The following is a 57,671-nucleotide window of genomic DNA, read 5'->3' on the forward strand; positions in this document are numbered from 1 at the left end:
TAAAATGAACGATTGCTTGCCTCTATCTGTCTTATTCATGAGAACAACAAAAAAGGGGGTGCAGCAGAATGACTGACCGGGGAATTTTCGAGCTCTATAAAGAAGATGTTTATTATTTTTGCTACTATTTGATGAAAAATCAGGCTGATGCTGAGGATATTAGCCAAGAGGTATTTGTCAAAGTGATTTTGGCAGATAGATCAAAGGTAAGAAACCTGAAATCGTGGATTTTGCGAATTGCTTCGAATGAGTGTAACAGCCTGATCAGAAGGCGTAAAACAGGAGTGATGAAAGAATTACGTAATTATTTACTATCCAGGTCTCAGGATTCCAATCCTGTCGAAGAGCATTTAAATCGCCGGGAAACTAAAAAAGAAATTCAAGGACTATATAGTAAGCTTCCCGACAAAATCAGAATGGTAGTAGTCCTTCGTTTTATTAACGAATTGACTGTACCCGAGATCTCTAAAGTGATGGACATACCCGAAGGAACTGCAAAATCCAGACTAAATAAGGGGCTTAAGCTGTTAAAGGGCAAGATGGTTGGAACTCAACTAAAGGAGATGAGCAGCAATGAATCAGTATATTGAAAAGGATAAGAATATTCCCCTGCCGGATTATGATTTAATGTGGACAGCCATAGAAAAAGAAGCATATCAACGCCAAATAAATCTGCAGCCTTCGCAGAATATTCCTAGACATCGTGCGAAGGTTGTTCCCATCAGTATCGTTTTCTCATGTATCTTGCTTGTCGCCATTCCTGTATACGCTAGTGTGACGATGAATTGGGATGAAATTGGCGGCCGTAGTGTGACCAATGCATTGAAAAACGGTATCGGCCAGCAGTATGATCTCCAAGCTTCCAGTTCTGGAGTTACAATGAACTTGAACGGTGTGGTGACGGATGGAGAAAAAATGAAAATGCTCATATCTCTGGATACCAAAACCGACCTAAGCCAATATATTGGAATTGCTACAGAGAAAAATACCATGACAAGTGAATCCGGTAGCGAGGCAAAAGTATACGGCAATTTAGAATACGACCCGGAAAGCAAGAAACTCCTTGGTGTATACGAAACCCCTGATACATTAAAGGATGATAAAAAAGACTACAAATTTGAAGCGCAAAATCTTATTTTTCTCCGTAATAGGGATATTCCCTTAGAATCTAACCCTCAAGCCGGAGATACGATTGTTACCGGATCTACACAGTATCCAACCCTCCATATTGAATCCGTTCGACAAGCTTCAAATCAAACCATTATCCGCTATAGGGTCGCTGCTTCACCATCTGACTTGGGACGCGGCACCCCGCAACTGGTAATTAATGCTGGTGGTCAAGTGAAAGAAGCAGTTCCCACCATCATGCCTAGCGAAGGTTCGGATTTGTTTATTGAACAGGTATTCGATATGACTGAACCCGTTTGGAAGGATGCCAGTCTTCATTTTAGTTACATTGAAGAAGCAAAACGGATTTCGGGCAGTTGGAAGTTTGATTTTAAAGCAGATGGAAAAAAGGCAAGTGAAGCTATGTACACTAAGAAAATGTACACCAGTCCTGAAGTCCAAAAAAAGACAGGCATAACGTTTGATCAGCTAGTGATTACCCCTTTAGTTATCCAGATCCTAATCAATGAAGAAGAATCGCTTAAAAAAGGAATTGTCCACTACAAAACTGCTCAGCTGGTTATAGGGGATAAAACAATCGCCGGGGATCGGGTTTTAAAAGGAGATCATCCCGGAAGCTATCAGCATTTATTTCAATTTGAATCTTCGGAGTGGTATAAGGACTGGTCTGATGTTCCAATGAAACTTAAATTAAAAGATGCTGTCATTGAAAAACGGGATACCTCTAAGAATTGGATCACGCTAAATAAACCTAAGAAAGAAAAGCAGTTCGCCAAACTTAATGTGGATGGATTAGATATTCAATTTACGTATTATACTGAGGGCGAAAATTTGATGGTCGAGTCCCATTCCGAATCCCCTGGCTTCAAGGGTGTTAACCAAACTACGGTACGGATTAATGGCAAAGAAATAGTACCTGAAATTACACCTAAGGGTATGGTATCTACAGGGGTTAATATCGATAGCTACAAAGGTATTCCCTTTGACGAAAAGATTGAACTGAACCCTGGTATCTATAAATACAGCGATCCAAGCCGGAACGAAGAAGTTAAACTCTAACCAAATTCAATAATAAACCAGCGGCAGTCTTGGATTGGAAAATAAAGTCCTAGACTGCCGCTGGTTTATTGAACTAACGTTCCCGTTAGCTTAATGAAAAACTGACTTAAATTCTCGAAATGCTATGGGAGAATCCAATGAACAGAAGCGTAAATATGGTGTTATACGATGTTGCACACTCCTTGAAATACGGTCAAACCTTCTTAATATGATAATTTCTTGTTAGAATAAAAATAGTAAGTGTTTGTTTTCTTTCATCTTCTTTATAAATTTAACGATTCCTCGAATAATAATTATTGATAAAATGATAATAATGACTGGAGCAATTTCTATAATAAAAACAGGAACTAATGCTGATAATGAAACGAAAATCTCGTAAATAAAAAAATAATCAACTATTCCAGCAACTACAAAAGACATTACAATCAATTGAAATTTCTGATAATAATAACTAAGCCTATAATAGGCTCTTCTTAAGTAATCAAAAGCTTTCATACTTCACCTCAATGCAATTCATTTACAATATGCTACGATTATGTTTAGAAATGGTTTCAGGTGTTTGTGTAATTGTGTATATCGATTAATTTGCGAACTCGCAATTAATTCCATACTTGGAGTTATTCGTGAAGCGTGCTGTTCCCGATCTGAATTTTCAGTCTTTAGAGCAGATGTTAGATTAGAAATGTATCCTAGATAATCTGAAATCCCCTGCTCACTCGTTCCGCTGATTTTCCAAAGCGGCTGCACCTTCAAGCAGCATCAATCCACTCAGCTGCACGCTGAGCTGAACCGGCAGTATAGGCTTATGCTCCCAAGAAGGGCCGCAGAGTCCCAGCTCGTGGTCCAGTCCTTTCGTCCATAAAGCATTGGCATTCGCCAGGATAACTTTACGGATGGGAAGTGTTCCAGGAAACTGCTTCTCCAGTTGAACCCAGTAGCGGATCAGAATTCCTTTGAACAATCCGGTGTCGTCAATGCCTTCATCAGGCAGCATGAGTGTAACCGGGTGGCACAATCGGCATATGCTTGTGTCGGCTGTCCGCAGGGCATCGTCTGCATATTGCTGCTCTCCTATAACACGGTACAGTTCCAGCGCCGCTCCAAGAAACACTCCCTGGCAGTAAGTGAATTCCCAGTCATAATCAATCTGACCGTCTCCCAGCCTGTTAATTCCGTCCCATACAAAGCCGGAGCCGGGATCTACCAGATGGGCTTTGTTCCATTCGTAAATGCGGACCGCCCATTCCAGATCCTCCGGATCCCGGAACAATCCGTACAAACGGGCAGCCAGAATGGCGGCGGGCGCATTAGCCGGGGTGTTCTTATAATCCAGCTGATCCTTCTTCCAGGCCATTCCTCCCCCGAAATAGCTGTTCCACGCGGTTTGAATATCTGACCACAGCTCCAGCACAGCATTCTTGTATTCTTCTTCCCCGGTAGCCTGGTACGCCCGCAGCAGCGCAAGAGCCGTCCACTCCATATCATCATAATAATTATGGGAAAAGGTACCGCCATTATAAGCATGCAGACAGCGGCTGAATTCGCGGATACGCAGGGGATCTGCGGGATCTCCCGTACGTTCATAAGCATCGACAAGCACATCCATCACATGGGCCTGCCACCAATAATAGAAGTTGTCGTCCGGACGGATATGCGCTTTAGGAAACCACTGACTCATAATACCGGTCTCTTCATTGTAATAATGCTGCTGAAGGCAGCGCTGGAACCAGTCCGCACGCGCCTTCCATTCAGCCTGCGCTGAGGCTTCAGCAAAAATATCCATAGGATCATCCCCATCTGGCGTTAATTATTCACCGATAATAGTGCCAAGCTCAGCCATCCGCTCCAGCAGCTTTATGCCGCTGAGCTGCGAGCTTAGCTGTACAATGCCGCCGGGCGGGTGGCACCAGTCCGTTCCAAACAACGCGCTTTCCGCCGTCTTCCCTCTCTCCCAGAGCAGTTCCGCATTTCTGCGAAGAAAGGATGCGGCTTCTCTTGCCTCAGGATCGGTCTTTACGAGTTCGGCAGTATAGCGGACCAGTATGCCCTTGAACAGACCGCCATCTCCGCCGCCCTCATCCGGCAACACCCTGAGCTGCGGACCGGTTAGCTCTTCAACGGCTGCGGCGAAGGTCTGCCGGGCATCTTCAAGGTAGCTGGCTTGATCCGTAATCCGGTACAGTTCAATTGCGGCGCCTATATACACTCCTTGATTGTAGGTGTATTTCCAGTCTTTATCGATTGTGCCATCCCCCTCACGGTTCAGCCCATCCCAGACAAAACCGTTCTCCGGGTCGACGAGATGTTTCTTTTGCCAGCTTAGAATCCGTTCTGCCCATTCTAGATCCTGCGGATCACCGAAGGCCTGATACAGTCGGGCAGCCAGGATGGCGGCAGGCGCGTTGGCCGGGGTGTTTTTATAATCAAGCTGCGATTTCTGCCAGGCGATGCCACCGCCCATATGATCGTTCCAGCCCGTCTTGATGTCCTGCCACAGAATTAATGAGGTCTGCTTGTAGCTCTCCTTCCCCGTTGCCTGATACGCACGTAGCCATGATAGTGCCATCCATTCCATATCATCATAGAGCTCATTTGGCCAACTCCCGCCATTGCGGCGGAGAAGACCTTCATGCAGCGAGGCGAGACGTTCTTCGTACCGTCTGTCTCTTGTCCGCAGCAGACCGTCCACCAGTGTATCCACGGCATGGGCCATCCACCAATAGTGAAATATAGTGTTGCATTCTCCATTCGGGCAAGGCGTCTCAATGTTGTACATGCCCATGTTCTCGTTCCAGAAATAATGATCCAGCGCTTCCTGCGCCTTGTCCGCCCGTTCCTCCCACAGTCGTGGCTCAATTTTCAATTGCTTCATAAGGCTCTCTCTCCTCATATCTGATCTGGTTTCAGTAGCTGCTTACCCTTTAATACCGCTGAACGCAATGCCCTGTACAAAATAACGCTGCAGGGCCAAAAAGAGCACCAATATCGGCAGAATTGCGACCAGCGCACCGGCCATCATCGGCCCGTAATCGGTCTGAAAGTTATAGGAAAAGGCCTGCAGCCCCATTTGAATGGTCGCTTTATCCGGATCATTTAAGACGATCATCGGCCAAAGGAAACTGTTCCACCCTGCCTGAAAGGTAAAGATGCTTAAGGTAGCCAGTGCAGGTTTGGTGAGCGGCAGATAAATGCGCCAAAAGATCTTAAATTCACCGCAGCCCTCAATCCGGGCCATTTCCAGCATGTCGCTGGGCAGGGTGAGGAAAAATTGCCGCATGAAGAACACCGCAAACGTCCCGGATGCGCCCGGCAGAATAATGCCCCAGAAGGAGTTCATCAGTCCGTTGCCTCCACTGCCGAAAAGATCATTGCCTCCGGCGAATGGAATATGGCGCATCACATAAACGGTCGGAATCATGGTTACGATGCCGGGGATCATCATCGCAGCCAGGAGCACCCGGAATACCGGCTTATTGAGCCTGAATTTCAGCTTCGCAAAAGCGTAGCCGCTGAGTGAGCCAAAGAATAAATTGGCCAGTACACCGGATACGGCAAGAACAAGCGAATTCCAGAAAAATAATGCAAATGGCACGGTCGAGAATGCTTTGCGGTAATGATCAAAGGTCAAATGCTTCGGAAACCATTGGATCGGCATCGCAAAGATCTCCTCATCCGGTTTCAGGGACGTTAGTACGCTCCAATAGAATGGCAGGAACATGGCAACTGCAATAACGATACATACGATATAATAAATGGATTTGTTAATGCCCCGCTTCAGGGCGGAGCCGCCGGTAACACCCATAGCTGTAAGCCTCCTTTTTTCCTGGGCAGCCCTGTTTAAATGACTGACTCTTCCGCTTTGGATATCCGCATATTGATCAGTGAAAAGACCAGGATGGCCATCGCCAGCACAAATGCCTGCGCAGAAGCATAGCCCATTTGCAGCTGGTTAAAACCTTGCTGGTAAATCAGATAGACCGGTGTCTTCGTGACATTGGCCGGCCCTCCCTGCGTCAGAACAAAAGCCTGGTCAAACAGCTGCAGTGCACCGATGATGGCCATGGTACTGACCAGGAAAGTTGTCGGCCGTAACTGCGGCCAAGTGATATACCGGAAGCAATCCATTTTGTTGGCACCATCCAGCCGGGCCGATTCATACAGATAATCCGGAACGCCTTGCAGACCTGCCAGATAAATTATCATATTAGAGCCGACGGACTGCCAGAGTGTCAGCAGGACTATTGAGAGCATGGCCGTTCTTGTCTCGGACAGCCAGGCTGGTCCTGTAATCCCAACGTAGGAGAGCAAACCGTTAATCAGCCCAAATTCCGGGTGCAGCAGCCAGATCCATACCGTTGCTGCCGCGACAGCTGAAGTCAGCGTAGGGAGATAATAAAAGGTGCGGAACAGCTTCACCCCGCGCCACGCCCGGCTGAGCAGCAGTCCCAATAGCAGTGAAATTAGAATATTGAGCGGCACAAAAATCAGCGAATACAGAAACACATTGCGGAAGGTTTTCCACAGCAGATCATCATGAGCCAGCCGCCGGTAGTTATCAAGCCCGATCCAGTCATTTCGGCTAAGCACATCATAATTGGTAAAGCTGAGATATAAGGCCATTACTACTGGAATAATCGTAAAGACCACGAACAGCAGCACTGTAGGTGTGATGAACAAATAAGCAGTCCGTGCCTGATGTCTTTCCACTTTTCTCATGGAAGCCATACAACTCCCCCCTTCATTATGCGGCAAGGTTCCATAACAGCAGGGAGGCAACGCCTCCCTGCTGCTACAACTGCTACTTCACAACTTCGTTATCCTTAAGCATTTGGTCTCCCTGCTCCTGAGACTTCTTAAGTGTGTCCTCAATACTCAGTTTGTTCTGCTGGTTAAGCTGAAGATTCGGCGCCAAGGCGTCCGTCTCCATCACGGAATAGCCGGGATGCGACGGGCGGACTTTAGCAAATTCCAGGGTTTCCATAAAAGGTTTCCACAGCGGATCATCCTTGAAGAACGGATCCTCCATCGAAGGTTTGAAGCCAGGCAGGTTCAAGCTGGTCTTAGCCCACAGCAGAGCATTGTCTTTGTTAGCCGTCCACCATTTGATAAATTCCCAGGCCTCATCGTGATGCTTGGAGCCCTCAGGAATAACCAGGCCGAAGCCGCCCATCACACTGCCTTTGTCACCGTTAGGGCCTGCTGGCGGAGGAACAACGCCGTATTCCAGGTCTTTGCCGTATTTATTGTAAGTGCTGAGCATCCATGGGCCTGAATAGAGCATAGCGACTTTTCCGGTAACAAAAGCATCCTGGCCTTCTCCGAGCCCCAGCTCAAAGCCCACCTTGTACACTTTATCTTTGTTCATCATCCGGTCCCAGAATTCGAGCACCTGCTTACCCTGCTCATTGTTGAAGTTGGTCTTCCCGTCTTCGGTCAGCATGGTGCCGCCAGCCTGCTGGAGATACATGTTAAACAATCCCAGGTCTGCCATGGAGAAGCCTGCTACTTCAAGCTTGTCTCCGTTCCATTTCGTCAGCTTCGCAGCCGCCGCTTCAAGCTCATCCCAAGTCGTCGGCGGCTGAAGCCCGGCTTCGGCCAGCAGCTTCTTATTGTAGAATAGTGCACGAGCGTCTACTGTAAGCGGCAGACCGTATAATTTATTGTCGTAAGAAAGTTCGTTCAGCGATTCGCTGTAAAAATCATCTTTGGAGATTCCATCACGTGTTAAATAGTCATCCACCGGATGCAGCACATTTTTGGGCGCATAAAGTGAAGTCCGCCAGCGGTCCCAGAAAAGTATGTCAGGAGCACCGCCGTTCGTGGCCGCAGTAAGAAATTTAGTGATCATATCCTGCTGCAGCACGTATTTCACGTGAATCTTATCCTGCGATTTGTTAAAAGCATCGACCATCGTTTCGAACTGCTTCTGGCCTTCTCCGCCCCAGTCCCCCCAGAAAGTAAGCTCTGTCTTCTTTGCACTCTTGCCGCCTTGCTCTGTTCCGCTTTTCCCTGCATTGGCATCCCCGGAATTGCCAGAATTACCGCCACACCCGGCGGCCAGGCCAGAGACCGTCACCAGAGTAAGTGCTGTAATCAACCATTTCTTCATTGATTTCATCCCCCTCAGACTATTTGGTATGTCATTGTTGCCGTTCATTTAGCTGCGCTTTACTTCGATTCCGCAACGCATGAGCACCAGCTCGCAGAACATTATATTGGCCCAAGAGAACCAGGGGCGGGTATACGCGCCGGGATCATCTGCATGAAAAGCTTCATGCATAAACCCGGTACCGCCATCACACTGCGCCAGCCGGTCAAGAATGGATTGCTGTTCCTCTGTATTTCCTGAAGTCATTCCTTGTACTGCTAAGGCGATTGGCCAGATATAACGGTTTGGGGTATGGGGGCTGCCAATGCCTGCTGCGGCTATGCCTGAATAGAAATAGGGATTACTCTTGCTCAAAATGAAGCTGCGGGTATTCATATATACAGGATCATCAACTGGAGAGTAGCCGAGATAAGGAATGGAGAGCAGGCTGGGAACATTGGCATCATCCATCAAATTCACACTACCAAGTCCATCTGTCTCATAGGCATACACAGTCCCAAACTCAGGGTGGTCCACAGTCCCGTGTTGCCAGATACCTTCTTCGATCTGCTCCAGCAGGTGTTGCGCAGAAGCCGCAAGCTCAGAGCTGTTCAACACCTCACCTGCAATTTCACACACATACCGGAGAACAACAACAGCGAACATATTGGCCGGGATGAGATAGCCGTATTCGCAGGCATCGTCGCTTGGTCGAAACCCGGACCAGGTCATTCCTGTATAGAACGTCAGGCTGCCTTTGCCTTCACGGACCAATGTATCCGTGGGTGCTCCATTCATGCGTTGAAACGTATAGAGAGAATCGCGCTCGTGGTTCTGTTCGGTGGTCCACAGTTCAATAATCCGCCGGACCCCTTTTTCAAAAGCGGCATCGAATTGGCTGGCCCGTCCGGTATTTTTCCACAGTAAATAGCTGAGCTGGATCGGATAACATAAGGAATCTACTTCGTATTTCCTCTCCCAGATCCAGGGGTTCATTGCCGTGAGATCATCCTGATGCCCACGCCCATCCGCCTCCTGGTTAAATGCGTTTGCATAAGGATCAATCTCGGTAAAAGCAAATTGCTGCTTAACCAATCCTTCATCATGTCTGCTATTTCTTCATCTTCAGCGGCAAGGATCAGAAAAGGCCTGACCTGAGCGGCAGAATCCCTCAGCCACATGGCAGGAATATCACCAGTAATGACAAAGGTCGTTCCGTCCTTATTGCGTTTTATTGTTGTATTCCAGGTGTTCGATAAACATTGTTCGAACATATCCGCCAGTTTTGGGCGGTCCTGCAATATTGTCCGAACCTGTGCAGCCAGCCGCTGAATGGATTGGGGTAATTCATTTGAGGTGTACAGTAGAAATAACCTCCCTTTTGTATTTTTATTAAGCGCTTTCATTAAATAGTATATTGGTATACAAATAATATGTCAATCAATATTTTAGACTTAATGATATATCATTTCAAGAATCTGGATATAAAAAAACCCATCCGATTGAATGGGTTCGTCGTTATCTATTGCCGTTACTTTCGAACTGCAGGTCCGGTCGAGCTGCCGGGGATCAGCTTCGCCTCCAGCATTACCTTATTCGGTACAGAATGCCCGTTCATAATTGTCAGCACATTCTCTACCGCAAGCCGACCCATCTCTTCTTCATTCTGGCGCATATGGGTGAAGGCATAACCTCCTCCAAGTTGTGTCGGCGGACTGTCGAAACAAATAATGGAGATATCCTCGGGGATACGCAGTCCCAGACGTTCCACCGCTGTCTTGGCGAGCAAGGCAATATTGTACTCGATGGCAAACAGCGCAGTAATGTCTGGGTGACTCTTCAGATGGGATTCCAGGCGCGCGAGATCATGTTCAATATTATCCGGGTTAAAAAACTTCGGCAATGTCGAGGTTAAGTCACTGACCCACAGCTCCTTATCCACCATGATTCCCCGCTCGGCGTGTGCCTGTATGAAGCCTTCAATCCGGTCCTCGACGGCAGTGGTATCGACCGGCGGAGGCGAAAGAAACGATATATGGGTATGTCCCAAATCAAACAAATACTTTGTGGCTTCAAGCGCTGCCTGAAGATTATCCGTGCTGATCGATGCGGCGGCTACCCCTTTTAAATGTCTGTCCACCAGCACCAGGGGGAAACGGCCAATGACCAGCTTGAGGATTTCCGCGTTGAAATATTCGCCCTGCGCCGGGAAGATAATCAGTCCATCCACACCCAGGTTGAGCAGCTTCTGGATGGATTGCTCTTCATTCTCGGGAATACCGAAGGTTCTCCGCAAGACCAGAAAGCAGTCATTATCGCGTGAAGCCTGCTCCATGCCATAGATCAGCCCCGTACCGTAGCTGTTGCCAAAATCGGTGATGATCAGCCCGATGGTCTTCTCTTCAACATTGATTGCAGGGATTCCGGTACTTGTTCCGGGAGGTAGCTCCTGAAGTTCAGCGACCGGATCGGCCACAAACGAGCCCCTGCCCGGCTTACGGACGATCAAATGCTCGGCGGCCAGCAGCTCAAGCGCTTTTTTACTGGTAATACGGCTTACATTATAGCTATCAGCCAGTTCTTTCTCGGAAGGAACACGCTCTCCAAGCTTATAGGCTTGAGTCAATATGCTCTCCTTCACTTCGTCAAAGATCTTCTCATACATCGGCTTAGAAGACGTCGGTTCGTTCATGACCTTCACTATCTCCTGACTCTTATTATTCGTGATTTACATAATAATATATCATGATATATTATGATTGTCGATGCATACATAGTCTTTCTGTATTCATTATAGATATGCCATTGTTTAAGGAGAATGAAAATCTTGTAAAGAGGACTTCAGAATGTAAAAAAACCTAACTGATGGACGCAGTATAGCTGTGTCAGTCAGTTAGGTTATTACGAATTAGTTATTCAGGTGATCTCAAGAAACAATGCACAATCAAATGGCTGCAGGTTGATGGAATTTGATTCATGCCATTCCTTGGAGGGTTCAGACTTCGATTTCGGGTTGCAGCCCTTGTTCATTTCCTCTACATCCGAAACCAGACTCCATCCCTTTGGAACATCCAATTCACACACCGTCCGGTTATGATTCATGACAAAGAAATAAGTACCGTCCTTTCCCCGTCTCCGGGTAATCTCGACACCTTCCGGTGCGGCTGCGATTCCACAGACCCCAGCGTCGCCAATCATCTCCAAGACCAGCTTTTCCATCGTCTCCGGCCCCAATTCCGTGCCGGCATAATAGGCTCGTCCCCTGCCGTATGTATGGCGGGTAACCGCCGGTGTCCCGGCATAGAAATCCCTGGTGTATACGGCTAGTACCTCTGCGCCTTCCACTGTGATCAGATCGCACCACAGCTCCGCTTCCTCTCCAGACTTCCCGCCTTCATCTTCCGTTTGGGTTGCCCTGGACATCCCCTCATCATTCAGCCATCTCACACTCTGCCCGAATTGGCGCAGACAGTCGTAATCGAAGATGCTTAGACCCAGCAGCTGCGAATATTTTCCCGGCAGCGTCAGTGGAATAGCGGCATTATTCCGGTCCTTGACTGCGGTCCGCATATCGAGCAGGACATGCCCGCCCGCTTCTGTATATTCATATAGTCTTCGGCATAGCTCTGAATCGGTGACGAACAGAAGCGGAAAAATCAGCACTTTGTACTTTGAGAAATCGTCATTTTCGGAAATCAGATCTACAGGGATATTGTGATCAAATAATGCTTTATAATAACGGTGCAGATGTGCGACGTAGTTCAGGTCGGTATGATGCGGCTGGATTTGCAGCGCCCATTCCTGGTCGTAGCTGAACACAATCCCAACCTCGGCTTCGGGAAGTCCCCCGCGGAAAGCCTCCATATGAGGAGCCAGTTCGGCTATGCTGTCGCGGATTTCCTCGTATCGGCGACCCGGAATACGGCTGTGGGGCAGAATGCCGTGCCAGTACTGCTCGCTGCCGAACAGGCAGGTATCCCACCGGAAATAGACGATGGTATCCGCACCATGGGCAACGGATTGAAAGGTCCAGAGCCGCATCTGCCCCGGCCGGGGCGTTGAGCCGAGAATTTCCGTCCCTGTCGGTCCGGCGAGCTGCTCCATCACCCAGAACGGCTTCCCTTTGGTTCCCCTCATAAGATCGAGCGCCATGCCGAGGTGGGAGGGCGAGCTGCGCTTGATCCGCTCCTCCAGAAACAGCATCGGGTATTGATCGTGGGAGATGAAATCCAGATCCTTCGCCAGCTCGAAATAATCAGTCTTGTCAAAGAAGCCCATAAAGTTATGCGTAATAAGATGGCCGGGACATACCTCCCGCAGTATATCCGCCTGCCACTTTTGGAACTCGACGACCAGACTGGAGCAGAATCGTTTCCAATCTAGCAGAAGCGATGGATTATGGCTGTTAGGTGTAGCAAGTGGAACGGGAATCTGCGAGAAAGAGGTATAGGTCTGGCTCCAGAACACCGTTCCCCACGCCTCGTTCAGGCCTTCGATCGTCCCATGCCGTTCCTCCAGCCATCGGTGGAACCTTGCCCGGCAGTGATCGCAATAGCACAAGTTACGGTGACTGTTACCCAGCTCATTGTCAATTTGCCAGCCGACAACATAGGGGTTGTCCCGGTAGCGAAGGGCCATGGTCCGCACAAATTCTTTAATATGCTTCCGGTAGTGTGGATGCGACTGGCAGTCATGATGCCGACCGCCAAAGCCTACCCTCTGTCCCTCCGCATTCAGTGGGTACAGATCTGGATGAAGCTCCATCATCCACACCGGCGGAGCCGCCGTCGGCGTACCCAGCATGGTTGTAACCCCCTGCTCTCCCAGCAGTTCAATGGCTTCGTCCAGCCAGCCGAAATCATAGACGCCGGGACTCGGCTCCATCTTCGCCCATGAGAACTCCGCCATCCGCACAACCTCGATGCCCATCTCCTTCATCATTACTGCATCCCGTTGCCACAAGTCAGGCGGGCAATGCTCGGGATAATAATCAACACCAAATTTCATGGCTTGCGTTACTCCTTCCCATTCACGAGGTAATGTCCAGCTTTTTAATCTATTCGTGTTTATCCTTTAATCGCACCGTCAATCATGCCGGAAATAAGCTGTCTCTGAAAAATCAGAACGATAATAAGCAGCGGCAGCACGCTTACAACCGAGCCGGCCATGATGAGATGATAAGGTGTATTGTTGCTGTCCTCCAGCGCCTTCAGCGCCACAGACAACGTCATATGCTCCTGGGAGCGCAGAATAACGGACGGCCACAGAAAGTTGTTCCACTGCTTGACGAACAGGATAATCCCCAGGGCGGCGAATGCCGATTTCAGGTTGGGAAGAATGATCCGGCGGAACATGCCAATCTCGCTGCACCCGTCGATTCGTGCCGCCTCCATCATTTCATCGGGAATGGAACTGCAGTACTGCCGCATGAAGAAGATGCCAAAAGCATTGGCCAGATCGGGTAAGATCACTCCCCAGATGTTGTCGATGAGATGCAGGTTCTTATAAATGACGAACAGTGGAACCATCGTTGCTTCATGAGGAATCATTAGCGAAGCGAGCACGAAGACGAACAGAATGTCCTTGCCGCGAAACCGGTATTTGGCAAAGGCGAACCCGGCCAGGCTGCAGAACAGCAGCGCAGTAATCGTCATGGTCGTGGACAGCAGCAGACTGTTCCAGGTGATAATTCCAAATTTACGGTTCACGAACAATTCAGTGAAGTTCTCCCAATGCAGCGTTGTCGGCAGCCAGATCGGCGGATTGACGAAGATTTGGCTAATATCTTTCAGCGATGAGCTGAATAACCAGAACAGCGGAAACAACGTGATGAGGGAGACCACGGCCATCAGGACAAATGCTGCACCAGCGGTCAGGCCCTTCTCACCTGAACGGCTGGCCCTTTTCGCCGCAGACTTCTTTTTCGTTTGAGTCAAAAGCGTCATTCGGTTCTCCCCCCCTTATTTCTCATCGAATAGACGCATCTGGATCAGCGATATGCTCATCATCAAGATGAAGAAGCAGACAGCGATTGACGAGGCGTAGCCGAAGTTGAAATTCTGAAAGCTTTCGTTATACAGCATCAGCACCGGCGTCAGCGTCGAATTTAGCGGACCGCCTTTGGTGAGAATGTACGGCTCGGTAAAGAGCGAGAAGGTGCCGATTGTGGACAGCACGGTGCAGAATAGCAGCATTTTTTTGACCAAAGGAATGGTAATGAAGAAGAAGCTTTTTACTTTCGTAGCTCCGTCGACATAAGCCGCTTCGTACAGATCCTTCGGAATACTTTGCAGACCGGTCAGTAGCAGCAGCATATTGTAGCCGAGCCAACGATACAGTACCATTAACGCCACAGAAAAGCGCGCCCACCACGGGGAATCAAGCCAAGGAAGCGGAGACTTGATCCAACTGAGGTTAAGCAGGAACGTGTTGATCAGCCCGTCTTGGGTATTGAATAGCAGCACGAATACGAAGGATACGGCGACCACCGACACAAAATTCGGTACAAACAGAGCCATCCGGAAAAACCCTTTGCCCACCATCCATTTGGAGTTGAGCATACTGGCAAAGATTAAGCCAAGAAAGAGCATAAGCGGCACATACATCAGGAAGATGACTAAGCTGTTCCATAGCGACAGCCAAAAGTAATGATCCTTCAGCAGGGCCGTATAGTTGTCCAGCCCGATGAATAGCTTGTCACTTGCACCGTTCCATTCCGTCAGACTGAGATAAAACGAATAAATAATCGGATACAGTGAAAAGATGCCAAATAAAATAAAGTATGGGGAAATGTACAGATACGGAGCGTAACGGATCTGTCTGTTCCATCTTGTCTTGCCCATAGATTTTCTCACCTCCTTGATCCTTGCTGCTGTCTACTCTCTTTTGGTCTTCTGCCGGAGTTCATCGGCCATTGTCTTTAACGCATCTCCAGAGGAGGCGTCATTCAGGAACACCTTTGCCCACACGTCCGTCATCAGCTTGTTGGCCATCGGGAAATCGGAGGTGTAAGCAAGCGGATAGGTGCTCTCCAGTGATTGGGCATACACTTTTAAAATAGGCTGGCCCTTGAAGTAATCAAATTGCTTGTCCATTGCCGAGTCGGAATATACCGTCTTCAACGAGGGGAGTAGCCCCGCTTCCAGCATCATTTTGGTCTGAGACTCCTTATCGCCGAGCATGAATTCGATGAATTTCCAGGCTTCTTCCGGGTGCTTCGAGTTTTTATTTATCGCCATGTTGGACCCGCCTTGGTTAGCCCCGCCATATTTATCGTCTGCTGACCATTTCGGCATCGTCGTAACTGACCATTTGCCCGAATCCTGCGGCGAGTACTGCTTTTCGATGATCGCGTCATGCCAGGAACCGCCGACTACGCTGGCGATTTTACCCTCACCGATGGCATTGCCCCAAGGGTCGGAGTTGGCGCGGGCGTCATAGACAAGCTCTTCCTGCTGCATCTTGATCAAGTAATCTGTGATCTCCTTCACTTCCGGGCTATCGACCGTGACCTTGCCGTTCTCGTCAAAATACCAGTATCCGCGCTGCCACATCATAGATTCGAACACGCGGTTGCTGGAATTGGTCTTCGAATCGCCGTACATGAACGCTCCTGTCTTCTCCTTCACCAGCTTGGCCGCTTGATAATAATCGTCCCAAGTCTTAATCTTGGCGGCGACCTCATCGGGATCGGTCGGCAGACCGGCCTTAGCGAACAGGTCATTCCTGTAGAACATCACCACCGGGCCGCTGTCCCATGGCATGGCATAGATTTTGTCGTCCATGGTGGCGTCCTTCCATTTGTAGGGCACGATTTTATCTTTATATGGAGCCACACGTTCGGTAATGTCGAGCAGCGAATTGATCTCCACCATCTGTGATAGATTCGTCGATTCGAGCGCCAGCACATCCGGCACCGCGTCGTCAGTATTGGAGGACACCAAATACTTCTGATAGAGGTCGGTGGATTTCATGGTTTGGAACTCAACCTCGATATTGGGATAAGCTTCCTTGAACCGGTCCATATTTAGATCAATCCCGGCTTTGGCCTGCTCCCAAATCCAGACGACAAGCTTCACCTTCTCTTCTCCCCCCTGATCCGTTCCAGCCGATCCGGAACTACTCTGTGTGTTGGAACCAGAGCAGGCGCTTAACAGCATGGAAGCTGTAAAAAGCGTGGAAAGCAGCATTTTCCCTCTTTTGTTATGCATTGTTTGACCTCCTTGAGTGGGTTGATACCATCATAAGAGAAATGTAAGGGTTTTCAAATCCGACTGGCGTTCGAAAAAGGTTCACTTTTATTGGAATGTAACAAAAAAACCCGTTTTTTACACGGGCGAAAGGTCAATTCATTGGATTTTGGTGTCTTTTTGTTTGTTGGCGGTATTGTCCCGGAGCGAATCCGACACTTTTCTTAAACCATTTGGCGAAGTATTTGACGTCTCCAATCCCGATCTTCTCCGCTACTTCCTCCATACGGTAGTCTGTCATTGCCAGCAGATTCTGTGCCCGTTCCAGCTTCTTCTGGGAAAGGAAATCAATCAGGCTGCTGCCTGTCGCTTCTTTGAATACGGTGCTGAAGTAGCTGCGGCTTATACCGATCCGGTCGGCGATTTCGCCGACTCGGGGATCGAGATGAAGATGATGGTTGATATAGTCGATGGCGCGGAGAATATCCTCTTTATGCTGGCGGCTGACCAGACGGGTCTCGCGCTCGATTGCCCGCAGGCGGAGCAGGCGCAGCACGCCCTCTATCCATCGTACTCCGCCCTCAACCGGCCCCTCCAGTCTCCATCCCAATCCGGGATTACGTGAACTCTTCAGATGCAGCAGTTCATGCTCCGCCGTATCCCGTTCCGCCCAGTGGCAGGCCAGCAACGCAGTACCGTCTGGACACGGTAAGAACGCACGTCCTGGTGACCCGGATGCAAATGCCTCACCAATCTTTAGAAAAGCTTTTGGCTCAGACATCGAAAAACTGGAATTGTTAGCGCTTCCATTATCATACAAATGAAAGATGCAGCCGCCTCGGGTCATCCAGCTCCAATCTCCATTCAGCTTGGCTACCAGCCTCTCGTCTGCAGTGATATCCTGTACCCGAAGCCACTCCATTACAATTTGCATCTCGTCCTCAGATGCTGCCATGGAGGACTGATTCTGCAGGTGAAGCTCGCATTCACGCCGGATTTTATCGAGGCATCGCTCCATTTCCTCGTCGCCCATGCTGGTCTTTACAATATAGTCAGAGATACCGATCTGGATCCCCTGCTGTGCGTAAGCAAAGTCACGGTGACAGCTCAGAAACAGGATTTTGACATGGGGATATCTGTGTCTAATTTTATAAGCCAGCTCGATTCCGTCCATCTCGGGCATCACGATGTCGGTAATGACAATGTCGGGTTCATGATTGACCACCTTCTCCCAGCCCAGGATGCCGTTAGGTGCATCGCCGACGACTGCCATGCCATGTCTGCCCCAGTCCACTGTCATCCTCAGCCCTTTTCTCACAAGCTGTTCATCATCAACGATAAGCACCTTCAGGGGTGAATCTCTCCGTAAGTCTTTGGCCATCGTATGATCACCTTACTTCCGTGGTTTCGTTCGGACTCTATCGTAAAATCGCAGTTTTCGCCAAAATGCATGTTAAAGCGCTCTCTGACATTCCGCATGCCAAGTCCTCCTTTCTTGCCCGGAATGACTTGGCCGTTCCTCACATAGAGCAAATGCTCCGGCTTGATACCGATCCCGTTGTCAGTTAACTCCGCCTTAATTTCGCCTGATCCGGAGACGAGTGACAGCCTAATTTCACCTGCTCCGTCTGTAAAGCCGTGAAAAAAGATGTTCTCCAGTAGCGGCTGGAACACCATCCGCGGCACCAGGCAGGACATCAGCTCCGGCTCGGCCTCCAGCTTGAAACTAAAGGCATCATCGTACCGGAGCCGCTGGATTTCGATAAAATGAAGCACTAAAGCCAGTTCCTCCTCAAGCGGCACCAGTGTCTTAGACACTGCAAAAGTGCTCTCCAGGACGGCAACCAGATGCTCAATCATTTTCTGAATATCGCGGCGCCCGGCCAACCTCGCCTTCCACTGAATGCTGTTCAGAGTGTTAAATAGCAGGTGGGGGTTGATCTGGTAGTGAAGCGCCCGCAGTTCTGCTTCGCTCTTCAGCTTTTCGCTCCGGCTGATCTCACGCACCAGATCCTGGATTTGTCCGGTCATCCGGTTGAAGGATTGACTTAAATAGCCCAGCTCATCGCTGGTGAGCACCGGGGTCTGGATGAACAGTTCCCCTTGTCCGAATCTTCGCATCGAATGGGTCAGCTTTTGAATGGGCCGCGTAAGTCGAAGCGAGAAAAAATGGGCCATCGCGATGGCGAAGAGCAGCGTGCAGCCCGCAACGATCAGCGTATAGTTCAGGATCACGCCCGAGGAGCGATAGAACTCAGCATGCGGCATTCTGGCCTCGACAGTCCAGCCCTCCCGCTCCATAACGCCGGACCAGACAATATCGTCCTCCGAACTACTGTATTTCTCCGAGCTTTGCAGCAGCACGCTTCCGTCCGCTGCCCGTATTTGCAGGTGAGCATTCATATTATGCTGAAACGCCCGAAGCAGATTCACCACGGAATCCGCCTTCGTATCGATTAGAATCCGGCTGCCTGGCGGGAGTCCGAAGTGATCCTTGACCGGCACAACCAGGCTGATGACCATGTTGTCACTTACAAAGCTGTAATAGTAATCCGGCCGGTGGATGATAACTTGTCTTCCGCCATTCCCGGCAACTTGGCGCCAGAAGGAGGAGTCCGTAAGCCTTGCCTGATCAAGTCCGCCGCTTCCGATAAATTTGCCCGAAGGCATCACAACCGAAACACTTACAATATTGACCGTTTCAAAAGATATAAGATAGCGCTGGAGCGCCTGTTCCTCCTTATATCGGCTATAGTTCAGCGTTCCGCCATCCTCGATGACCATGGGTGTAGAGATCAAATAATTCAGTAGATTGCCCGTAATATTGTCCATCTGCGCGATGCTGGTATCCAAATGGAGCTTAAGCTCCTCAATAGCATTCATCCCGTAGCTCCCGAACTGTGAATTCACGATCTGCGACGATTTATGATTGGAGAAATAACCCATTACGGCCAACGGAAGCAGCGCAATGACTATGAAGAACATCAGCAGCTTGGCGTACATGCTTCGGCCTATTGATAATGCCTGCGGTTTGCCTTTGTTCCGGGGGTGTGAAGCTTTCGTTTTCATTCCGTTCCCTCCACAGCATCGACTGGCTTTACCAAAGCGTAAAAAGGGCAACCGGATCTACGTGATCCGGTCCCCCTTGCCTATTTCCGCAAATCCGGTTAATCCCGGTTTATTCGTCTTCTTTGAACACCGGTGCAATATTCAGCTCAAACTGGAACTCCTTCTCATCCAGCCTGTAGGGAGCCAGCAGCGCGGGACCACAGGAATTGGAGCCTACGCCGCTCATCTGATAATCCAGATGAACAATTGTCTCCGGCCTGCGGGTCAGATCGTATTGATGCGAGGTTTGGGTCAGATCCTCCGGCGTATAATGTGAAGCATTGAAGGAGAATGGACGGTCACTCCGGAATCTCAGTCCCATGCCGAGCTCATTCGAGACAATAACCCATTCCGTTTCATTGTGGGAACCGTTCTCCTGCGGCATGATATAATCCACAAACTGCTCATCGACGGTAGTCAGGTATTTTCCTATTTTAGTGCTATGTCCCTTGTCGATGTAGCTTTCATGGGGACCCCTGCCGAAATATTCGATCTCCTCATTCCCTTCCGGCATCACGGCGCACAGCCCGAACCGGGGCAAGAATGGAATACCGTCTCTGGTCGTTACGTTAGTACGGAGATAAAGCTCTCCTGTTGCGTCCACCTTCCAGCGGAACGTTCCCCGTAAGAACGGCGGACGTAAATAGCCTCCCATCGAGAAGACTGCTTCCAGTTCTACGGCTTCACCGTCCTGCCGGATCGTGTCCACGCGGTAAATATGGGTTACAGCCCGTTCGTACCCCTCCTGCATCCATTCGTGCTTCACGAACCGGTCATTATCCGCCGGGGCGCGCCATACCGCAAAAGAAAGCGGCGCAAGCAGCATCTCCACTCCGTTCTTGACCAGGCTGTCAAACATACCGGCGCCAAGATTAAAGCCATATTCAAAATCGAATCCCGTGATGACAAGCCGGTCGTCCCGGCGCTCCACCTGGAGAGGTGACCGGGCCTCGGGTTGGAACAGCTCAAGCTGCGGAGCCGGCAGTTCAAACTGGCCGAAGGAAATTTCATGGCCGGGCGATGCCCACCAGGTTTCTTTCGCCGTCCTGCACGACAGAGTAACAAAGTACCTTCCCGGCTCCTCCGGAATCCCGAAACAAGCTTCGACTGTCTGCGAGCCGTGAGGGCCGGCCGACAAACCGCTGATTTCACCTTGACTTACCGTTTCACCGTCCTTTTCCAATTTCCACAGAACTCTCACATGAGATAGATCCCTGAAATCATAGCGGTTGTGAATTTCTATGAGCCCCGAACCGATTTCTTTGGCTTCAAATACAACAGGTGCAATCACCTGCTTGAGTTCCAGCAGTCCGGAATGCGGCTTCCGGTCGGGGGCAACCAGACCGTCAATGCAGAAGTTGCCGTCATTAGGCTGATCGCCGAAATCTCCCCCATAAGCATAATAAGGCCTTCCGTGTTTCATAATCTTGATGCCATGATCCACCCATTCCCAGACACATCCACCCATCAGCTTCGGATACCGGTTGATCACATCCCAGTAATCCTGCAAATCGCCGGGCCCGTTGCCCATGGCATGGCTGTATTCGCACAGAAACATCGGTTTGGCCGTATCCGGATCGGACGCGTACGCTGCAATCGCCCCGCTGGAGGCATACATCCGGCTCTCCATGTCGAGCACCTCCGTATCCGGGCTGCCGCCGTGACGGGGATCGGAACCCTCGTAGTGAATAGGACGCGAAGCGTCCCTCGCTTTGGTCCAGCGGGCCATTGCCATATGGTTCTCTCCATAACCGGATTCGTTGCCCATGGACCAAATGATGATACATGGGTGGTTCTTATCCCGCTCCACCATCCGGGTTGCCCGCTCCACAAAAACTTTCTCCCACTCGGGGTTGCGCGTAAACCAGTTGAAGTCCCCTGCAGGAAGCGCGCCATGACATTCCAGATCGGCTTCTCCGATTACATAGAAGCCGCATTCGTCGCAGAGCTCCAGAAAACGGGAGTCGTTCGGGTAATGCGAGGTTCGAATGGTATTGATATTATGCTGTTTCATCAGCCGCAAATCTTTGATCATATGATTGACCGGAATCGTCTGTCCAAGCTCCGGATGGGAGTCATGACGATTGACACCCTTAAGCTTTACCGCTTGACCGTTGATCGTGAACACGCCATCCTGAATGGATATTTCGCGTAAGCCTACGGGAAAATGCAGCACTTCATCGCCTGCGAACAAGTATAAATGGTATAAATGCGGGTTCTCTGCATTCCACAGCACGGGATTCTGTACATGCAGCTTCAACGTACCTTGGCCTTCGATCATGGCCTGCGTCCGCTCTATCTCCGCACCGTCTGCATCCTGCAGAACAGCTTCAATTTCAAGCCTGCCTGTTGTCTCCACCTCGCAGTTTAGCTCCGCACTATCGAAGCTTGCGGACAGAGACGTGCGGTTGAATACATCGGAGATATGAGCGGAATCCCTGGCAAGCAGGTAGACGTCCCGAAAAATACCAGAGAATCTCCAAAGATCCTGATCCTCCACATAACTTCCGTCACACCATTTCAGCACCATGACGGCCATCCGGTTCACACCAGGACGGGTATAAGCCGATACATCAAATTCGGCCGGCATCCGGCTTCCTTGGCTGTAGCCAACAAATTGTCCGTTCACCCACAGGTAGAAGCAGGAATTGACTCCTTCAAATACCGCAACCTTCTCCTTGCCGTTCCAATTATCCGGCAGTGTGAACTCCCTGACATAAAGTCCGGCAGGATTATCATTGGGCACGAAAGGCGGGTCAAACGGAAAGGGGTAGTTGATGTTCGTGTAATGCAGCTGATCATAACCGTTAACTTGCCAGCAGGACGGAACCACCAGATCATCCCATCGGCTAATGTCATGGTCAGGGGCTACACAATCTTCCTTGACCTCTCTGACACTGGCGTGATATTTGAACTTCCAGCGGCCGTTCAGCGTCTGATAATACGGGGAACGCCCCCGCTTTCTGCGGCGCGCGTCTGCAGCTGACGCGTATGGGATATAGTAAGCTCTGGCTGCTTTCCTGTTAATCTGCAGCGTCTCGGTATCTTCCCAGTAATTCGGAATAAATGACATGACCATCCTCCTGAATATTGTAATAGGCCTTACCACTCAGCAATGCTGCCGTCCCGATGCCGCCATACCGGATTTCTCCAACGGTGGCCCGTTTCCGCCATCTTCCGCACATACTCCTCGTTCACCGTAATGCCAAGACCCGGTCCGGAAGGAATATTGACATGACCGTCACTGTAGGCAAAGACGGTAGGATCGGTGATATAATCCAGCAGGTCATTTCCTTGATTATAATGGATGCCGAGGCTTTGTTCCTGAATGACCGCATTATAAGACGTCGCATCTACCTGAAGACAGGCGGCAAGAGCAATCGGCCCAAGCGGACAGTGTGGAGCGACCGCAACATCGAACGCCTCGGCCATGGCGAATATTTTCTTGCATTCCGTGATGCCTCCCGCATGGGACAGGTCGGGCTGAATAATATCGACCACCCCATCCTTCAGCAGATTTTTAAAATCCCAGCGTGAGAACATGCGCTCACCCGTCGCGATCGGAGTGCTGGTATGATGTGCGATTTCCCGCAGTACTTCGTTGTTTTCCGGCAGCACCGGCTCTTCAATGAACATCAGACGGTACGGATCCAGCTCTCTGGCTAGTCCCCTTGCCATCGGTTTGTGAAGCCGCCCGTGAAAATCGACAGCGATCCCGAATTCCGGTCCACAGGCCTCCCGAATGGCCGCAACCCGCTCAACGATTGCATACACCTTGTCATGTGTATCAATGAACTGCATCTCTTCCGAGGCGTTCATCTTAATCGCCGTGAAACCGGCGGCCTTCTTCTCCAGAGCAGATTTGACGACATCGATCGGGCGGTCTCCGCCTATCCAGGAGTATACCCGCATTGAATTACGGCAAGCGCCGCCGAGCAGCTGGTACACGGGCGCATTGTAGATTTTCCCTTTAATATCCCACAACGCCTGATCGATCCCGGCTATCGCGCTCATCAAAATAGCCCCGCCACGATAAAATCCTCCCCGGTACATCAACTGCCATAGGTCTTCAATCCGCTGAGGATCCTGTCCGATCAAAAGATCCATCATCTCTTCCACTGCGGTCTGAACAGTATGAGCCTTGCCTTCGACCACCGGCTCTCCCCAGCCGGATATGCCCTCATCGGTTTCAATCTTCAGAAACAGCCAGCGGGGAGGAACGATAAAGGTCTCAAATCCGGTTATTTTCATCGATTATTTAGCTCCTTTTGTGTTGTTCAATCTGGCCTTGCTGACTTCTTTCGCAAATAGGCGGGCCGTCTCTGTTATTTTCCCATAGTCGCCCCGCTCCACCGCTTTCCGGTCTACGAGAGCGCTTCCTAAACCGACGGCAACAGATCCGGCGGCAATGAAGGATCCGACATTCGCAAGTGTCACGCCTCCTGTCGGCATCATCCGGATGTGACCAAGGGGCCCCTGCAGTTCCTTTATGTAGGAGGCGCCCAGCGAACCGCCGGGGAACACCTTTAGCAGGTCTGCACCAGCTTCGTGCCCTCTGACAGCTTCGGTCGGCGTCATTACGCCTGGGATGGAGATTCGCCCGTACTTTAAGGTCAGATCCACAATTGCCTCATTCAAATTTGGCGAAAAAATAAAATCGGCTCCCGCCGCGATAGCCTGCTCGGCCTGCGTCAACTTCAGCACCGTACCTGCTCCCACCAGCAGGCGATCTCCATATTTCGCCTTCATGTCCGCGATCAACCTGTTAACTTCCGGCGTATCGGCTGTAATCTCCAGCGCCCCTACACCGCCATCTGCCAGTGCCGCGGCAATTTTATCCACCCTTTCAGGCTCTGGTCTGCGAATAACGGCGACCAGTCCGGAAGTTATCAACCGCTCAATCTGAATATCTTTGTCCATTTCTTTCCTCCTCCTTTGGATTGTCCTCACTTACCGGATAATATCCTCCATGTCGGATCCCCCTGCCAGGAGAAGATCCACATCCTGCCGTGTCGGAAGACCTTCCACATCGCCGCTTACCCCGACAACAATGGAACCCACCGCGTTGCCGCGTCGCACCGCAGAGGGCAGGTCCTCCCCTTGCAGCAATCCGCTTATAAATCCGGCGGCAAAACCGTCTCCGGCACCCATCGGATCAATGAGCCGCTTCACCGGAAACCCTGGCTCATTTCCCGCGATTCGTCCGTTACTGTAATAAGCCCCGTTGGCGCCGAGCTTGATTACGACAGCACCGGCGCCGGATTTCAGCAGACGATCTGCGATGTCTGCAGGCGTACAGCATCCTGTCAGAAATTGTCCCTCCTCAATACCGGGCAGCACGTAGTCGGCAAGTGCCGCCATTTCGTTAAGCACAACGCAGGCTTCTTCTCTGTTCCAAAGCTTCCAGCGGATATTGGGATCAAACACAATGGCCACACCGTGTTTTTTTGCCGCTTCGAGGGCTCGAAAGGTTAATTTCCTGCACTCCGGGCTAAGCGCCGGAGTAATGCCGGTAACATGCAGGATGCGGGCTTTTCCAACATAAGCCTCATTAAGCTCATCCTCGTGCATCAGGCTGGCAGCCGATTGTTTGCGGTAGTAGTACACCTGTATTTTGTCCGGGGATATTTGTTCTTTGAAAAACACTCCCGTCGGCGCTTCGTCTGTAATCCTGACTTCGGAAGTATCAACGCCATGTCCTCTTACGACCTGCCTAATATAGCGTCCAAATGGATCATTTCCGAGCTTGCTGAACCAGCCCACGGTATGCCCCATACGGGCAAGCCCAACTGCCACATTGGTCTCGGCTCCTGCAATATGCTTGTGAAAGCCGTTCACATACTCCAGGGGAACCATCCGGTCTGGTGCCAGAAGTACCATGGTTTCCCCAAAGGTTACTACCTCCATTGCCCCTCCTCCTTCTGCTTCATCACTGATAGAGTTTCTGCATAAAGATCCTATCTTTATTCTTGGATAAAATTAAATCACTTACTTTTTTGCCTTATTACACAAATAAACTGTACGAGTCATTGTTTTTTAACGTTAAATGTAGCTACCTTTACGATATAGATACGATCTTTATGCTACAATCATATTATCTTGTTGTTTGCTAGTCAATACTAAATCAATACTTAGACATATCTGCTTATCCTCAAGAAGCTCCTATGCTAAAATGAATTCATTCCAAGTGATAAGGACGGCTAAACATGAAACAGATCAAACAGACCGCGTTTCAGGCTACAATAGAGCTTATGAAACAGAAAATCCTCGATGGGGAATGGGCTCCGGGGGATCGGCTCCCTACTCTGCAGCAGCTAGCTGCTGATTTTTCCGTTAGCGTCACTACAGTACGTGAGGCGCTGCGGATATTAGAGAGTCAGGGGAATGTCAGCATTGAGCACGGACGTGGGATGTATGTACGAAACGATCCTTTGCTGTTGGATGATCCGGCGGTAGCCTTAGAGGAATTGGAAAACATTTCGATAGTGGATCTGCTGGAAGCTAGACTGCTCATTGAGCCTGAACTTGCCGCTCTGGCCGCGCAGCGGGCCGATGACGATCAGATCCGCAGGCTGCGGGTACTGGCAGAGCGAATGGTGCGGCAAATGGAGGAAGGTGGCCCATTCTTCGAGACAGATCTCGCCTTTCATCAGTTAATCGCCGAAGGGGCAGCAAATCCGGTAGTGGCGCGGATGCTGAATTCGATTCTTCCATTGCTGGCCGAAGGGCGCAAGCAGACCAATACGCTGCCCAATATGCGGACGAAAGCTTCCAATTATCATGTTCTGATCGCCATTGCCATCGAGGAACGACAAAGCGAAACAGCCCGGCAGCTAATGGAGAGTCATATCCAGAGTATGCTGACAACCCTGAAGAAGTAGATTCACCCTGTGACGCTGCAAAACAAGCTGCCGAGAATAATCTCGACAGCTTGTTTAACACGCCTATAAGCTCCCTGTAGTAATGGATACTCCATCCGAATAACTGGCACCGGTTTGAACCGTCAGGAGGGCTATCTTATCTGCGGGGCATGGTGACGCCCGCTTTAGAGTTGTATTTTTCCGTAGCTTCCTTGATGACATCCTCGCCGCCTTTGGAAAGCCACTCTTCCACAACCTTCGGCCAGTCACTGATGGGTTCCTTGCCATACACCATCTTCACCATATGCGTCAGCAGCACCGGAGGAGCTGTGTCCGAGTTGGGAGCGATGTCCGGATTCTTCACCAGTGCGTCCAGACGCGGGTCGAATTGAATCCCGTCCCGGCCTTCATTAGCCAGAATCGTATCATATACTTTGATCAGGTTTTTGCCTTCTTCCGTCATGTTCAGGACACCCTTGTTATAAGTGGTGTCTTGCACCAGCCACAGGAAAGACTGACGGTAGCGCTCTTCATCTATGGCAGCGGAATCCGTGGGGGCCGTATATACGATTTTGCCGTTCTCTTCCTTGTAGGATTCGCCCTTGATCCCGAAGGTAAAGAAGGTTTCCGCCTCTTCGCTCAGCATCCAGTCAAAGAATTTCACAATATCCGCTGCGTTTTTCGTACCTTCCTTGATAAAGTAGGTGCGCGTAGCGGAGCCGTACAAATAAGAGCCGCCTTTTCCGTCAGGGCCAACTGGCGACGGGATAATCTCCAGCTTGGCGGATGGCGTTGTAGCCTTCAATTGCTGCTCCCACTGCAGCAGCTCGTTGGCATTCATCGTCCACATGCCCGCGTTGCCTGAGAGAATCGCATTCTTGTAGTTGGTCGGGTTGATGGTGGCGAATTCCTTGTTGATCAACCCCTCTTTATACATGGTGTTGTATGTTTGTAACGCCTTCATCATATTTTCGTTATCCATAAACTTCGGCTGAACCTGGCCGTTTACTTCCTCGAACATCGTCAGGTACGGAAAAACATCATAAGCGCCAAAGAAAGCATCGGCATATTTGAAATCCTGGCGGCCCATGTAAGGGTTATCAATACCCAGTTTTTTGAAAGCCCGCAGCACATTCAAGTACTCATCGACTGTTTTTGGAACCTGCAAGCCGGTTTGATCCAGCAGGTCCTTACGAATCCAAGTCGCGCGACGGGACGGATTGGACAGGAACTCAGGTATTGCGTAGATTTTTCCTTGATAGGTGACGTTTTCCCAGGCTTCCTTCGGGATTACTTTCAACAGGTTCTGACCGTGTTGCTCAAGCAGATCATCCAAGGGCATGAACACGCCGGCTTCAACGGAACCGGCCATTTCCTTGCCGTTTACACCGCCCGAGCCTTGAACCACATCCGGAATATCGTTAGTGGCAAACATCTGAACCATTTTCTGCTCGAATTCTTTATGAGGCACCAGTACAATGTCCAGATCGGTGTTTGTCATCTCCTCCAGTTTTTTCACCCATTTATCCTTATTCAGATTAGGTGATTTCTCAACATAGTTAAAAGCCAGTGTCCGCATCGAGATGGAGAATTTAGTTTTCTGCGGCGCATTTGACGCTCCTCCGGCAGTCTCTTCTTTGTCCTTGTCCGCGCAACCTGCAACGGCTGTAGCAGCCATTAAAGCAGTCAGACAGACGCCAATCCATTTTTTCATGATAACCCTCTCCTTGTACAATGGGGTGCCATACGCAAATGAAAATGTTTTTTAGACTAATAAGCTTTAGGAATCTCAACCCGGCGGGTAACCCCCTGATTGGTAAAGTAAACATGAACCCCATGGTCCTGATCATCCATGAAGTATGATACGTAATTCCGGCTTCCAGATTTTTGGGGAATCAGAAGCGTAACGATCCGATGGCTTATAGCCTCTTGGGTGGATGCGGTCAAATGCCAGTGCTCAGGCAGCCCTTCCCATTCCTTCGGATCTACATCGGTAAATTGATTGTTTTGACTAAGCGCCATATCTCCGGAGGAGCTGTAGACAAACCTGCCCTCCATTTGAGCTTTTTGGCCATTTACTTTGAAGGTTTGGTCCTTTAACTTCATGGGATAGAGTGTATGGAACAGCCAATCCAGTTTTCCGGGACGTTCCAGATCGACACTATCTGTAATGACAAAATAAGCGTTGTCAAAAAAATAGATCTCCCGTACATACCGTTTGAGATAGGGTACATTCTCCCGGTAGGCTTCCGTTGCATCCATTTGCGCGTAGCTGATCCCAGGTGTAGCAGACGCTTTCAGCACCTTGCCGTACGCTGCCATGTTCTTGGACTTGTCCGTGCCGGCATATTGGCCTTTTCCGTCAATTAGAATTACGTTCTTGGAGCGGGTCTGCTTGCGCCACTGCATATGCATTGTACTGTTGAATGCGACGTAATAGCCGCTTTCGATAGCCAGAGGCTCGCCGAAGGCATGCAGCAGAAAAGCGTTCTGATCCCCGTGGCTATGGCTCACGGAACCATAACGGCTGCTCTTGGCCAGCATCATGATATGTTCCTGCGGAGCTTCCATCCGGTGATGCATGGCGATCCAGCCAACATCCTGAAACCACTTGAGAGGCTCTGCGGCCACCGGTGGTTCTGAAGGAACCTGCGGATAATCCGAGCGGTAAACCATCTCATCGAACCGGAAATCCCACCAGCCGTAGTTATAGAAGATCATCTGGCTATCGGGATTCAATTCCTTTGTCCGTTCATAGTACCACTGGTACTGTCCATTTCCCGTTAAACCGGCAAACTGGCGGATATTGAAGCCCGTCTTGAGACTGACCGGATCTCCCAGCGACGATTGATCTCCGAAGCTGGCCCTCAAGGTATCCGGGCTGAAGCAATAGAGCGGAAAGTCGCCGGTTTTGCGGAAGAAGGGACGCTCATAGAAGTTGATGCCCATGTATTTGCGGACCAGATTAAATGCCTCCGTAACGAAAGCCATCTGAGTGGTCCAATACATCGGGCCTTCGGCCCAGCCGCCATCCTTGCCACCCCATGGAGTATACATGGCGGAGAAGTACTCCAGCGTATAATCAAGCCATTCCTGAACTTCCTCCTCCTCGCCCAACATGGAAATACAGCAGGGAACGAGCACGGAGGATAAAGAACGGATGGCATGGCTGTCATAAGGCACTTGATGAATTCGGGAGCGTTCGATGACGTGGAAGGCGATCTGACCGGTTCTCCGCAGCAGTGCCTGCCGTACCATTAGCCGTTCCTCTTCTGTCAGAGAGCTGTGCAGCCAATCATAGCCCCATGCCAACGCTCCGGCTATGCGAAAGGAGCATTCATCATTGTAGTCCCGGCTGGTGGTACCCTCCGTGTTCCAGCTTGCAGCATGAAGCAGCCACTCTCTGGCTTTAGCGATAAGACCTTCGTCCTCCAGCACAACCCCTGCTATGGCTAAATGCCGAACAGCATAGAAAACTTCCTGACAGTCCATATACATCTGCCGCCATAGCTTGGCGACACGCTTGTTATCCGGATACGGTGCAGGCTCGGGAATAAGCGCATGTTCTGTCCAGGGCAGTACGGAATGCTTGAGGAAGTCAGCCCAGCCTGTTAAGTCAGGATCTTGGCAGATGGTTTCCCGGTAGGATTCAAGTTGTTCCGCCTGAAGCCAAAGCCGCGGATGATTGCCGGAAGCAGCGGTATACCGTTCTGTTCTGGATGGCAGAGGCGTTAGCGGCAGCTCATCCGCAACCACGAAAGCTCTTACTTTGCTCCACTCGGAACGGATATCGTTCTCTCCGATAAGAGTGTACCGCCAATAATACATGCCTGGTTCCAGCGGTTTATCCGGAGTAAACAGATTATAGGGGATTTGACTGTAGGTCAGCGTGCATTCAGGCTCAAACTCTTTGTTTGAGGAGATCTGCAGCTCATATAGCCCTTCTTCCAGACTTGCGGGCATCCATGTAAAACGCGGCGGGTTCTCTCCAACATCCGAATGTTCATCAGGCCCATAAGGCAGGTCGAGCACGCCGCTGGCAGGTTGAAATAAAGGTTCTGACATCTCTACTCCTCCGTATTCAGGGACTCTTCCTGAATCAGTCCCGTTTTGGGATTCAGGCAGTAGACAACTCTTTGCCCGTTTGTTTCTATCTGGATTCGGGCATCTTCGCCCGCCTGACTCACAAGCTTTAGTGCAGCAGATTCATGGCCGGCCCGATAAACTGTAATAAAATCAACCGACGCGCCTTTGTTTCGAAGCATGATGCCTCGGATCAGACTGCTCGGATCTTCAGCTACACCCGGTGTGCGGATTTCATGCAGAATGGAGCCAGGTGCCAGCAAAGTGCACGCAGAGACTTCATATTCCGCATCGTGGCCCACTCCATCATAACGGCTGCTCCACCCGGCGCTTAATGCACAGTCCGTCTCATTCTGCAGTACGGACAGTACCTCTACCGAACCGTAGCCCGCTTCCTGTCCGAGGACTGCCGGGGAGTCCTTCCGGACGCGGCGGGACTCGACCGGTAACAGCAAATCTCCTGTCGGATGTAACCATAAGTCCACCTCCTGATCCTGCTTCCGGTCCGTTGCCTGCTCAACATGAAACCAATCCAGCAGCCAACCGTCAGTCAACAAAAGATGCCGGTCGAGAACCGCTCCTTCATAGGCGCCATCCGAGCGAATCCATAAGTACTTATCATCGCTTTCCTGCCGAAATTTCCTGCAGCTGCCGGTATGGGCTGCTTGAGAGCAGCCTCCGATGGTGACCGTGTTATGGCTCGCGGTTTCGGCATACCATTCCTTGCGCAAAATAGAGCCGTATGGAACCATGCCCAGTTCAGGAGCAACCTCTCCCAACCGGTGCATAATCGTGATATGAAGCTTGTCATAATGCCCATGAGATCCGCCATGCTCGCCGAAGTCTGCCAGAACGGACAGCGGGTTGCCCGGATGACGGAGCACGGCGAAGCCCGAATCCGGCAGCAGGATAGAAGCCCTTGCCCGGGAGGTGAAATGAAGCACCTTACGCTCTCCTTCTCCATATAACACCGCTTCCAGACCGTTCCGCTCTTCCTGTCCGTATAAATACCGGTAAGCATTCGCCAGTATAGGCTGGAAGGTGGGGTCTTTGTAAACCGTACACCCTATTTCAATCACTTCAACGATTTCCCGCGCGAAAGGAACGCGTGCATAAGGACCATCATGCACAGCTGGAAGCTCCCCGTTGTCGCCGCTAAGCTCGACCAGCAGCTGAAACATACCGCGGATGGATTGTCCCTGCGCTCCTTTGGCATCATATAGGTCAACCCCGAAGCGTCCGGCCATCTCAGCTGCAATGAGGTAAGCCCGCAGTACAAAAATATGGTAGTACGTGCTGCCTTCAAATTCAAAGCCATCCGGCTTAACGCCGATAGACAGATGATGATAGAAACCGCCTTCCCCCTCCAGCAGGGAACCGAGTTTTGCCCGGGTACCTTTGGCGGCATATACGCAAGCCAGGCTGGCGTTCAGCCATGCGGTATAATTGTTCTCTGCATTCTTCTTCTCGTGAATGAGAATGTGGCGGTATTGCTCCATGCTTTCCTCCAGCATCGTGAAGAACACCTGCAGCTTCAACTCTTCCTCTTCCGTGAACGTTACTCCATGGTCCACAAGAAGCAGATAGGCCCGAATAAGTGTGGTGGACCAGATTGCTTCCGTCAGCGCCTGATGAAAGGCACGGCCGCTAAGCATCCAGGGTTGGGCATCGGGATGAACCGGATACAGCGGGAACTGCTCCGCATATCCGACAAGAATCTTCTGGGCCAAGCCGCTATAGAAGTCTTCCCCGTCTGCAACGAATACCGCGGCAGCCTGCAGTGCGTAACGCGCTATCGCCTGATGCCGGTATACCAGCCAGGCTCCCCGGTAAGGCTCGCCTTCCAGCTTGCAGCCTTGCGGACAAGTAAAGACAAACGCGTCCTGCTCCGCAGCATCAAAGATCAGCTCGGTATGATGCCGGGGGCACACATATTGGTGCCACCAGCCGCCGGGTTCTGCCGGAAGCCGAATCGCTTCTTCCCGGAAAAGGTCCATCTCTCTCTTCAATTTATCCACTACAGGGCCAACCCAGGAAAAAGTGTCTGCTTTCTCCTTAAGGTTCATCATCGCATGAACAAGCCTCCGTTAATTTCAATGATTTCGCCAGTCAGATAATCCGACAGCTCTGAAGCGAGGAAGAGTGTCACGTTACTCACATCTTGCGGTGCGCCTTCCCGGCCCAATGGAATCTTCGCAATTGTCGCCTGTCTTGCCGCATCTGCAGTAAAGGTGGCATGGAATGCGGTCTGACCGATAAATCCGGGAGAGATAGCGTTTACATTAATCCCGTGAGGACTGAGCTCTTTGGCAAGTCCCTTGGTATAAGACCATACCGCTGCTTTGCCTGCTGCATAGATGGAAGCGCCCGGTCCGCCGCCGTCATGAGCCGCGAGAGAGGATACATTGATGATTTTACCGCTTTTCTTGGCGATCATTCCCGGTGCTACGGCTTTGCAGGCGAACACGCATGATTTAAAATTGACGTCCATCACCTTGTTGTAATGCTCTTCGTCCATTTCGGTATTGGGAACCCGCTTGACCATACCTCCGGCATTGTTGACGAGGATATCGATGGTACCGCCGAATTGCGCCTCTATTTCCTTCACCATGTTGTCCAGCTGGGCTGGATTTGTGACATCCGCCTGAAATGCATAAGCTTCTCCTCCAGCCTGGCGGACGGCTTCGACCGTTTCCTCCGAAGAACCGTACAAATAGTTTACGGCGACTTTGGCGCCGGAAGCTGCAAGCGTCTCTAGGATTTGTCGGCCTATCCCTGCATTGGACCCTGTAACCAGCGCGATTTTACCAGTCAAATCAATTTTCATTACATATTCCTCCAAGTAGTAGTTTTTTTCTTAATCATCCGTATTTTCACTCCGCAGGCATGGATAAGATCATCCGTGTTCCTTCATTCTCCTCACTTTCGACGCTTAACCCGTACTGTTCTCCGAACACCATTTGGATTCTCCGGTGTACGTTCATCAGCCCGATCCCACCTCGATGATAGAGAGAGTCGCCTTCCGTATCCGCCAGCTGGTTCAGGTTCAGCTTCTCGCGGAGTTTATCTAGCCGTTCCCGGGACATCCCTGCTCCGTTATCCTCTACGAGAACGAGAAACCGGCCCCCTTCTATCCTGGCGTCGATACGAATATAATGCCTGTTTTCAATCCCATCGGGAAACGCGTGCTGAAAAATATTTTCAATCAAGGGCTGAAGCGTCAGCCTGACCATCTTGGCCAGTAGCAGCGTCGGCGGAATCACAACATCAATTTCGAACTCCCTGCCGTTCCGGTGCTTGAGAATCGTCATGTAGCTCAGTACATGATTAAGCTCATTGGCAATCGTAATCTCCTCCAGATTGGTCTGGATGGAGTAACGAAGCATGAACGCCATGGCCTCCACTATTTCTGTTATTTCGTCCGAATCCTGAACAACGGCGTAACATTTAATAGTTTCTAACGTGTTATACAGATAGTGCGGGTTAATCTGCAGCTGAAGTGCCTGAAATTCAGCCTGATGACGCTCCAGGGCCTCCTTCTGGGTTGTAAGCTCCGCTTCATATACCCGCTCGATCATTTCGGACAGCCGGGACACCATAAGATTGTAGCTATGCATCAATCCCCCCAGCTCATCCTGACGGCCGTTCATCTCAAGCCTGCGCCAATTGCCTTTTTCCGTCTGCCTCATGCCTTCCTTGAGAATCAGGATCGGCTTCGTGATGGATCGTCCAAACCAGGTGGCAAGCAACAGTGTGCCGACAAGCGTGAGAACTCCCACAACCAGCGTGGTCGTACGAATGGTAGAGATGGGCTTGCGCAGCTCGCCAACCGGTATGGATACCACAAGCTGCCATTTGGAATAATCGGATTTTCTCGACACGAACAAATACTCTTTCCCGTCTACCTTCTCCACAACAGAGTCATTGGGGTGCTGAAATACATTTCGGATGTGACCGGCAGATAACCCTGGATGGTTCTCATTTCCTTCGGGCTGATATAGGAGTTTGCCGAATTCGTCCATGATAAAGAAGGACCCGCCTTGTCCCAGATCAAGAGGTTCCCATATACGGGCCAGGTCTTCTGCCTTGAATTCGATAGCCACTATGCCTTTGGGGTGATAGGACGAGACCCCTCTGATCCGGCGGACCATCGTTATAATGTTCTGATCCCCTTCATTCATCACATTCGTGTTGAGAATGGTGATGCGGCCGCTCTCCGGCGTGTGCTCGCTTAAGAACCGGTAGCGTTCCAGCGGATGGAACTTCAGGCTATACGCCTGATATGAGTTATCGTCGCTAATGGCCTTGCCGTGTTCACCAATAACGTACATCAGGTTAATTTGAGGATAAAGAATGAATAAAGAACGAAATAAATCCTTTTGTATGTCATTTGTATATTGATAGTAAGAGTAGCTGTCCTCCGGGTCCATATCCAGGAACTGTTTGACTTGATTGTAGGAGAGGATGGAATCGCTGGCCTTTTCATAATTTTGCAAATACAGGTCCGTTTGATAGGACGCGCTCCTGATCACTTGGGCAATGGACTTCTCCGAAGATTTATCAAGCTCAGCCGAAGCCTGAAAATAAGAGATAAACCCTACCATGGCCAAGGATAGAACAATGACGGTCAGAAACGAGGCAAACAGCTTGTTCGACAGGCTTTTTCTCATCAATCAATTCCCAGCCGGTTGCGGTACTCGGAGGGAGCCTGCCCCGTGAACTTCTTGAACGTCTTCGTAAAATGGGGGTGGTCCGCATACCCGACCTCATAGGAAATATCGGTTATCCGATAGCTTGCATCGGCAAGCAGCCTTTTGGCCTTCTCCATTCTGCGTTTAATGCGGTAGTGTACAAAGGTCTCTCCTGTCGAGTGCTTAAACAACTGGCTGAAGTAAGAGGCATTCAGACCAAGCACCTCCGCCACCTCCTCCAGCGATACTTCCTGGGCGAGATGTTTTTCTATGAAAGCTTTAGCTTCCTCTATCGGGTCCTTTGCCTTGCCCTTGCGCTTGATCCGAAGCTCTTCCAGTATAGCTGCCGACGCTTCTGCGAAGCAGTGGAATAACTGATCAGGTCCGGATGCTGCGGACAAGTCCAGCACGCTTTTACGGGGTGTGACCGAATTGATATGGAGCCTCTTCACGAGCAAAGTGTAGCCCTCTTCCAGAAGTTCTTTTTGCTGGTTTCGGCTCATCTTCCGCTGGAGGAAGTCCGTTTCCCATTCCTTTAATACAAGGTAAAGCTTCTCTTTATCCAAGGTCCAGATGGCATCATCCATACGCACGACCCATTCATCGAGCTTGGCGACAGAGACAAAGCTCTCCAGCTTCACTCTATTCGCCTCTAACTTGGCGATCACATTTTGAAGGCTCCCTTTGCTTACGGGCTTCAGGAGATATTCTTTCACTCCATAAGACACGCATTGGCGGGCGTATTCAAAATCTCCATAGCCCGAGATGACAACGGTCTGAATATCCGTCTCCATCTCCGACAATCGCCGGCACAGCTCCAGTCCGTCTACCTTAGGCATACGGATATCTGTAAACAGAAAATCCGGCTGTTCCTCCATAATGAGCTGAATTGCCTCTTCTCCATTCTGGGCCAGCTTGATGTTATACGGATGCCCGCCGCATTGAGAGATCATGATAGAAAGTCCCTTTCGAATCATGGGCTCGTCGTCTACGATCAATACACATCTCATCCATGGATACCACCTTCCGATTCGTCTCGCTACATGCGTTTCCTATTCTATCACATTATAATAGATCAGGATTTCACGGAGCCGACCATCATTCCTTTAACGAAATGGCGTTGAAGAAACGGATAAATCATGATAATCGGAATAGTTGCGACAATAATAACGGCCATTTTGATACCCTCAGGCGATGTGTGTGCCAGAGAGCTATAGACCGAGGAAGCCGGGTCAATGCTGATATCGTCCGTCTCGAAGAGCTTCTTCAGCATCACCTGCAGAGGCCATAAGGACGGCTTGTTGATGTAATATAACGCGCTCATGTAAGTGTTCCAATGTCCGACGGCGTAGAAAATCCCCAATGAGGCCATGACCGGTTTGGACAGCGGCAGTACCATACTGACGATGATCCGCAGCTCGCCGCACCCGTCGATCCGGGAGGAGTCAATCAGTTCCTGCGGCAGCTGCATGAAGAAGCTTCTCATCACGAAGAAGTTAAATGCGCTGATGGCGCCGGGAATCATGAGTGCCCATAGGGAGTTCATAAGCCCCAAATTCTTAATCAGAATAAAGTTCGGAATTAGGGGGGCGCTGAATACCATGGTGAACAATACCATCATGACGATGTATTTACGCCCTACGAATTCCGGACGCGACACCGGATAAGCGAGAGACGCTGTCGCAATCAGATTGATGGCGGTGCCCAGCACCGTAATATAGACGGAGACACCGAACGCCCGCCAAATGGAGTGATCGCTGAAAACGTACTGATAATTGATCGCCGTAAAATCTTTGGGCAGTAAGCCTACCCTGCCATTAATAATTGCTTCGGAGCTGCTGAAGGACTGGGCAATCACATTCAGAAACGGCAGAAACATAGCCAAAGCAAGGGCGGTCAGAAACAAAAGATTAAACACATTAAATAGATTCTGGCCGCGAGTGTAGCGTACTCTCATCATCCCTACCTCCATAAAGAGCGATTAATACAGCGATTCACCGGTTGTTTTCTTGCTCAAAATGTTGCCGATGAGCACCAGAATGAGTCCCACTACCGACTTGAATAGCCCCACTGCTGTTGTATAGCTGTATTGCTGAGACAGCAGCCCCGCCTTATAGATATAAGTGTCCAGAATCTCCCCGTTCCCGGTATTAAGCGCGTTCAGGAATACCCAGACCCGCTCGAAGCCAAGATCAAGAAATCTCCCGATATGGAGAAGGAACAAAATCATAATTGTCGGTATAAGAGACGGGAGCGTAATCGCCATGGTTTGTTTCCAGCGCCCGGCTCCGTCTACTTCTGCAGCCTCATACAGATCCGGGTTGATTCCTGCCAATGCGGCCAGGTAAATGATCGTACCGTACCCGGAATCCCGCCAAATGCCGGAACTGATCAGAATCGTGCGAATGTATGAATTTTCACCAAGAAAATAAATCGGTTCAAACCCGAAGGCCTGTAAAACCTGGTTCACAATCCCTGTTCCTGGGGAGAGAATGCCCAAGGCGATTCCGCTGACAATTACCCAGGACAGAAAATGGGGCATATAAACCACTGTTTGCAAAAAGCGTTTGTAAAACACAAGACGGATTTCATTCAGCAGGAGCGCAAGCAATATCGGAGCCGGAAAGGCGAATAGGAGATCATACAAGCCCAGCAGAATCGTATTGCTTAAGATCCGCCCGAAATCCTGGTATTGAAACATGGTTCTAAAGTGCTCAAGTCCCACCCACTCGCTGCCTGTGAAGCCTTTAAAAATGTTGTAGTTCTGAAACGCAATAACTGAACCGGCCAACGGCACGTACTTGAAAATGATAAAGTACAAGATCCCGGGAATCGCGATCACGTACAGCGCTCTGAATTTCCACATGTTTAAAAGCAGGGACTTTTTCGTATCGGCCTTGTAGTTAATAAGATCTACCGCAGTTAACTTAGCCTTCATGGCCGTTTCCTCCAGGTCCTGTTTTTAACAGGTTTGCCGGAGCATTCTCATCTAGGGGAATTTCCTCAAATTCGACGGTGATGAACCGTTCCTCCCGTTCAATAATCCGGGATAGCTCCCGCGTGAATACAGTGACTATCTCCTCCTTCTGCTCACGCGTTCGGCCTTCGTACATTCTGATCTCAATATGTGGCATCGTCTTTCCTCCATTTCCTCAAATAGTGATTGAATCTATCCTTATTCTACAGACAATAAAGCGCTTGCAATATGGGGTTTCTGTGAGTGTACTTGTGTTTTCTTTAGGGGATAGCTTCGTTGTTTGAAGGCCAGCCTTCTACCACCACATGTTCGCTTTTGAAATAATTGAGACTAACGCTGTCAACGAGATTCCCCTGAAGGGTGATCCCGGTTCCCGCAAGAAGCCGTATGCCATTCGTATTGCCGGTCAGCGAATTCCCAATCAACTGAACATTCTGCGGATCACCTTCTCCGATATTATTTGCTTTGCTGTCGCCGGGATCATGCTCAAGCGATACAGCCCAATAATTCGGCGCAGTATTATTGCGAATGACATTCTCCTTGATGATCGTGCCCGGACCGTTCAAAATCCGAATGCCCTTGGCATCCTCTATGCCGGTTGTGTTTTCAATCAGATTGCGCTCGATGACTGTATCCGGGGTACCCATAGTTACATTGATTCCTTCTCTTGTATTGCGAATCGTATTGTCATGGATATAGTTGCGTGGTCCTGTCTTACTGTGGTTGCTGGGTGCTGTTCCGCCGGTGTTTCCCAGTCCGATCGCAGCGCCGTAAGGAATATTGCTAATCACATTGCCGTATATCTCGTTCAAGTATTCGAGTTCCCCGTGCAGGTCGATGGCATCCAGCTTTGTATTCGTAAACTGATTGCCTCGCAGGACATTGTTATGTGCGACAAATTGGATCAGCGCGCCATGCCGCAAATAAGGCCCTTCGAAACAGGAATCCTCGACTACGTTCCAAAGCGTGTCGTTATCGTATCCGTTACGATCCTGTTTGGCCATGCCCTGAATCGACACGCCGTAGCCGGCACCGCCCGGACCTACATCCGTCGCATTGCGGAACGTACTGCGGCGTACGACAATATTGCGGCTGTTGTTGATACGCACGCCCATACGTGAATACTTCTCAACAGTAACCCCATCAACCGTGATGTTGTATGACGGAAGCTCGCCAAAATTCGCGATGGTGATCATACTGTCGGGACCGCCGGCGTCCGGATTGTTCACTTTATGATCTGTCAGGTAGGAACCCTTCCAAGTGGAAGTTAGGGTGAGATTGGATATGGACAGATCATGCTGACCGGATACTTTCATAAGCGAACTGTTTTTCACCTTGTTGAGTGACGTTTTGAGAATGGTTGCGGATTGATTTTCGCCGCGAAGATTCACACCAGACTTGAGCTTCAAATTGACAAGGGTATCTAGTGTCGAGTTCAAATTATAAACCCCGGACGGCAAATAGACTTCGTCACCGGGCTGGGCACTGTTTATGGCAGCTTGAATGGCAAGGCCGTCGTCTGCATCGTTATCAGCGGGATCGGCATGATAGTTCAGCACATTCAGGACACGGCCGGTTGTCGCATGCGGGGAATGAACCGGATGCACTGTTCCGTCAGCTTCGGTTAATCCCGGAGCTGTGAACGGGACCGGTTCCCGGGGCGAACCCGGCGTAAAGTTCGGAATATTGGCTACAGGCGTATCGCCATTCGCAAACGGCGCATAGACATCTACTTCCGATAAACTTGTAAACGCACTGCCATCGGAATTCCCAAGGCCTACAATGCGTACATATCTCGCTGCTGTGTCCGGGAGATCGAATGCCTGCATCTCTGTAGTCATGAACCGGCTGGCGCCAGACCATGCCGGAGTCCACACCGCACCGTCATTTGAAGTTTCGATACTCAATTGACTCGTGCGTGTATCTCCTTTATAAACGGCAATACCTAAATAGCCGATCGGCTTACATTCGCCTAAATCGTATTCGATCCAAGGACCGTTACCGGCGGCGGACCAACGGGTAAACAAGTTATTATCGATGGTATTCGTTGCGATATTGCCATCGCTGTCACTGGCTGTCACGTTTACCGTCGCGTAAGGAATGATGGGTTCTGCCAGCGTTGACCGGATGAAAGAAAGCGGTGCAGATGCATTGCCTGAGTGATCCACCGCTTCAACTTTAAAGGTGTATGCCGTGCCCGGGTGCAGCCCGGCAACCGTATACGTTGCACCGGTAACATTGGATAGCAAGGTGTTATCCCGGTACACGCGATAGGAGCCGATCCCTTGGTTATCACTAGCGGCCGGCCACGAAAGTTGAATGAAGTCCGTGCCTATATTCACGGTTTTCAGTGAACCTCCATCCGGCCAGGAAGGAGCCTCATGATCGCCTGAAGGTTCAACCGCCTCTTGAACAACCAGCTGTGGACGGGGGTTGCTGCTTCCCGTCGCGCTGTTGAAGTTTAAGGCGGGTTTACTGCTGTCGATGACCGCGTCGTCGCTCGGCGTCAGACTAGTCAGGTCCCGGTAGACAACCTCATCCGGAGGTGTTGTTGTGATACGGTTCTTCACATATTGATCCAAAAAGGCCCACGCCTCGGCGCTTGCCTGCTCAGCCGCCTCGCCGGTGAAGCCGTGTCCTTGTTTTGGCACGATTTTGACATCGACCACTTTCACGCCTGCATCCTTCAATTGATTGGAGAACGTAACGCTATCCGTGTATGGGATCGTCGCATCGGCATCACCATGGCGGATGAAAAAAGGCGGATCGTCCGGTGAGGCATAAGTGCCAGGCATGGCCAGCCTAGCTTGGTCCGGCACAGAGAAGGCGTTATTTCCGCCTAAAAGTGCTTTCACGGATTTGTAGCTATTGGCGAAGTTTGTGGTGAAATCCGCTGGTCCGTACATATCGACAACGGCTTGGACTTGATCGGAATATTGGTGCCAACCGCCATTCCCGCCCAAATCCGGAACGTTTACGACATGTCCTGTATCCAGTGTGATCGTATCACCTGAAGTGATCTGCCCTGTCGTACCGAGCAGCGAGGCCAGATGACCGCCTGAGGACGTACCCCATACACCGATTCGACTAGGGTCCAGATGATATTCTGCTGCATGTGCGCGCAAATAACGAATTGCCAGCTTCACGTCCTGAATTTGCGCCGGAAACGGCGCTTCCGGGGTTAACCGGTAATCCAGTGAAACTCCGATGTATCCCCGCTTGGTCACATAGCTGCAGATGCTGGCAAGGGCTTGCTTCCGGTCTCCGTGGTTCCAGCCTCCCCCATGGATGTATACCATCACCGGCATCGGTGCATTAGGCGTGGTTTTCGGTACGGCTATCGAAGTATAAATCGGACGCGTTCCAGCATTTCCAATCAGCACATCTTCATACAGCTCAACGCCCTCCGGAACCGGAAACGGCTGAGGTTCAGCCGGTTGAGGGATTGGCACCGGTGTTTCTGCATGCACCTGAGTAAGCGCTTGCAATTCAAGGGGCGGACATAACAAAGTCAAGGCCAACAGTACTCTTGTTCCGAATCGAAAAGCTTTCCTGCGCAGTCCGTTTCTCAAATAAATTCCTCCCTGACAAGGTATAGGTATTATCAATGCTTATTGTTGCCGGGACAAAATGACACCGTCGTTGTTGTTAAACCGTTCTGTTGCTTCCTTGACGACATCACTACCCCCTTTCTGCAGCCATTCCTCCACCACCTTCGGATAATCGGATATTGGCTCCTTGCCGTATACCATATTGATCACATGCGTCAATATGACGGGCGGCAGTTTATCTCCCCCTGGAGTAATATCCGGGTTTTTCTGGTAGCCTTGCACCTGGGGTTCGAATTGAATCCCGTCACGGCCCTCACTCGCAAGTACCGTATCGTAGAGCTTCATCAAGTCATTTCCTTCAGGGGTGAGGCTGAGCGCGCCTTTATTGTAGGTTGTATCTTGTACGAACCACAGCAGGATTTGTCGAAACGTTTCCTCGTCGACCTCATCGGCGGTTTTCGGTCTATTGTAGTTAATATTGCCGTTCTCTACCGTATAATTTTCCCCTTCAATCCCGAAGGTAAAGAACTTCTCCGCTTCGTCACTGACCATCCAGTTGAAAAACTTGACGATTCCGGCAGGGTCCTTCGCATTCTTGTTGATTAAATAGGCTCTCGGCACCGTACCGACAAGGCGAAGTCCACCCTTCCCATCCGGCCCTGTCGGCGAGGCGATCAGTTTCATTTTCGCGGCAGGTACCTGTTCCTTTAGCTGCTGGTCCCATTGCATCAAAAGGTTGGCATTCATGTTCCAGATGCCCGCTTTGCCTGAGAGAATATCGTTCTTGAATTTCGTGGGATTAATCGTGACGAATTCCTTGTTGATCAGTCCTTCGTCGAACATTGTCTTATACGTTTGGATCGTCTTTTGCATATTCTCGATATTCATAAATTTCGGTACGATTTGATCCCCTTGTTTCATAAAGAAATTGCCAAAGGTATCGTAAGACCCGAAGAACATATCCGAATATACAAAGTCCTCCCGGCCCATATAAGGATTCTCCACACCCATCTTCTTAAAGGCACGCATGACGTTCAGGAAGTCGTCCACTGTTTTCGGTTCTGGCAGGCCCGTTTTTTCCAGTAGATCCGCACGAATCCAAGTCGCCCGGCGTGACGGATTGGACAGCCATTCGGGAATCGCGTAGATGTTGCCTTTCGCATCGGTCTCCTTTTCCCAAGCCTCCTTCGGAACTTTCTTGAGCAGGTCTTGCCCATACTTCTCAAGCAATTCATTAAGGGGCATGAATACTCCGGCCTCCACGGAACCGGCCAACTGGGGATTCGTCAGCCCGGAGCTTGCTTGAACGACATCCGGAATGTCGTTGATCGCGAACATTTGGATCATTTGCGAGTCAAAATTTTTCTGCTGCATCAAACGGATGTTAAGATCTGTATGGGTAAGTTCCTCCAGCTTTTTAACCCATTTGTCATCATTGATATTCGGATGATTGTCTGCATACGAAATGTTTCCGCTCCGGAACGATATGGAAAAAGCAGTGTTCTTGCCCTGACTCTCCCCTGCTTGTTCCTCTTCTCCCTTATTTGAAGTGGAACATCCGTTCATAGAGGCGGCTAATAATGAAACTCCCACCATGGTAAGCATCCAACGCTTCATGTCCATCAACTCCCTGTTACAAAATTTTGGTCAGCGGCACTAGAATGACTAGAAGTTCGGAGCGGCTCGATCACCGGCTGCAGCAGCTTTGCTAATTGCTCACTCATCAGCGTGTGTCCGTAATCCGAAGGATGAATCAGATCGGACGTGAGCGATGTAAGATCGCGCATAATCGCTGCGCCATCCAGCAGATGCAGCTGCGGATGTTTACTGCTTTCAAAGTAATGAAGCAGCGCTTCGTTAAAAATCCCCTCTTGGACATGAAGAAGATGACTTGTATCAAGAAAATAAGTTGCTCGATTCGGGTAAATCGTAGTGACAAAAACAGGTTTGCCGGGATGGCGTTCGATAACCCGGCCCAGCATGTAAGACACCCTGCGCTTAAATTCCTCGGGAGACACCACAGCGCGCATATTGACACCAAGCTCCAGAAACAGGAAATCCCAATCCTCGCGTTCCGCCAGATGATCGGCAACAACGTTCTCGCAGTAGCAGGATCCGCTGAGTGCAAGGTTAAGCACATCCACGCCGAGTCTGCGCGCCGTCTGCTGCAAGTATCCGTTGAAATGATGCGTGGATCCCGCGCTCTGACTGATGGAAGACCCGTATGCCAGCATCGTCAGCTTCGGAACCTCATCTGAATTTGGCACGCGCACTTCGCAGCCAAATGCATCCACATCGTAGAAGACAGCCCCGAAGCGGTCAAAATGCAAACGCCACACATTAGAGGAAAATCCAGACTGATTCAGCCGCTCGCTCGGCACCTCCGCGAAACGTTCCGGCTGCTCCAAATGCAGGGTGGTTACCGTACCGGCTTGCAGTAAATGCTGGGAATGAAAAAAATCCCCTCTGCATACCACGACGCGGCCATTGCTATCATTCGAGCCGACGGTCACTCTGACATGTTTGGATTCGGTGACAAACCGCAATTCACAGCCGTTCGATTGTATGGCCTTGGTCCTTCCTTTCTCTGACAAACCGGTACGCACTTGCTGCGGAAAACGCTGCAGGTGCAATCCGGATTGATAGGGTTTATGTACCAGCTCCGAAACATTGTGAAAATAAACGCCGTCCTTCTCCATCGTTACAGCTACACCACCTTAATAATCATGAGTCAGCATTAACTCATATCTGACTTCTAAAAAATCATATAATAACAATGTAAGCGTAGTCAATATGTATTTATGTTTAATATGAGTCTTTTATGAGTTAGCGGTTGTTGATGAACCAATAATTCAACAAAGCAAAAAGCACAGGTTCAGAACTGAACCTGTGCCGGAATTTTCAAATCACAATGCACTACTCAAGAGAGCGGAGCTCCTGATCCGTCGTGTTCAATGTTTCCTCTAACCTGCCGCATAACTCATCGTTATTCAGCAAGCCAGAAACAAACATCATGATATCGCGCTGAATGTCTTTTAACTGGCGGTTGCTTAAGCCCAGCTCCGTGACCAGACGATAGGTGGGAAAGATCTCGCGGTATAACTGAAAGCGGGCCGGACGATAACCGGCTTCCTCGCCTTCCCATTCCATCGCCAAACGGTTGGCTGCAATATTCAGCGTCTTGCGCCGAAGGAGTAGTTGCGCCTCATGCGAGGTGAGAAAATCGACGAGAAGCATGGCAGCATCCTTATTCTGCGATTTGCTGTTAACCGCCAGCCCGTTTATGATCAGCAGCGTATTGGCATTTTGTAGCCTGGGCAGCGGGGCAATATCGAATGCCAGATCGGAATGACGCAATTGATTCAAGAAGTAATAAGTCGTCATAATCATGGATACTTTGCCTTGCAAGAATAACGCTTCTGCATCGGCGTCGCTCTCGGACAGTACGGCTGGAAATACATCTTTCATGCCGATCAGCTTTCGAATGGTACCTAAACTGTCGATTAGCTTTGAGCCACTGAGCCGGAATTTGCCTTCGCCGTCCTGTTCTGCCTCAAACGTCGTGCCGCTCTGAAGCAGGAACAACGGCCACCGGTTGCGGGAAGGCAAATAAAAATAAAATCCGTACCAATCCTGACCCTCAGCTACCTTCCGACCGTAAGCGAACAAATCATCCCAGGTCCAGCTGCTGTCAGGTGGTGATACGCCGGCTTCCTTAAAATGGTGTTTATTATAACAAAGCACGACTGGAGAATAAATAAAGGGCCGAACGCGATTACGGTCACCATACCGGAACGGATCGGAAAGAAAACGGTAGGTGTCCGGCTGCTCCTCCAGCGGCTCCAGCAGCTCCGTACAGCCTTGCTCCACAAAATCCTGATAATTATTATTGTTCATCAGTACGACATCTATGATTTCCGATTGCAAATGTTCCTTTAGCGATGATGAGTAGTTTCCTGAAGACAACTCGAGTGGCTGAACTTCGATATGCGGATACCGCTTGCCGAACTCATTCAGAAGCTCTTGCATCTCTACAAGCTTTGGGATCGTGTTCACATATCCGAACTTGATCGTCGTTCTGCCCTCCGGCACCGGAGAGAGTACCCGATTGCCAACACGAGGGATTTTCTCAATTAAGCCTTCGTCCACCAGCACCTTGAGCCCGTTGCGCACGGAAGCGTTGCTAAGTCCGAAGCGAACCTCCAGGTCGCTCTCCGAAGGGAGATAACTGCCGATCGCAATACTCCCGGAACGAATTTCATGCCGCAAGGTTTGAATCATTTCCTCTAACCGAATACGGAAAAATTTTCTGCTATTCCTTTTCTGCATTGGGGTTCCTCGCCATCTTCCGATTAATCGAGCCCATAGGGACAAGTTATACAGTATTCATCATACTGAAATCCTCTGAGAACGACAAGTATGGGAGTTTGCTCTATATCTTAATACCCCATATAACTCTCCAAACCGGCCGGATCTGTAATAACCATCTGCTTGTTTCCAATCAGCTCAATAAGACCCGAATCTTCGAACCTTGAGAATTTTCTGCTAATAGTTTCGCGGGTGACCCCGACATAACTGGCCAGTTCTTCACGAGACAGCGGAAGGTCAATATGAATATGATCGCCACGTTGTTTGCCATATTTGTCGCTGAGTTCCATGATCATGTAAGCAATCCGTATTTCCGGATCTTTGGTTGCCAGGCTTTGCGCCAGATTTTCTGTATGGGCTAGTCTTTTGGTAACACTCTTCAACAGCCTAAGCGAAATATCCGGATTATCAGTCATTAGCTGCTCCATATCGGTTCGGGTCAGCATACAAATATTGGTCTCTTTCAGCGCATAAGCACTGAAGTTGCTCAGTTCATCGCTGTTAAATATGCTCAGTTCCCCGAAAAAATCCCCGTTCGTCAGGATGTGCAGAATTTGTTCCTTGCCTTCAGGAGTTGTTTTGGATAATTTCACATGCCCCCGCTGAATGATGTACAGCGTATCCGACGGCGCCCCTTCCAGAATTAACGGTTGACCTTTAGTGAACTTACGGTGCTTGATCATGGCGCTGATCCGGGAGAGATCGTCATCGCTCAACGCAGCAAAAATCGGCACCTTGCGGGTACAAGGTTCTGCTGCGTGTTGGCAAGAATGCTCATTCATAACTGTCCCCCCTTTTGTTCGTTTTTTTTGTACAACTCCTGCTTCTCTTTAGGAAGCAGAAGACTTTTTGTCCTCAACCGGCGCAAAGTGACTTGTATCCTCACCACATACCGGACAAACCCAATCCTCAGGCAAGTCTTCAAATGCTGTGCCTGCAGCTACATCCTCATCGGGATCGCCTATTGCCGGATCATAGATATAGCCGCAGGGTTGGCAGATGTATTTTTTCATCATTATCATCTCCTAAAAAGTTTGTAGTTTAGTTCAATCTGGTTTGTACTTCAGCCATAATTTCCACGATATTGCTCCCGTTGAGATCAATCCCCGTAAGCGTGATGCCTTGCTCAACAGCGGCTTTATACACCAGGGAAGCAGCTGCGCCTTGCCAGGATATCGCCCCGGTAATTGTGTTATCTTTCACATAAATGAGCGTATACGCTCCATTTTCTTCTCCGCACACCGCCATGTCGCATTGCCGTTCATCAACGTTGCCTATTGAAAATAGAGAGAGGCCAAAAGCGTTAAACAAGGTCACTGGAACAACTCTACGATAAACAGTGAGATTGGCGGCCATATTATTCCCGGCAATCCGGCCCTGCTCGATCGCTCCGCCCCACAATCCTTCCACATACCCGTTAATTTCAGCAACATCTCCGGCTGCGTACACATGCGGATCGCTTGTTTGCATTTGTTCATTTACGAGAATGCCCTGCCGGACTAGAATATTCGAGCCATTTACCAGCGCCGTATTCGGTACGATACCAATAGAGTAAACTACATGGTCACAGGAGAAGTGAGACTGATCGTCCAGCGTAATTCCGGTAACAAACTCTGTCCCTGTAATTGACGCCACCCCTGATTGCAGAATAACCTTCACACCTGATCGTTCGAGGGTGTCCTTAAGCAGCTGTGAGGATTTCTCATCAAGCTGTCTGCCCATCAGACGGTGAAATGCTTCGATCACCGTTACCTGATATCCTGCTTCATGCAGCGCCCAAGCGGTTTCGATTCCCTGTACTCCCCCGCCGATTACGGCTACACGGCTGCCATTCTGCAGGCTGTCTTTCAGCCGGTCCGCGTCATTCATGTCCCGGAGGGTATGAACATTGTTCAGGCATGCCCCCTCAATCGGTAGCGCGCGGTTCCTTGCTCCCATACACAACAGGAGCTTATGATACGATACACTTTGCCCGTCTTCTGTCTCCACCAGCTGCTGGTCCGGGTGGACAGAACTGATTCGGGTAGAGGTCTTTACGGATATCCGGTTATCGCGGTACCATTTTTCCTTCTTGATCAGCACCTTCTCACTGTGCAGGTCGGTAAACAGGCCTTTAGTCAGTTTAATCCGGTTGTAGGGCAGTTGGTCTTCCTCCCCGAGGATCGAGATTTCCGATTCTGCGTCTTGATCACGGATCGCTTTGGCGGCATGGACGGCGGCTACTCCGCCGCCGACAATAACGTAATGTTTTGTCATCCTATAATCCTCCTCCCTAAAATGAACTCAGCAGCAAATCCGATACAAATTCAGCCGCATTTTTAATTTTTTGTACTTTCTCAGGCTCTTTAGGGGAAAATCTGATTCTTAAAGGGAACTCCACATGTGTCATCCCTGTGGATTTAATAACATCTGAAGTACTTTGCACCGTCATGTTGGTTCCGTTCAGATAATCCTGAATGACTTCAATGGCTTCACCGCTCCAGCCGTATGAGCCAAAGGCTGCAGCAAGCTTGCCTTCCAGATTCATGTTTTGCATTTCTTTCAGAATGTTCTCCAGGTTCCCGATCATGTCCGCGTATTTAGTGGAGCTGCCGATAAAGACCGCGTCGGCTGACGCAATGCTGTTCAGAATATCGGCGGCGCTGCTTTTGTCCGCATCCCAGACCTCTGTCGCAATATTATTTTCCTGCAAGCAGTCTTGTATAATTTTGGTCATCTTCTTGGTACTGTTTTTGATGGTGGTATATACAATGGCTGCTTTTTTTCCTTGAGTGGTTTCGCGGCTCAACGTGGCGTACATTTCGATATATTTGCGGATGTCCTCCCGGATCACAAATCCGTGGGAAGGAGCGATCATCCGGATCTCAAGATCGTTGACAGCCTCCAGCAGTGTTCTTACATATCTTCTATGGGGATGAATAATGGCAGCGTAATAACCCTGGAAATCTTCCGTGATATCAAACCCGGCTTCGTCGCTGAACAGATTCTCCACCGCAACATGCGTGCTGAAGATATCGCAAGGAAATAAGATTTGATCTTCGATACAATAGGTTATCATCGTCTCAGCAGTATGAAGGTACGGTGTTTCTTTAAACAGAAGTGTTTTTCCTCCGATATCCAGCTTATCTCCGTCTTTAACCACCAGGAAGTTCCGGCTATGAAGCTTGTACATTTCCTGCAATTCTGGTACGGCAATCTCTGTGCATACGATTGTGGCATTTGCAGCCTTGCCAGCAAGAGCTGCCAGTCCACCGGAGTGATCAGGTTCTGTATGGTTAATCACGATGTAATGAATATCCAGAAGATCAATCATTTCACCCAGACACTCGGCATATTCACGTCCGAATTCCATATCTACGGTATCAATGACGGTCGGCTTTCCTGTTTTTAACAGGTATGAGTTATAGGTCGTTCCTTTTGACAGAACCAGGCGGTGAAAGGGAACCTGACGGTTATCGATTTTGCCTATCCAGAAAGTATCCTCGGCGATTTTTTTGAACTGCGTACTCATTTCGTTAACCTCCAATGTTTAGTTGATAATGTTTATCAATAACCATATTCTATTATGGCCGCCAAACAAAAAAGAGGATTTGAATCAAATTATGAAAGTTTGAGAAAAAATTCGTATACCTTAAATTTAGACGATTTAACTGAAGTGATTATGCGTAGGGTCACATTTTATATAAAAAAGTATAAAAAAGAAAAAACAAAGCCTCTTTCCGAACTTTCGATGTCCGGTAAACAGCCCTTGTTCTGATGTGAATTTAATAACCCATATCCCCCTTCCGCCATATCCTAATCAAAACAATAAAAAGGTGGATAACGATGACGGAAATACAAATAAATGCTGTAGGAGACCTTATGGTCAAACGTCATATTATTTCAGATGCTAAACAAGCTGACGGTACCTATTCGTTCGGCCCCCTGTTCGCAAAAGTAGCTCCTTATCTGAAACAGGCTGATTTGACGATTGGCAATCTCGAAACCACCTTTGCCGGAAACGGGCGGGATAGCCGGAAAAGTCTGCGTTCAAGCGGTCCGATATTCAAGTGCCCAGACGAATTGGCCCCGGCACTTAAGGAAGCCGGATTCGATGTATTAGTAACTGCGAACAATCACTGCATGGATTATGGTACCCAGGGTCTGATTCGCACGTTAAAAGTTCTGGACCATACTGGAATCGACCATACCGGAACCTCTAAGTCATTAGAAGAATCCAAGAAAACTCTTATCAAAAACGTAAAAGGGATAACGATCGGAATTCTCTCTTACACGGCAGGAACCAACAGGATTCCTGTACCTGCGAGTCAGCCATGGCTGGTCAATCGGATAGAAACCGATAAAATCATTCGAGAAATTCGAAATTTAAAAAAGAAAGTCGATCTGGTCCTGCTTTATCTTCATTTCGGAAACGAATATAAGTACACTCCAAACAAGAGGCAAAAGCAGCTGGTCAACCTCTTCTTTAAAAATGGCGCGGACATCATCCTGGGGTCTCACCCGCATGTTCTTCAACCGTTAGCGGTTCGGGGAAAGAAACAATTCGTTATCTATTCGCTGGGTAATTTTGTTTCGACTAAGCTCATGAATATTCCTTATACCCAAAGCAGTATCATTCTTACTCTTAAAATCAAAAAGGATCAAAAAGGAAACACAAGTATCACTAACGTCGATTACATCCCGACCTGCGTAGTTCGAAGAGTGAAAAGCGGCAGAAAAATGACTGAGGTCATCCCCATCCGCGATGCGTTAAAGCGGAATGCCTCTGATTTAAACACGGGGAAGCGAAATGCCTTAAATGGTATGTTGAAGCATACAGAGGCTATCTTAAAGAGGGTATAGAGCCGTTTTCATAATGAACAGTTTCGTCTGTAACATTCCGGATATGCTGATTACCATCGTTATCATCTAAAAACAGCGGTAGTCCAGGACTGTCTCTCTCTCCATGGCTTCCGCTGTTTCAATTGGTCATTTGTATATAAAAAGCTTTCACCCTCCAGTGTTAATAATTCCATAATGAATAAGGTCTATGTATTTATTTTCTTTATAGACATGCTGCAATAAAACACCTTCCTTCACCATGCCCGATTTCTGCATAACCCGTCCAGAGCCTGGATTTGAAGCAAAGTATCTCGCGTATACTTTATGGTAATACTTTTCTGTGAAGGCAAACTCAAGGATAGCTTTTGTTGCTTCTGTCGCATATCCTTTACCCCAGTATTCCTCACCTATCCAATACCCAAGTTCGCCATTTTTGTGTGTTTGGTTATTGGACAGTCCGATAGCTCCATAGAGCTCATATGTATTTTTATCAGTAATGGCGAACTCATAGGATTTATTATTGTTAAAATTAACCTCTTGTGTTTGAATCCATGATAATGCACAATCAATGGAGTATGGATAAGGTAGAGTTAATGTACTTTTATAGATGTTGTAATTATTGCAGAGCTCACTGACCCGTTGTGCATCAGATTCTATAAAGGGTCTTAAAATCAATCGTCCGGTAGTAAGCGTTCTTTTGGCTTGATTGTACATTGTTCTAATCATCTCCTAGCTTGAAATTATATTACTGGTATTTTCAATTTTCTTCCTGTTTCAATAAAAAATCAATCGGGTAATTCAATTTTGGAGTTATATTCATTTCATTAGATTCAGGCCTTCCATATAGGAGGTCTATTTTTGACGCACACATTACCTAACCCTATGGAGGCTGCCATGCATCGCGTAAACCTGAACCAGGAACGATACAACCAACAGGTCATTGATCACGCTTCCTTTGGGATCGCCCTTGTTGGGCCAGAAGGTGTGATTTTAACCGTTAACCCCGCCTTTGAACAAATATTTGGCTATTCCAAAGCAGAATTGGACGGCATGAGGCTGGAAGACCTTTCCCATCCCGATGATGATTTTAGAACTATACACAAACTAAAGGCGCTCATGGGTGACCAAACCAAAGTACAACTCGAAAAGCGGTTTGTTTCAAAAAATGGAGACGACTTGTGGGGGTTGCTTTCTCTTAAGCTTTTCAGCGATGAGGCGGACCAGGCATTGTATTACATTTGCCAAATCATTGACATCACCAAGCAAAAAGAATCCGAGCAGCGCCTTCAGGAATCAGTTGAGCGGTATACGTCACTCAAAAAATACAACCATGACACCGTGATTTCCTTTGGCCTAGACGGCCGAATTATTAACGCCAACAGTATGGCGGAAAAGATCACAGGCTACTCCATAGGGTCCGATCTGATCGGAATGGAGCTTTCGGGTTTAATTGGCAAAGAGAATGTCCAGAAGATTCTGAAAAGGGCGCTGTACGATAATTCGGTTGAACAGCACATTAATGCGCTTATGACCAAAAGTGGCCAGATTGTTGAAGTGCTTACCAGTATTGCACCGATTTATGTAAATAATCAAAATATCGGATTCTACCTCATCTGTAAGGACATCTCTGAACAGCGGCAGTTGTTGCTTGCAAAGGAGGCTGCCGAGTCTACGAACAGAGCGAAAAGTGAGTTTCTTGCGATGATGAGCCACGAAATCCGCACCCCTATGAACGGAGTAGTCGGCATGACGGATATTCTGCTTGAGACTACTAACCTTGATGAAGAGCAACGGGGCTATGTAGAGATCATCCGCAAAAGCGGGGAAACGCTGCTCAATATCATCAATGATATTCTTGATCTTTCAAAAATCGAGGCAGGCCGGACAGAACTGCAAGAGGATTCATTCGATCTTCGCAAATGCATCAAGGACAGCTTCGCCGTCATTTCCATGAAGGCCGATCAAAAGCAAATTGAGCTCTCCAGTACTATAAATCATGATGTTCCGGACTATATCTACGGAGATCGCGACCGTTTGAAACAGGTCCTCCTGAACCTGCTCGGCAATGCCGTGAAGTTCACCTCCAAGGGCAGCATATCGGTAAAAGTGAAACTGCTAAAGGAAGATCCGACAAAGTTAGCCTTTACGGTAACCGATACGGGCATTGGGATTGATCCTATGCGGCTGAATGACATTTTTGAACCGTTTGCGCAGATTGACAGCTTTATGACGCGCAATCACGAAGGCACTGGTTTGGGCCTTGCTATCAGCCGCAGAATCATCGATATGATGGGCGGCGAGATATACGCGGAGAGTGACGGCAAGAGTGGCTCGTCTTTCTCCTTCACCATCAAGCCCAAGAAAACAGCGGCAGTACCCGCTCAAGAGTCTTCCTTGTACAAGCACCCTAATACACGGAAAATTAACATTTTGCTTGCTGAAGACAATTACATCAACCAACTGGTGTTAACCAAAACACTTGAAAAAATAGGTCATAGAATCACACCTGTCACAAACGGAATAGATGCAGTTGAAGCAGCACGCAAAGAAAAGTTTGATCTTATTTTAATGGATCTGCACATGCCGATTATGAACGGCTTCGATGCGGTGAAGTTGATAAGAGAAGAACACAAGGAGAACTGTCCCCCTATTATCGCAGTCACAGCCAATGCTTTGAAAGGTGATCGGGAAAAATGTCTTGCTGCCGGGATGGACGAGTATGTCAGCAAGCCTATTAAGCGGGAAGTCATCCTGAAGCTAATTAACGAGCTTGTGAACAGATAATGATAAGCATTATTTCTGAGTGATATTATCCCCTTTAGGTAGACAGTAAAAAGCATCACATTACTGTTATACTTGGAGGGATTTTTCAGTTCATCCCTCCATCCAAACATTTTTTTAACATTTGACTCTTATACTAATTTTAGTTTCCTTAGAAAGGATGTTTTTCACATGGTCAATATCCTTGTTGTGGAGGATGATATAAAGCTCAATCAAATTATTTGCACCTATCTGTGTGATAACGGATACGATGCTAAAGGGTGTTTAAACCCACGCGAGGCATATGATTTGATGTATAACAGTCTGTACGACCTTATCATCTCAGACGTTATGATGCCGGAGATTGATGGCTTTGAATTTGTGGAAACGGTCAGAGCTATTAACAAGACTATCCCTATTCTTTTTGTTACCGCCCGTGACGATATTTCCTCGAAACAAAAAGGGTTTCGTGCAGGGATTGACGATTACATGGTCAAACCGGTCAATATGGACGAACTGGTAATGCGTGTGGGTGCTCTGCTTCGACGGGCGAATATTGCTCATGAAAAGAAACTGGCGGTAGGAAGTCTTATGATGGACGCAGATGAGATGACCGCAACGGTAAACGGTGAAGAAATTTCGGTGACGGTACGGGAATTCAACATACTCTACAAGATGCTTTCCTATCCCAAACACACCTTTTCCCGTGCCCAGCTTATGGACGAATTTTGGGGCATTGGCAGCGAAACAAGCCTGCGTGCCGTGGATGTATATATTGTTAAACTTCGGGACAAGTTCTCCTGCTGTGAGGATTTCAAGATCATGACAGTTCATGGACTTGGTTACAAGGCAGTGCTGCAATGAGGAAGAACAAGAAGCAGAAGGTCCGGCTCAAATCGCAGCATTTTTCATGGAAAGAGTTTTTCTGGACCTTTATTGTGCTGTCCACGCTGACCGCAGGGCAAGCGCTGATTTACGATGCCTATCTTTCCGTAGAAAACGTTCCACCGCAATACATCTTCGGCATCACGGGATATTGGATCATCGTTGCCTTCATCTTCTGCCTTTTCACCGCAAGGCAGAAGTACAAAACCTTTGATAAGCCCATGAGAAAACTCAGCGAGGCGGCAAAACAGGTAGCGGAAGGAGATTTTTCCGTCTATCTGGAACCACTCCATAGAGCGGACAAGAAGGATTATGTGGACGTAATGTTCGGGGATTTTAACAAGATGGTTGAAGAACTCGGCAGCATCGAAACGCTCAAAAACGATTTCATATCCAATGTGTCCCATGAAATCAAAACCCCCCTATCCGTCATTCATAGTTACGCTATGGCGCTGCAAAAGGTTGAGCTGTCGCCGAAACTTCGTACAGAATATACTGATACAATCATTTCGGCCTCCCAAAAATTAACGACACTGGTGATCAATATCCTGAAGCTAAACAAATTGGATAATCAGGAGATTAATCACGTTGCCGATCCCTATGATCTGTGCAGACAGCTATGCGATTGCGCCCTTACTTTTGAAAATTCCTGGGAAGAGAAGAATATCGAATTTGTGGCGGACATAGAGGACCGTACCATCATTCGTGCAGATGAAAGTATGCTTGAGATTGTATGGCTTAATCTTCTCTCCAATGCGCTGAAATTTACAGCCCCCGGCGGAACGATCACCTTATCGCAGACTTCAGATAAAGATACGATTACGGTCACGGTAGCAGACACTGGCTGCGGGATGGACGAAGAAACGATGAAGCGTATTTTCGATAAATTCTATCAGGGAGATACTTCCCACTCCGGGGAGGGAAACGGCCTTGGACTTGCTCTTTCGCTGCGGGTCATTGAACTGGTGGGCGGTGCCATAACGGTTAGGAGTGAGCCCGACCAGGGTACAACATTCACAGTCAAATTGAAAGTGGAGAAGTAAGCTATTCCCCATGCGATTGAATGGATAAGATCGAATAAAGCAGCCTGAATTCGGAACACGAATTCAGGCTGCTTTTTATATTAGACAGCGTATCTTCCAATTCCGGTTCATAACGATTGTTCAATTAATATTTTATAAACATTTTATAAGCAATTCATAAATATCTCGGCAGTAAGATGATCAAGTCAAGTGAAACAGAAAAGCTTCAACTTCAACTTAATAATAAAGGAGAAATTATTATGAGTGAGATCACAAGAAACGAATCTAATTTCGTCGGTTATGAGTACAAGGACGTTACAGTAAAACGCAAAATGGAGTCGGTGTATGTGGACGGGTATAACAACTTCGGCTGGGCGCTGGAGGGTACTTCGACCTCAGTTCAGAATGTTGGTTCTGTAACCATGAAGTTCAAGCGGGACCGGAAAATCCGTAATAAAGCCGAGCTGACCCGTCTGCAACGCCAGTTCGATGCCTCCGTTAACGAAATTGAAACGCTGGAAAGCTCTAAGGTCATCGGTGCTTCTGTCGTCGCCTATGTTATCGGTGTTATTGGAACAGCGTTCATGGCTGGCTCTGTGTTTGCTAATCAAGCTGACATGCTGCCTCTTACAATAATACTGGCAGTCCCCGGTTTCGTAGGCTGGATCATCCCGTATTTTCTCTTCAGCGGTATCAGCAAGAAAAAAACGAACAAGGTAGCGCCTCTGATCGATCAGAAGTATGACGAGATTTACGAGGTGTGCGAAAAGGCTAATGCCCTGCTTGGGAAGTGATTAAGGGTTTATTTGACCGCTACCCGGTCGATTATCAAGACCGAACCGCCCTAACAAACGTTGCATCACTTACAATCAATGCTTTAATCGGCATCGGCAAGTTGATCCTCGGTGTGTATCTCCTATCTGGATGGTTCATGATTAACGCGGTGTATTACATAATCCTTTTTGCCGCAAGAGGTCAGGCACTTTATAAATATAGAGTGGCCAAGAGTATCGAAGACCCTGCACAAAGATATAATATGGAATTTATTGTTTATCAACGAAGTGGCACTTTCCTTTGTCTTCTAGGGATCTCCTATCTGTTGGTCTGCCTGCGGATGTATGTTGTCGGAGATGCCATCATGATCAGAGGTTACATTGTTTATCTGGTAGCAGCAGTTGCTTTCACCAAGCTTGGTATTGCCATTTACGGTACCTTGGCTAACCGGCATCTGAAGGGCCCTATTGTTTCTTCACTAAAAATGATTAGCTTTGTAGACGCAATGGTTTCCATTGTGGTGACTCAATACACTCTGCTTATGATGGAGAAATCCCCCAATGCCATCAGCTCCAGCGCTTTATTTGGAATGGGATGCAGTGTTTTATTTTTTCTATTAGGGATTTGCATGCTGTTCAAAAAGAAAAAGGTACCATTGAAAGGATGGAGTGAAGTGAGTAAACAGAGAGAAGTAAACATCAGTGTCCTAAAAAGAGGCCCCATTTTGTTCATTATGATTTTTGGAGCCTTTCTTGCGACGTTGAATCAGACGGTGATGGGCGTTGCCATGCCGGAATTAATGAATGATTTCAATATCTCAGCGGCAACCGCCCAGTGGCTGACAACAGGCTATATGCTGGTGAACGGTGTGCTGATTCCGATTACGGCTTATTTAATGCAGCGTTTTACTACCCGGCAGCTTTTCCAGACTTCCATGTTTATTTTCCTGGCTGGAACGGTCGTAGCAGCCATCGCGGCAAGCTTCCCCGTTCTGCTTACCGGACGTTTGATTCAGGCAACTGGCGCAGGAATTATCATGCCGCTGCTCATCAATGTTATTTTAACGCTTTTCCCTCCGGAAAAGAGAGGCGCTGCCATGGGCATGGTCGGATTGGCCATTATATTTGCCCCTGCGATTGGACCTACTTTGGCAGGATATATCCTGGAACATTACAGTTGGGAAACCATGTTCTATGGGATCATTCCGCCCACTGTCCTTGTTATTGTCTGCGGATTTATTTATTTGAAGAATGTATCGAAACGCTCCTATCCCAAGATTGATATGATTAGCGTGGCCCTATCTACCC

The 57,671-nt window shown here is 49.0% G+C and carries 44 protein-coding genes and 1 pseudogene (1 of these 45 running past the window's edge); 9 read left to right on the forward strand and 36 right to left on the reverse strand.

What is annotated here, in order from left to right; genetic code table 11:
- Positions 1 to 68: 68 nt before the first annotated feature.
- A complete protein-coding gene (locus ACQ76X_RS06815) occupies positions 69 to 590 on the forward strand; it encodes an RNA polymerase sigma factor (protein ID WP_438492489.1) in 522 nt (173 codons plus the stop codon).
- Entirely contained in the window at positions 574 to 2,187 is a 1,614-nt protein-coding gene (locus ACQ76X_RS06820; RefSeq protein ID WP_438492491.1) for a DUF4179 domain-containing protein, read from the forward strand. Before ACQ76X_RS06815 ends, ACQ76X_RS06820 begins: the two co-directional genes overlap by 17 nt.
- A 222-nt stretch (positions 2,188 to 2,409) precedes the next feature.
- Here the strand turns inward: ACQ76X_RS06820 and ACQ76X_RS06825 are convergent, their stop codons facing one another.
- From ACQ76X_RS06825 to ACQ76X_RS06910, 18 genes and pseudogenes are all read right to left on the reverse strand, one after another.
- Complete coding sequence (locus ACQ76X_RS06825; protein ID WP_438492493.1) at positions 2,410 to 2,682, reverse strand: hypothetical protein; 273 nt, start codon at positions 2,680 to 2,682, stop codon at positions 2,410 to 2,412.
- A gap of 217 nt (positions 2,683 to 2,899) precedes the next feature.
- Positions 2,900 to 3,970 carry a glycoside hydrolase family 76 protein gene (locus ACQ76X_RS06830; RefSeq protein ID WP_438492495.1) on the reverse strand — a complete coding sequence of 357 codons (1,071 nt, stop codon included), beginning with the start codon at positions 3,968 to 3,970 and terminating at the stop codon, positions 2,900 to 2,902.
- 24 nt (positions 3,971 to 3,994) lie between these two features.
- Positions 3,995 to 5,059, reverse strand: coding sequence for a glycoside hydrolase family 76 protein (locus ACQ76X_RS06835; protein ID WP_438492497.1), 1,065 nt, complete (start codon positions 5,057 to 5,059; stop codon positions 3,995 to 3,997).
- Between the two features lie 42 nt (positions 5,060 to 5,101).
- On the reverse strand, positions 5,102 to 5,989 hold the full coding sequence (locus tag ACQ76X_RS06840; protein ID WP_038592017.1) for a carbohydrate ABC transporter permease: 888 nt from the start codon (positions 5,987 to 5,989) through the stop codon (positions 5,102 to 5,104).
- Between the two features lie 35 nt (positions 5,990 to 6,024).
- Positions 6,025 to 6,912, reverse strand: a complete 888-nt coding sequence (locus tag ACQ76X_RS06845; RefSeq protein WP_038592014.1) for a carbohydrate ABC transporter permease — start codon at positions 6,910 to 6,912, stop codon at positions 6,025 to 6,027.
- Positions 6,913 to 6,985: 73 nt separating this feature from the next.
- On the reverse strand, positions 6,986 to 8,296 hold the full coding sequence (locus ACQ76X_RS06850; RefSeq protein WP_076112899.1) for an ABC transporter substrate-binding protein: 1,311 nt from the start codon (positions 8,294 to 8,296) through the stop codon (positions 6,986 to 6,988).
- Positions 8,297 to 8,344: 48 nt separating this feature from the next.
- Positions 8,345 to 9,681 (reverse strand): annotated as a pseudogene (locus ACQ76X_RS06855) (glycoside hydrolase family 125 protein).
- Positions 9,682 to 9,806: 125 nt separating this feature from the next.
- The gene (locus ACQ76X_RS06860; protein WP_438492500.1) at positions 9,807 to 10,967 is read right to left on the reverse strand and encodes a GntR family transcriptional regulator; all 1,161 of its coding nucleotides are present in this window, start codon (positions 10,965 to 10,967) and stop codon (positions 9,807 to 9,809) included.
- Positions 10,968 to 11,191: 224 nt separating this feature from the next.
- The gene (locus ACQ76X_RS06865) at positions 11,192 to 13,282 is read right to left on the reverse strand and encodes a beta-galactosidase (protein WP_438492502.1); all 2,091 of its coding nucleotides are present in this window, start codon (positions 13,280 to 13,282) and stop codon (positions 11,192 to 11,194) included.
- A 59-nt stretch (positions 13,283 to 13,341) separates the two neighbouring features.
- On the reverse strand, positions 13,342 to 14,220 hold the full coding sequence (locus ACQ76X_RS06870) for a carbohydrate ABC transporter permease (protein WP_340898284.1): 879 nt from the start codon (positions 14,218 to 14,220) through the stop codon (positions 13,342 to 13,344).
- 15 nt (positions 14,221 to 14,235) lie between these two features.
- Entirely contained in the window at positions 14,236 to 15,117 is an 882-nt protein-coding gene (locus ACQ76X_RS06875) for a carbohydrate ABC transporter permease (RefSeq protein ID WP_076112903.1), read from the reverse strand.
- A 33-nt stretch (positions 15,118 to 15,150) separates the two neighbouring features.
- Positions 15,151 to 16,485: an ABC transporter substrate-binding protein gene (locus ACQ76X_RS06880; protein WP_438492504.1), complete on the reverse strand. Its 1,335-nt coding sequence runs from the start codon at positions 16,483 to 16,485 to the stop codon at positions 15,151 to 15,153.
- Between the two features lie 133 nt (positions 16,486 to 16,618).
- A complete protein-coding gene (locus ACQ76X_RS06885; protein ID WP_438492506.1) occupies positions 16,619 to 17,845 on the reverse strand; it encodes a response regulator in 1,227 nt (408 codons plus the stop codon).
- A complete protein-coding gene (locus tag ACQ76X_RS06890; protein WP_438492507.1) occupies positions 17,812 to 19,533 on the reverse strand; it encodes a cache domain-containing sensor histidine kinase in 1,722 nt (573 codons plus the stop codon). The genes ACQ76X_RS06885 and ACQ76X_RS06890 overlap by 34 nt, the downstream gene beginning before the upstream one ends.
- A 109-nt stretch (positions 19,534 to 19,642) precedes the next feature.
- Complete coding sequence (locus ACQ76X_RS06895; protein WP_438492509.1) at positions 19,643 to 22,645, reverse strand: glycoside hydrolase family 2 TIM barrel-domain containing protein; 3,003 nt, start codon at positions 22,643 to 22,645, stop codon at positions 19,643 to 19,645.
- A gap of 29 nt (positions 22,646 to 22,674) precedes the next feature.
- Complete coding sequence (gene dgoD / locus ACQ76X_RS06900) at positions 22,675 to 23,823, reverse strand: galactonate dehydratase (protein WP_438492511.1); 1,149 nt, start codon at positions 23,821 to 23,823, stop codon at positions 22,675 to 22,677.
- 3 nt (positions 23,824 to 23,826) lie between these two features.
- Positions 23,827 to 24,492 carry a bifunctional 4-hydroxy-2-oxoglutarate aldolase/2-dehydro-3-deoxy-phosphogluconate aldolase gene (locus tag ACQ76X_RS06905; protein ID WP_438492512.1) on the reverse strand — a complete coding sequence of 222 codons (666 nt, stop codon included), beginning with the start codon at positions 24,490 to 24,492 and terminating at the stop codon, positions 23,827 to 23,829.
- Positions 24,493 to 24,522: 30 nt separating this feature from the next.
- Entirely contained in the window at positions 24,523 to 25,479 is a 957-nt protein-coding gene (locus ACQ76X_RS06910; RefSeq protein WP_438492514.1) for a sugar kinase, read from the reverse strand.
- A 299-nt stretch (positions 25,480 to 25,778) separates the two neighbouring features.
- Between ACQ76X_RS06910 and ACQ76X_RS06915 the strand changes: the two genes are divergently transcribed.
- Positions 25,779 to 26,453, forward strand: coding sequence for a FadR/GntR family transcriptional regulator (locus ACQ76X_RS06915; RefSeq protein ID WP_038591987.1), 675 nt, complete (start codon positions 25,779 to 25,781; stop codon positions 26,451 to 26,453).
- Positions 26,454 to 26,589: 136 nt separating this feature from the next.
- Here the strand turns inward: ACQ76X_RS06915 and ACQ76X_RS06920 are convergent, their stop codons facing one another.
- The 17 genes from ACQ76X_RS06920 to ACQ76X_RS07000 all read right to left on the reverse strand — a co-directional run bounded on the left by ACQ76X_RS06920 (position 26,590) and on the right by ACQ76X_RS07000 (position 49,613).
- The gene (locus ACQ76X_RS06920; protein ID WP_438492515.1) at positions 26,590 to 28,146 is read right to left on the reverse strand and encodes an extracellular solute-binding protein; all 1,557 of its coding nucleotides are present in this window, start codon (positions 28,144 to 28,146) and stop codon (positions 26,590 to 26,592) included.
- Positions 28,147 to 28,202: 56 nt separating this feature from the next.
- Entirely contained in the window at positions 28,203 to 30,497 is a 2,295-nt protein-coding gene (locus ACQ76X_RS06925) for a DUF4962 domain-containing protein (RefSeq protein WP_438492517.1), read from the reverse strand.
- Positions 30,498 to 30,499: 2 nt separating this feature from the next.
- Entirely contained in the window at positions 30,500 to 32,584 is a 2,085-nt protein-coding gene (locus ACQ76X_RS06930) for a heparinase II/III domain-containing protein (protein WP_438492519.1), read from the reverse strand.
- Positions 32,581 to 33,342, reverse strand: a complete 762-nt coding sequence (locus ACQ76X_RS06935; protein WP_341378633.1) for an SDR family NAD(P)-dependent oxidoreductase — start codon at positions 33,340 to 33,342, stop codon at positions 32,581 to 32,583. The genes ACQ76X_RS06930 and ACQ76X_RS06935 overlap by 4 nt, the downstream gene beginning before the upstream one ends.
- A 46-nt stretch (positions 33,343 to 33,388) precedes the next feature.
- The gene (locus ACQ76X_RS06940) at positions 33,389 to 35,185 is read right to left on the reverse strand and encodes a cache domain-containing sensor histidine kinase (protein ID WP_438492522.1); all 1,797 of its coding nucleotides are present in this window, start codon (positions 35,183 to 35,185) and stop codon (positions 33,389 to 33,391) included.
- Entirely contained in the window at positions 35,185 to 36,216 is a 1,032-nt protein-coding gene (locus ACQ76X_RS06945) for a response regulator transcription factor (protein ID WP_438492524.1), read from the reverse strand. The genes ACQ76X_RS06940 and ACQ76X_RS06945 overlap by 1 nt, the downstream gene beginning before the upstream one ends.
- A 65-nt stretch (positions 36,217 to 36,281) precedes the next feature.
- Complete coding sequence (locus tag ACQ76X_RS06950; RefSeq protein WP_341093201.1) at positions 36,282 to 37,166, reverse strand: carbohydrate ABC transporter permease; 885 nt, start codon at positions 37,164 to 37,166, stop codon at positions 36,282 to 36,284.
- Between the two features lie 21 nt (positions 37,167 to 37,187).
- Positions 37,188 to 38,144 (reverse strand): ABC transporter permease, encoded by a 957-nt coding sequence (locus ACQ76X_RS06955; protein WP_379139563.1) that lies wholly within the window; start codon positions 38,142 to 38,144, stop codon positions 37,188 to 37,190.
- Positions 38,134 to 38,340, reverse strand: coding sequence for a tautomerase family protein (locus tag ACQ76X_RS06960; RefSeq protein WP_341093199.1), 207 nt, complete (start codon positions 38,338 to 38,340; stop codon positions 38,134 to 38,136). Before ACQ76X_RS06960 ends, ACQ76X_RS06955 begins: the two co-directional genes overlap by 11 nt.
- 103 nt (positions 38,341 to 38,443) lie before the next feature.
- Positions 38,444 to 41,755 carry an alpha/beta hydrolase fold domain-containing protein gene (locus tag ACQ76X_RS06965; RefSeq protein WP_438492527.1) on the reverse strand — a complete coding sequence of 1,104 codons (3,312 nt, stop codon included), beginning with the start codon at positions 41,753 to 41,755 and terminating at the stop codon, positions 38,444 to 38,446.
- Positions 41,756 to 41,794: 39 nt separating this feature from the next.
- Positions 41,795 to 43,351 (reverse strand): extracellular solute-binding protein, encoded by a 1,557-nt coding sequence (locus tag ACQ76X_RS06970; RefSeq protein WP_438492529.1) that lies wholly within the window; start codon positions 43,349 to 43,351, stop codon positions 41,795 to 41,797.
- 5 nt (positions 43,352 to 43,356) lie between these two features.
- Positions 43,357 to 44,433: an SGNH/GDSL hydrolase family protein gene (locus ACQ76X_RS06975; protein ID WP_438492531.1), complete on the reverse strand. Its 1,077-nt coding sequence runs from the start codon at positions 44,431 to 44,433 to the stop codon at positions 43,357 to 43,359.
- Between the two features lie 217 nt (positions 44,434 to 44,650).
- Positions 44,651 to 46,015, reverse strand: coding sequence for an extracellular solute-binding protein (locus ACQ76X_RS06980; protein ID WP_438492532.1), 1,365 nt, complete (start codon positions 46,013 to 46,015; stop codon positions 44,651 to 44,653).
- 158 nt (positions 46,016 to 46,173) lie between these two features.
- The gene (locus ACQ76X_RS06985) at positions 46,174 to 46,884 is read right to left on the reverse strand and encodes a Crp/Fnr family transcriptional regulator (protein ID WP_052092084.1); all 711 of its coding nucleotides are present in this window, start codon (positions 46,882 to 46,884) and stop codon (positions 46,174 to 46,176) included.
- A 48-nt stretch (positions 46,885 to 46,932) separates the two neighbouring features.
- Positions 46,933 to 47,115, reverse strand: a complete 183-nt coding sequence (rd, locus tag ACQ76X_RS06990; protein ID WP_038591984.1) for a rubredoxin — start codon at positions 47,113 to 47,115, stop codon at positions 46,933 to 46,935.
- Positions 47,116 to 47,143: 28 nt separating this feature from the next.
- Positions 47,144 to 48,358, reverse strand: coding sequence for an NAD(P)/FAD-dependent oxidoreductase (locus ACQ76X_RS06995; RefSeq protein ID WP_438492533.1), 1,215 nt, complete (start codon positions 48,356 to 48,358; stop codon positions 47,144 to 47,146).
- Positions 48,359 to 48,374: 16 nt separating this feature from the next.
- The gene (locus ACQ76X_RS07000; RefSeq protein WP_438492535.1) at positions 48,375 to 49,613 is read right to left on the reverse strand and encodes an FprA family A-type flavoprotein; all 1,239 of its coding nucleotides are present in this window, start codon (positions 49,611 to 49,613) and stop codon (positions 48,375 to 48,377) included.
- Between the two features lie 314 nt (positions 49,614 to 49,927).
- On the opposite strand from ACQ76X_RS07000, the gene ACQ76X_RS07005 reads away from it, so the two are divergent.
- Positions 49,928 to 50,944: a CapA family protein gene (locus ACQ76X_RS07005; RefSeq protein ID WP_438492537.1), complete on the forward strand. Its 1,017-nt coding sequence runs from the start codon at positions 49,928 to 49,930 to the stop codon at positions 50,942 to 50,944.
- Positions 50,945 to 51,091: 147 nt separating this feature from the next.
- Here the strand turns inward: ACQ76X_RS07005 and ACQ76X_RS07010 are convergent, their stop codons facing one another.
- Entirely contained in the window at positions 51,092 to 51,637 is a 546-nt protein-coding gene (locus ACQ76X_RS07010) for a GNAT family N-acetyltransferase (RefSeq protein ID WP_438492539.1), read from the reverse strand.
- A gap of 144 nt (positions 51,638 to 51,781) precedes the next feature.
- Between ACQ76X_RS07010 and ACQ76X_RS07015 the strand changes: the two genes are divergently transcribed.
- From ACQ76X_RS07015 to ACQ76X_RS07035, 5 genes are all read left to right on the forward strand, one after another.
- Positions 51,782 to 53,707 (forward strand): PAS domain S-box protein, encoded by a 1,926-nt coding sequence (locus ACQ76X_RS07015; RefSeq protein WP_438492540.1) that lies wholly within the window; start codon positions 51,782 to 51,784, stop codon positions 53,705 to 53,707.
- Positions 53,708 to 53,875: 168 nt separating this feature from the next.
- On the forward strand, positions 53,876 to 54,547 hold the full coding sequence (locus ACQ76X_RS07020; RefSeq protein WP_076112916.1) for a response regulator transcription factor: 672 nt from the start codon (positions 53,876 to 53,878) through the stop codon (positions 54,545 to 54,547).
- Positions 54,544 to 55,611 carry an ATP-binding protein gene (locus ACQ76X_RS07025; RefSeq protein WP_438492541.1) on the forward strand — a complete coding sequence of 356 codons (1,068 nt, stop codon included), beginning with the start codon at positions 54,544 to 54,546 and terminating at the stop codon, positions 55,609 to 55,611. The genes ACQ76X_RS07020 and ACQ76X_RS07025 overlap by 4 nt, the downstream gene beginning before the upstream one ends.
- A gap of 239 nt (positions 55,612 to 55,850) precedes the next feature.
- Complete coding sequence (locus tag ACQ76X_RS07030; protein WP_076111868.1) at positions 55,851 to 56,384, forward strand: hypothetical protein; 534 nt, start codon at positions 55,851 to 55,853, stop codon at positions 56,382 to 56,384.
- A gap of 713 nt (positions 56,385 to 57,097) precedes the next feature.
- Positions 57,098 to 57,671: the 5' portion of a DHA2 family efflux MFS transporter permease subunit gene (locus tag ACQ76X_RS07035; protein ID WP_438492859.1), read on the forward strand. 863 nt of this gene lie beyond the right edge of the window; only the first 574 of its 1,437 coding nucleotides appear in the window; it begins with the start codon at positions 57,098 to 57,100; its stop codon lies beyond the right edge, outside the window.

This window comes from Paenibacillus sp. IHBB 3054, from assembly GCF_051594305.1.
Lineage (GTDB): Bacteria > Bacillota > Bacilli > Paenibacillales > Paenibacillaceae > Paenibacillus_AQ.

Bases quoted from the DNA above. Each gene is read 5' to 3' on its own strand.
- ACQ76X_RS06815 (WP_438492489.1), top strand. From the start codon at position 69: ATGACTGACCGGGGAATTTTCGAGCTCTATAAAGAAGATGTTTATTAT.
- ACQ76X_RS06820 (WP_438492491.1), top strand. From the start codon at position 574: ATGAATCAGTATATTGAAAAGGATAAGAATATTCCCCTGCCGGATTAT.
- ACQ76X_RS06825 (WP_438492493.1), bottom strand. From the start codon at position 2,682: ATGAAAGCTTTTGATTACTTAAGAAGAGCCTATTATAGGCTTAGTTAT.
- ACQ76X_RS06830 (WP_438492495.1), bottom strand. From the start codon at position 3,970: ATGGATATTTTTGCTGAAGCCTCAGCGCAGGCTGAATGGAAGGCGCGT.
- ACQ76X_RS06835 (WP_438492497.1), bottom strand. From the start codon at position 5,059: ATGAAGCAATTGAAAATTGAGCCACGACTGTGGGAGGAACGGGCGGAC.
- ACQ76X_RS06840 (WP_038592017.1), bottom strand. From the start codon at position 5,989: ATGGGTGTTACCGGCGGCTCCGCCCTGAAGCGGGGCATTAACAAATCC.
- ACQ76X_RS06845 (WP_038592014.1), bottom strand. From the start codon at position 6,912: ATGGCTTCCATGAGAAAAGTGGAAAGACATCAGGCACGGACTGCTTAT.
- ACQ76X_RS06850 (WP_076112899.1), bottom strand. From the start codon at position 8,296: ATGAAGAAATGGTTGATTACAGCACTTACTCTGGTGACGGTCTCTGGC.
- ACQ76X_RS06860 (WP_438492500.1), bottom strand. From the start codon at position 10,967: ATGAACGAACCGACGTCTTCTAAGCCGATGTATGAGAAGATCTTTGAC.
- ACQ76X_RS06865 (WP_438492502.1), bottom strand. From the start codon at position 13,282: ATGAAATTTGGTGTTGATTATTATCCCGAGCATTGCCCGCCTGACTTG.
- ACQ76X_RS06870 (WP_340898284.1), bottom strand. From the start codon at position 14,220: ATGACGCTTTTGACTCAAACGAAAAAGAAGTCTGCGGCGAAAAGGGCC.
- ACQ76X_RS06875 (WP_076112903.1), bottom strand. From the start codon at position 15,117: ATGGGCAAGACAAGATGGAACAGACAGATCCGTTACGCTCCGTATCTG.
- ACQ76X_RS06880 (WP_438492504.1), bottom strand. From the start codon at position 16,485: ATGCATAACAAAAGAGGGAAAATGCTGCTTTCCACGCTTTTTACAGCT.
- ACQ76X_RS06885 (WP_438492506.1), bottom strand. From the start codon at position 17,845: ATGGCCAAAGACTTACGGAGAGATTCACCCCTGAAGGTGCTTATCGTT.
- ACQ76X_RS06890 (WP_438492507.1), bottom strand. From the start codon at position 19,533: ATGAAAACGAAAGCTTCACACCCCCGGAACAAAGGCAAACCGCAGGCA.
- ACQ76X_RS06895 (WP_438492509.1), bottom strand. From the start codon at position 22,645: ATGTCATTTATTCCGAATTACTGGGAAGATACCGAGACGCTGCAGATT.
- dgoD (WP_438492511.1), bottom strand. From the start codon at position 23,823: ATGAAAATAACCGGATTTGAGACCTTTATCGTTCCTCCCCGCTGGCTG.
- ACQ76X_RS06905 (WP_438492512.1), bottom strand. From the start codon at position 24,492: ATGGACAAAGATATTCAGATTGAGCGGTTGATAACTTCCGGACTGGTC.
- ACQ76X_RS06910 (WP_438492514.1), bottom strand. From the start codon at position 25,479: ATGGAGGTAGTAACCTTTGGGGAAACCATGGTACTTCTGGCACCAGAC.
- ACQ76X_RS06915 (WP_038591987.1), top strand. From the start codon at position 25,779: ATGAAACAGATCAAACAGACCGCGTTTCAGGCTACAATAGAGCTTATG.
- ACQ76X_RS06920 (WP_438492515.1), bottom strand. From the start codon at position 28,146: ATGAAAAAATGGATTGGCGTCTGTCTGACTGCTTTAATGGCTGCTACA.
- ACQ76X_RS06925 (WP_438492517.1), bottom strand. From the start codon at position 30,497: ATGTCAGAACCTTTATTTCAACCTGCCAGCGGCGTGCTCGACCTGCCT.
- ACQ76X_RS06930 (WP_438492519.1), bottom strand. From the start codon at position 32,584: ATGATGAACCTTAAGGAGAAAGCAGACACTTTTTCCTGGGTTGGCCCT.
- ACQ76X_RS06935 (WP_341378633.1), bottom strand. From the start codon at position 33,342: ATGAAAATTGATTTGACTGGTAAAATCGCGCTGGTTACAGGGTCCAAT.
- ACQ76X_RS06940 (WP_438492522.1), bottom strand. From the start codon at position 35,185: ATGAGAAAAAGCCTGTCGAACAAGCTGTTTGCCTCGTTTCTGACCGTC.
- ACQ76X_RS06945 (WP_438492524.1), bottom strand. From the start codon at position 36,216: ATGAGATGTGTATTGATCGTAGACGACGAGCCCATGATTCGAAAGGGA.
- ACQ76X_RS06950 (WP_341093201.1), bottom strand. From the start codon at position 37,166: ATGATGAGAGTACGCTACACTCGCGGCCAGAATCTATTTAATGTGTTT.
- ACQ76X_RS06955 (WP_379139563.1), bottom strand. From the start codon at position 38,144: ATGAAGGCTAAGTTAACTGCGGTAGATCTTATTAACTACAAGGCCGAT.
- ACQ76X_RS06960 (WP_341093199.1), bottom strand. From the start codon at position 38,340: ATGCCACATATTGAGATCAGAATGTACGAAGGCCGAACGCGTGAGCAG.
- ACQ76X_RS06970 (WP_438492529.1), bottom strand. From the start codon at position 43,351: ATGAAGCGTTGGATGCTTACCATGGTGGGAGTTTCATTATTAGCCGCC.
- ACQ76X_RS06975 (WP_438492531.1), bottom strand. From the start codon at position 44,433: ATGGAGAAGGACGGCGTTTATTTTCACAATGTTTCGGAGCTGGTACAT.
- ACQ76X_RS06980 (WP_438492532.1), bottom strand. From the start codon at position 46,015: ATGATTCAAACCTTGCGGCATGAAATTCGTTCCGGGAGTATTGCGATC.
- ACQ76X_RS06985 (WP_052092084.1), bottom strand. From the start codon at position 46,884: ATGAATGAGCATTCTTGCCAACACGCAGCAGAACCTTGTACCCGCAAG.
- rd (WP_038591984.1), bottom strand. From the start codon at position 47,115: ATGAAAAAATACATCTGCCAACCCTGCGGCTATATCTATGATCCGGCA.
- ACQ76X_RS06995 (WP_438492533.1), bottom strand. From the start codon at position 48,358: ATGACAAAACATTACGTTATTGTCGGCGGCGGAGTAGCCGCCGTCCAT.
- ACQ76X_RS07000 (WP_438492535.1), bottom strand. From the start codon at position 49,613: ATGAGTACGCAGTTCAAAAAAATCGCCGAGGATACTTTCTGGATAGGC.
- ACQ76X_RS07005 (WP_438492537.1), top strand. From the start codon at position 49,928: ATGACGGAAATACAAATAAATGCTGTAGGAGACCTTATGGTCAAACGT.
- ACQ76X_RS07010 (WP_438492539.1), bottom strand. From the start codon at position 51,637: ATGTACAATCAAGCCAAAAGAACGCTTACTACCGGACGATTGATTTTA.
- ACQ76X_RS07020 (WP_076112916.1), top strand. From the start codon at position 53,876: ATGGTCAATATCCTTGTTGTGGAGGATGATATAAAGCTCAATCAAATT.
- ACQ76X_RS07025 (WP_438492541.1), top strand. From the start codon at position 54,544: ATGAGGAAGAACAAGAAGCAGAAGGTCCGGCTCAAATCGCAGCATTTT.
- ACQ76X_RS07030 (WP_076111868.1), top strand. From the start codon at position 55,851: ATGAGTGAGATCACAAGAAACGAATCTAATTTCGTCGGTTATGAGTAC.